General features: G+C 71.0%; 53 protein-coding genes and 2 tRNA genes (2 of these 55 cut by a window edge). 29 read left to right on the top strand and 26 right to left on the bottom strand.

Going from position 1 to position 56,156, the window contains the following annotated elements; all coding sequences use genetic code 11:
* Positions 1-545, top strand: partial view of an ATP-binding protein gene (locus tag H4N64_RS02320; protein WP_186280364.1) — the 3' portion only. It extends 1,252 nt beyond the left edge of the window; only the last 545 of its 1,797 coding nucleotides appear in the window; its start codon lies off the left edge, out of view; it ends in the stop codon at positions 543-545.
* Between the two features lie 66 nt (positions 546-611).
* Here the strand turns inward: H4N64_RS02320 and H4N64_RS02315 are convergent, their stop codons facing one another.
* From H4N64_RS02315 to H4N64_RS02295, 5 genes are all read right to left on the bottom strand, one after another.
* Positions 612-1,940 (bottom strand): SDR family NAD(P)-dependent oxidoreductase, encoded by a 1,329-nt coding sequence (locus H4N64_RS02315; RefSeq protein ID WP_186280363.1) that lies wholly within the window; start codon positions 1,938-1,940, stop codon positions 612-614.
* Between the two features lie 28 nt (positions 1,941-1,968).
* A tRNA-Asp gene (locus H4N64_RS02310) sits at positions 1,969-2,043 on the bottom strand.
* Positions 2,044-2,053: 10 nt separating this feature from the next.
* Positions 2,054-2,128 (bottom strand) — tRNA-Ser (locus H4N64_RS02305).
* A gap of 67 nt (positions 2,129-2,195) precedes the next feature.
* Entirely contained in the window at positions 2,196-2,441 is a 246-nt protein-coding gene (locus tag H4N64_RS02300) for a WhiB family transcriptional regulator (RefSeq protein WP_186280362.1), read from the bottom strand.
* A gap of 151 nt (positions 2,442-2,592) precedes the next feature.
* Complete coding sequence (locus tag H4N64_RS02295) at positions 2,593-3,387, bottom strand: VOC family protein (protein ID WP_186280558.1); 795 nt, start codon at positions 3,385-3,387, stop codon at positions 2,593-2,595.
* Positions 3,388-3,481: 94 nt separating this feature from the next.
* Between H4N64_RS02295 and H4N64_RS02290 the strand changes: the two genes are divergently transcribed.
* Positions 3,482-4,945: a HEAT repeat domain-containing protein gene (locus tag H4N64_RS02290; protein ID WP_186280361.1), complete on the top strand. Its 1,464-nt coding sequence runs from the start codon at positions 3,482-3,484 to the stop codon at positions 4,943-4,945.
* Here H4N64_RS02290 and H4N64_RS02285 read toward each other — a convergent pair.
* A complete protein-coding gene (locus H4N64_RS02285; RefSeq protein ID WP_186280360.1) occupies positions 4,942-5,952 on the bottom strand; it encodes a substrate-binding domain-containing protein in 1,011 nt (336 codons plus the stop codon). The genes H4N64_RS02290 and H4N64_RS02285 overlap by 4 nt on opposite strands.
* Before the next feature lie 220 nt (positions 5,953-6,172).
* On the bottom strand, positions 6,173-7,117 hold the full coding sequence (locus H4N64_RS02280; RefSeq protein WP_186280359.1) for a multicopper oxidase domain-containing protein: 945 nt from the start codon (positions 7,115-7,117) through the stop codon (positions 6,173-6,175).
* Positions 7,118-7,280: 163 nt separating this feature from the next.
* Between H4N64_RS02280 and H4N64_RS02275 the strand changes: the two genes are divergently transcribed.
* Together H4N64_RS02275 and H4N64_RS02270 are read left to right on the top strand one after the other, a co-directional pair.
* Positions 7,281-9,758 carry a ThuA domain-containing protein gene (locus H4N64_RS02275; RefSeq protein WP_186280358.1) on the top strand — a complete coding sequence of 826 codons (2,478 nt, stop codon included), beginning with the start codon at positions 7,281-7,283 and terminating at the stop codon, positions 9,756-9,758.
* A 47-nt stretch (positions 9,759-9,805) separates the two neighbouring features.
* Positions 9,806-11,941 (top strand): OmpL47-type beta-barrel domain-containing protein, encoded by a 2,136-nt coding sequence (locus H4N64_RS02270; RefSeq protein ID WP_222108462.1) that lies wholly within the window; start codon positions 9,806-9,808, stop codon positions 11,939-11,941.
* On the opposite strand, the gene ligD is transcribed toward H4N64_RS02270, so the two are convergent.
* A complete protein-coding gene (ligD, locus tag H4N64_RS02265) occupies positions 11,928-12,953 on the bottom strand; it encodes a non-homologous end-joining DNA ligase (RefSeq protein ID WP_186280356.1) in 1,026 nt (341 codons plus the stop codon). The genes H4N64_RS02270 and ligD overlap by 14 nt on opposite strands.
* A gap of 256 nt (positions 12,954-13,209) precedes the next feature.
* Here ligD and H4N64_RS02260 point away from each other — a divergent pair, with 256 nt between their 5' ends.
* Positions 13,210-14,274 carry an ATP-dependent DNA ligase gene (locus H4N64_RS02260; RefSeq protein ID WP_186280355.1) on the top strand — a complete coding sequence of 355 codons (1,065 nt, stop codon included), beginning with the start codon at positions 13,210-13,212 and terminating at the stop codon, positions 14,272-14,274.
* On the opposite strand, the gene H4N64_RS02255 is transcribed toward H4N64_RS02260, so the two are convergent.
* Complete coding sequence (locus H4N64_RS02255; protein ID WP_186280354.1) at positions 14,275-15,465, bottom strand: alcohol dehydrogenase catalytic domain-containing protein; 1,191 nt, start codon at positions 15,463-15,465, stop codon at positions 14,275-14,277. It lies immediately after the preceding gene.
* A 173-nt stretch (positions 15,466-15,638) separates the two neighbouring features.
* Here H4N64_RS02255 and H4N64_RS02250 point away from each other — a divergent pair, with 173 nt between their 5' ends.
* Complete coding sequence (locus tag H4N64_RS02250) at positions 15,639-16,625, top strand: DUF3048 domain-containing protein (protein ID WP_186280353.1); 987 nt, start codon at positions 15,639-15,641, stop codon at positions 16,623-16,625.
* Between the two features lie 16 nt (positions 16,626-16,641).
* On the opposite strand, the gene H4N64_RS02245 is transcribed toward H4N64_RS02250, so the two are convergent.
* The gene (locus H4N64_RS02245) at positions 16,642-17,106 is read right to left on the bottom strand and encodes a MarR family winged helix-turn-helix transcriptional regulator (protein WP_186280352.1); all 465 of its coding nucleotides are present in this window, start codon (positions 17,104-17,106) and stop codon (positions 16,642-16,644) included.
* Between the two features lie 199 nt (positions 17,107-17,305).
* Between H4N64_RS02245 and H4N64_RS02240 the strand changes: the two genes are divergently transcribed.
* Genes H4N64_RS02240 through pcaDC form a run of 7 tightly spaced genes read left to right on the top strand, consistent with a single transcriptional unit; the run spans position 17,306 to position 23,774 of the window.
* Positions 17,306-18,058, top strand: a complete 753-nt coding sequence (locus H4N64_RS02240; RefSeq protein ID WP_186280351.1) for a CoA transferase subunit A — start codon at positions 17,306-17,308, stop codon at positions 18,056-18,058.
* A 3-nt stretch (positions 18,059-18,061) separates the two neighbouring features.
* The gene (locus H4N64_RS02235; RefSeq protein WP_186280350.1) at positions 18,062-18,706 is read left to right on the top strand and encodes a CoA transferase subunit B; all 645 of its coding nucleotides are present in this window, start codon (positions 18,062-18,064) and stop codon (positions 18,704-18,706) included.
* Positions 18,703-19,944, top strand: coding sequence for an acetyl-CoA C-acyltransferase (locus H4N64_RS02230; RefSeq protein ID WP_186280349.1), 1,242 nt, complete (start codon positions 18,703-18,705; stop codon positions 19,942-19,944). Before H4N64_RS02235 ends, H4N64_RS02230 begins: the two co-directional genes overlap by 4 nt.
* 19 nt (positions 19,945-19,963) lie before the next feature.
* Complete coding sequence (pcaH, locus tag H4N64_RS02225; protein WP_186280348.1) at positions 19,964-20,737, top strand: protocatechuate 3,4-dioxygenase subunit beta; 774 nt, start codon at positions 19,964-19,966, stop codon at positions 20,735-20,737.
* A gap of 6 nt (positions 20,738-20,743) precedes the next feature.
* The gene (gene pcaG / locus H4N64_RS02220) at positions 20,744-21,349 is read left to right on the top strand and encodes a protocatechuate 3,4-dioxygenase subunit alpha (protein WP_186280347.1); all 606 of its coding nucleotides are present in this window, start codon (positions 20,744-20,746) and stop codon (positions 21,347-21,349) included.
* Entirely contained in the window at positions 21,346-22,659 is a 1,314-nt protein-coding gene (pcaB, locus tag H4N64_RS02215) for a 3-carboxy-cis,cis-muconate cycloisomerase (RefSeq protein WP_186280346.1), read from the top strand. Before pcaG ends, pcaB begins: the two co-directional genes overlap by 4 nt.
* Complete coding sequence (gene pcaDC / locus H4N64_RS02210; RefSeq protein WP_186280345.1) at positions 22,656-23,774, top strand: bifunctional 3-oxoadipate enol-lactonase/4-carboxymuconolactone decarboxylase PcaDC; 1,119 nt, start codon at positions 22,656-22,658, stop codon at positions 23,772-23,774. Before pcaB ends, pcaDC begins: the two co-directional genes overlap by 4 nt.
* A 33-nt stretch (positions 23,775-23,807) precedes the next feature.
* On the opposite strand, the gene H4N64_RS02205 is transcribed toward pcaDC, so the two are convergent.
* Positions 23,808-26,483, bottom strand: coding sequence for an ATP-binding protein (locus H4N64_RS02205; protein WP_186280344.1), 2,676 nt, complete (start codon positions 26,481-26,483; stop codon positions 23,808-23,810).
* 195 nt (positions 26,484-26,678) lie between these two features.
* On the opposite strand from H4N64_RS02205, the gene H4N64_RS02200 reads away from it, so the two are divergent.
* Positions 26,679-27,689, top strand: coding sequence for a DUF2510 domain-containing protein (locus H4N64_RS02200; RefSeq protein ID WP_186280343.1), 1,011 nt, complete (start codon positions 26,679-26,681; stop codon positions 27,687-27,689).
* 145 nt (positions 27,690-27,834) lie between these two features.
* On the opposite strand, the gene H4N64_RS02195 is transcribed toward H4N64_RS02200, so the two are convergent.
* Positions 27,835-28,449 (bottom strand): TetR/AcrR family transcriptional regulator, encoded by a 615-nt coding sequence (locus tag H4N64_RS02195; RefSeq protein ID WP_186280342.1) that lies wholly within the window; start codon positions 28,447-28,449, stop codon positions 27,835-27,837.
* A gap of 216 nt (positions 28,450-28,665) precedes the next feature.
* On the opposite strand from H4N64_RS02195, the gene H4N64_RS02190 reads away from it, so the two are divergent.
* Together H4N64_RS02190 and H4N64_RS02185 are read left to right on the top strand one after the other, a co-directional pair.
* On the top strand, positions 28,666-29,514 hold the full coding sequence (locus H4N64_RS02190) for a phosphatase PAP2 family protein (RefSeq protein WP_186280341.1): 849 nt from the start codon (positions 28,666-28,668) through the stop codon (positions 29,512-29,514).
* Positions 29,511-30,542, top strand: a complete 1,032-nt coding sequence (locus H4N64_RS02185; RefSeq protein WP_186280340.1) for a DMT family protein — start codon at positions 29,511-29,513, stop codon at positions 30,540-30,542. Before H4N64_RS02190 ends, H4N64_RS02185 begins: the two co-directional genes overlap by 4 nt.
* Position 30,543: 1 nt before the next feature.
* On the opposite strand, the gene H4N64_RS02180 is transcribed toward H4N64_RS02185, so the two are convergent.
* Complete coding sequence (locus H4N64_RS02180) at positions 30,544-32,595, bottom strand: phosphocholine-specific phospholipase C (protein ID WP_186280339.1); 2,052 nt, start codon at positions 32,593-32,595, stop codon at positions 30,544-30,546.
* 317 nt (positions 32,596-32,912) lie between these two features.
* Between H4N64_RS02180 and H4N64_RS02175 the strand changes: the two genes are divergently transcribed.
* The 4 genes from H4N64_RS02175 to H4N64_RS02160 all read left to right on the top strand — a co-directional run bounded on the left by H4N64_RS02175 (position 32,913) and on the right by H4N64_RS02160 (position 35,340).
* Positions 32,913-33,110, top strand: a complete 198-nt coding sequence (locus H4N64_RS02175) for a hypothetical protein (RefSeq protein ID WP_186280338.1) — start codon at positions 32,913-32,915, stop codon at positions 33,108-33,110.
* A 75-nt stretch (positions 33,111-33,185) separates the two neighbouring features.
* Positions 33,186-34,256: an aromatic ring-hydroxylating dioxygenase subunit alpha gene (locus tag H4N64_RS02170; protein WP_186280337.1), complete on the top strand. Its 1,071-nt coding sequence runs from the start codon at positions 33,186-33,188 to the stop codon at positions 34,254-34,256.
* Positions 34,253-34,420, top strand: a complete 168-nt coding sequence (locus H4N64_RS02165) for a hypothetical protein (protein ID WP_186280336.1) — start codon at positions 34,253-34,255, stop codon at positions 34,418-34,420. The genes H4N64_RS02170 and H4N64_RS02165 overlap by 4 nt, the downstream gene beginning before the upstream one ends.
* Positions 34,417-35,340 (top strand): PDR/VanB family oxidoreductase, encoded by a 924-nt coding sequence (locus tag H4N64_RS02160; RefSeq protein WP_186280335.1) that lies wholly within the window; start codon positions 34,417-34,419, stop codon positions 35,338-35,340. Before H4N64_RS02165 ends, H4N64_RS02160 begins: the two co-directional genes overlap by 4 nt.
* Here the strand turns inward: H4N64_RS02160 and H4N64_RS02155 are convergent.
* Positions 35,291-36,106: an IclR family transcriptional regulator domain-containing protein gene (locus H4N64_RS02155; protein ID WP_186280334.1), complete on the bottom strand. Its 816-nt coding sequence runs from the start codon at positions 36,104-36,106 to the stop codon at positions 35,291-35,293. The genes H4N64_RS02160 and H4N64_RS02155 overlap by 50 nt on opposite strands.
* A 149-nt stretch (positions 36,107-36,255) precedes the next feature.
* On the opposite strand from H4N64_RS02155, the gene H4N64_RS02150 reads away from it, so the two are divergent.
* From H4N64_RS02150 to H4N64_RS02135, 4 genes are read left to right on the top strand one after another with little or no spacing between them, the layout of a single operon-like run.
* Complete coding sequence (locus H4N64_RS02150; protein WP_186280333.1) at positions 36,256-37,227, top strand: ABC transporter substrate-binding protein; 972 nt, start codon at positions 36,256-36,258, stop codon at positions 37,225-37,227.
* Complete coding sequence (locus H4N64_RS02145; RefSeq protein WP_186280332.1) at positions 37,224-37,997, top strand: ABC transporter permease subunit; 774 nt, start codon at positions 37,224-37,226, stop codon at positions 37,995-37,997. The genes H4N64_RS02150 and H4N64_RS02145 overlap by 4 nt, the downstream gene beginning before the upstream one ends.
* A complete protein-coding gene (locus tag H4N64_RS02140) occupies positions 37,994-38,773 on the top strand; it encodes an ABC transporter permease subunit (protein WP_186280331.1) in 780 nt (259 codons plus the stop codon). Before H4N64_RS02145 ends, H4N64_RS02140 begins: the two co-directional genes overlap by 4 nt.
* 20 nt (positions 38,774-38,793) lie before the next feature.
* Positions 38,794-39,597: an ABC transporter ATP-binding protein gene (locus tag H4N64_RS02135; RefSeq protein WP_186280330.1), complete on the top strand. Its 804-nt coding sequence runs from the start codon at positions 38,794-38,796 to the stop codon at positions 39,595-39,597.
* A gap of 34 nt (positions 39,598-39,631) precedes the next feature.
* On the opposite strand, the gene H4N64_RS02130 is transcribed toward H4N64_RS02135, so the two are convergent.
* From H4N64_RS02130 to H4N64_RS02100, 7 genes are all read right to left on the bottom strand, one after another.
* On the bottom strand, positions 39,632-40,309 hold the full coding sequence (locus H4N64_RS02130; RefSeq protein WP_186280329.1) for a GntR family transcriptional regulator: 678 nt from the start codon (positions 40,307-40,309) through the stop codon (positions 39,632-39,634).
* Between the two features lie 54 nt (positions 40,310-40,363).
* Positions 40,364-41,365: a proline racemase family protein gene (locus H4N64_RS02125; protein WP_186280328.1), complete on the bottom strand. Its 1,002-nt coding sequence runs from the start codon at positions 41,363-41,365 to the stop codon at positions 40,364-40,366.
* Between the two features lie 5 nt (positions 41,366-41,370).
* Entirely contained in the window at positions 41,371-42,267 is an 897-nt protein-coding gene (locus tag H4N64_RS02120; RefSeq protein ID WP_186280327.1) for a dihydrodipicolinate synthase family protein, read from the bottom strand.
* 69 nt (positions 42,268-42,336) lie between these two features.
* Positions 42,337-43,728 (bottom strand): NAD(P)/FAD-dependent oxidoreductase, encoded by a 1,392-nt coding sequence (locus tag H4N64_RS02115; protein WP_186280326.1) that lies wholly within the window; start codon positions 43,726-43,728, stop codon positions 42,337-42,339.
* On the bottom strand, positions 43,718-44,020 hold the full coding sequence (locus H4N64_RS02110) for a 2Fe-2S iron-sulfur cluster-binding protein (protein ID WP_186280325.1): 303 nt from the start codon (positions 44,018-44,020) through the stop codon (positions 43,718-43,720). The genes H4N64_RS02115 and H4N64_RS02110 overlap by 11 nt, the downstream gene beginning before the upstream one ends.
* Complete coding sequence (locus H4N64_RS02105) at positions 44,017-45,174, bottom strand: FAD-dependent oxidoreductase (protein ID WP_186280324.1); 1,158 nt, start codon at positions 45,172-45,174, stop codon at positions 44,017-44,019. Before H4N64_RS02105 ends, H4N64_RS02110 begins: the two co-directional genes overlap by 4 nt.
* Before the next feature lie 114 nt (positions 45,175-45,288).
* Positions 45,289-45,960 (bottom strand): MmyB family transcriptional regulator, encoded by a 672-nt coding sequence (locus H4N64_RS02100; protein WP_186280323.1) that lies wholly within the window; start codon positions 45,958-45,960, stop codon positions 45,289-45,291.
* Positions 45,961-46,183: 223 nt separating this feature from the next.
* Between H4N64_RS02100 and H4N64_RS02095 the strand changes: the two genes are divergently transcribed.
* From H4N64_RS02095 to H4N64_RS02085, 3 genes are all read left to right on the top strand, one after another.
* Positions 46,184-46,834, top strand: coding sequence for a helix-turn-helix domain-containing protein (locus H4N64_RS02095; protein WP_186280322.1), 651 nt, complete (start codon positions 46,184-46,186; stop codon positions 46,832-46,834).
* Between the two features lie 32 nt (positions 46,835-46,866).
* Positions 46,867-47,397, top strand: a complete 531-nt coding sequence (locus H4N64_RS02090) for a toxin-antitoxin system, toxin component (protein WP_186280557.1) — start codon at positions 46,867-46,869, stop codon at positions 47,395-47,397.
* A 144-nt stretch (positions 47,398-47,541) separates the two neighbouring features.
* Positions 47,542-47,778: a hypothetical protein gene (locus H4N64_RS02085; protein WP_186280321.1), complete on the top strand. Its 237-nt coding sequence runs from the start codon at positions 47,542-47,544 to the stop codon at positions 47,776-47,778.
* Between the two features lie 6 nt (positions 47,779-47,784).
* Here the strand turns inward: H4N64_RS02085 and H4N64_RS02080 are convergent, their stop codons facing one another.
* Positions 47,785-48,465: a 4'-phosphopantetheinyl transferase superfamily protein gene (locus H4N64_RS02080; protein WP_186280320.1), complete on the bottom strand. Its 681-nt coding sequence runs from the start codon at positions 48,463-48,465 to the stop codon at positions 47,785-47,787.
* Positions 48,462-49,322: a metallophosphoesterase gene (locus H4N64_RS02075; protein ID WP_186280319.1), complete on the bottom strand. Its 861-nt coding sequence runs from the start codon at positions 49,320-49,322 to the stop codon at positions 48,462-48,464. Before H4N64_RS02075 ends, H4N64_RS02080 begins: the two co-directional genes overlap by 4 nt.
* Positions 49,323-49,625: 303 nt before the next feature.
* On the opposite strand from H4N64_RS02075, the gene H4N64_RS02070 reads away from it, so the two are divergent.
* A complete protein-coding gene (locus H4N64_RS02070) occupies positions 49,626-50,774 on the top strand; it encodes an ATP-grasp domain-containing protein (RefSeq protein ID WP_186280318.1) in 1,149 nt (382 codons plus the stop codon).
* A 124-nt stretch (positions 50,775-50,898) separates the two neighbouring features.
* Entirely contained in the window at positions 50,899-52,578 is a 1,680-nt protein-coding gene (locus H4N64_RS02065; protein WP_186280317.1) for a carbohydrate binding domain-containing protein, read from the top strand.
* A gap of 66 nt (positions 52,579-52,644) precedes the next feature.
* On the opposite strand, the gene H4N64_RS02060 is transcribed toward H4N64_RS02065, so the two are convergent.
* The 3 genes from H4N64_RS02060 to H4N64_RS02050 form a co-directional block, all read right to left on the bottom strand.
* Complete coding sequence (locus tag H4N64_RS02060; RefSeq protein ID WP_186280556.1) at positions 52,645-53,526, bottom strand: sulfotransferase; 882 nt, start codon at positions 53,524-53,526, stop codon at positions 52,645-52,647.
* 171 nt (positions 53,527-53,697) lie between these two features.
* Complete coding sequence (locus H4N64_RS02055; protein ID WP_186280316.1) at positions 53,698-54,948, bottom strand: alpha-L-fucosidase; 1,251 nt, start codon at positions 54,946-54,948, stop codon at positions 53,698-53,700.
* Between the two features lie 2 nt (positions 54,949-54,950).
* A protein-coding gene (locus tag H4N64_RS02050) for an alpha-mannosidase (RefSeq protein WP_186280315.1) crosses the window boundary here: on the bottom strand, positions 54,951-56,156 show its final stretch. 1,836 nt of this gene lie beyond the right edge of the window; the window shows 1,206 of its 3,042 coding nt (coding positions 1,837-3,042); its start codon lies off the right edge, out of view; it ends in the stop codon at positions 54,951-54,953.

Here is a 56,156-nt window from a genome sequence, read left to right as displayed (position 1 = left end):
CCGCCTCGCTCCAGGTGGAGCCGGAGGACATCCCGGCCAACGAGTGGCTGCTCGCACGCTACGGCTCGGACGCCGAGACCGTGCTGGAGTGGTGGAAGCACGACATCGACGACGAGGGCCGGGCCTGGATCACCAAGCGCACCCTGGAGCGGCTGATCAAGCTGCACCGGCGGGGGCTGCCGCTGGAGATGGCGACGGTCTACCTCGGTGACGGCGAGTACGCGCCCGTGCCGCTCACGGCACTCATCGACCGGCTCAGCGGCCGCCCGGTCACGGGCCTGCGCGAACTCGCCCGTGACGCGGACGTGTGGGAGGCACGGCTGCGACGGGCGGCGAAGGCCGGCGACGAGGGCGCCGACGACAGCGACGTGGTCCACCAGATCCTGGCCAACGCGGAGCTGTCACAGTTGAAGAAGCACCGGGCGGTGGTGGCCCGTATGGTCGCCCTGCTGCCGGCGAAGCTGCGGGCGACGTATCTGGTGGGGGCGTCGCAGCAGCAACAGCGGTTCTGGACGGAGGTGTTCATGGGGCTGCGACGGCTCTGAGGTCAGCCGTGCCATGCGGCGCGGTGTGCGGCACCCCGGCGAAGCCCGGCTCGGTCGTGTCGTCGTTCACCACTCCGCCTCCCGGTAGTCCTTCAGGAACACCCCGGACACCGGATCACCGGACTCGCCCCGCACGATCGGGTCGTACACGCGGGCCGCCCCGTCCACGATGTCCAGCGGCGTCCGGAACCCCGCCCCGGCCATGCGGGCCTTCTTCGGTGCCGGATTCTCGTCGGTGATCCAGCCGGTGTCGACGGCGCACATGTGGACGCCCCGATCGGCGAGTTCGGCGGCGCTGGTGCGGGTGAGCATGTTGAGCGCGGCCTTGGCCATGTTGGTGTGCGGGTGGCCGGCCATCTTGTTGCGGACGGCGAAACGGCCCTCCACCGCGGTCACGTTGACGACGTACCGGCGCGGACGCGGGGAGGCGAGCAGCAGCGGCAGCAGCCGGTCGCAGAGCAGCGCCGGGGCGAGGGCGTTGACGAGCTGGGTCTCCAGGACCTCGGCCGGGTCGAGGGCGCCGAGCCGAGCCGACCAGGAGTTCTCCGGGGAGGGGTCGGGCAGCAGCCCGGCCTCGTCGGCCTCGCGCAGCGCGACGGGCAGGGCTGCGGCGCCGCTCTGAAGCATCCGCATCGGCGTGAAGCCGGGTGCCTGGCGGGCCCCTTCGGGCAACGCCTCGTACTCCCCGGCGGCGAGCAGCGCGTACGACTCGGGCGGGCGCCGTACGGTCTGGGCGGCGTTGTTGACGAGGATGTCCAGCGGCTCGCCCTCGGCCCGCAGTTCCTCGCACAGGCCGAGCACCTGGCGTGGGTCGCGCAGGTCGACGGCGAGTACGGTCAGCCGGTCGAGCCACTTCCCGCTGCCCGGCTCGGCCCGGAACCGGCGCACGGTGTCGTGCGGGAAGCGGCTGGTCACCAGCAGTTCGGCGCCGTCCCGCAGCATCATCAGGGCCAGCTGGAAGCCGATCTTCACCCGGCCGCCGGTGAGCAGCGCCCTGCGCCCGCTGAGGTCGGTGCTCAGGGCGCGGCGGGAGCGGTTGTCGGCGGCGCAGTCGGGACAGAGCCGGTGGTAGAAGGCGTCGACCTGTCGATAGGGGGACTTGCAGACATAGCAACTGCGCGGTTTGCGGAAGGCGCCCGGGACGCCCGGGTCGGCCAGTGGGGCGTCCTCGCGACGGTCCACTGCCCCGGTCGCGGTCGCCGCCATCGCCGCCGCGTCGGCCGCGGTCGCCTCGGCTCCGCGGGTCTTCCGCCTCCGCAGCCGACCGTCCCGGGCGAAGGAGGCGGCGACCTGCTCGGCCTTCAGCCGCACCGGATCGTCGACGGGCAGCGCCCGCAGCTTGCCGACCGTGCGGTGAAAGGCGGCCAGCTCCTCCTCGTCGATGCCGTCGCCCATGCCCTCGCCCCGTGTGTGCCGGTGTCCGTGGTGGCCCCGGCCGGATTCGAACCGGCGTATCCGCCCTGACAAGGCGGCGAGTCTGCCTCTGCTCTACAGGGCCCCCGACGCGGACCCGGGGATCGGATTCGAACCGATGTCTTCCGCCTGAGCAAGGCGGGCGCGCCTGCCTCTGCGCTACGCCCGGGTGCGCCCCCGGATCCTAACCGCACTCCGAACGGGCGGGCGCACCGTTTTACGGGCGGCCCCGGCGGTTCAGTGCGCCGTGCGCCTGAGCGCTAGGCGTTCCTTCTCCGACAGGCCGCCCCAGACGCCGAAACGTTCGTCGTTGTCGAGGGCGTACTCCAGGCAGGCGGAGCGGATCGGGCACAGGCCGCAGATCCGCTTCGCCTCGCGGACGGAGCTGCCCGGCTCGGGGAAGAAGAAGTCCGCCCCGGTCTGCGCGCACAACGCCTCCTGCTGCCAGGCGAGGTCGGGCGTGGTGACTGTGTCGATGAACATGGCCTGAAGCGTGCCCGGCGGCGAAAAACGTTCGATCAACGCCGGATCAACGCCTCGCGGCACGGCCCCGGGCGACCGCACGATGATGCCCCCGTCGCACCCGCGAAAGCACGGCGGCGCGCGGCGTGTCCGACGCGAACTCCCGTCGGCGTCAGCCCTCTTGTGGCGCGGCGCTCTTGATCACCGCGAAGCGTGCGCCGTAGGGGTCCTCCAGCTTGGCCATACGGCCGACGCCCTCCACGTCGGTGGCGGGCATACGGACCTTGCCGCCGAGCTCCCGCGCCTTGCTGACGGCGACATCGGTGTCCCAGACCTCGAAGTACGGCAGCCAGTACGGCTCGGTCTCGGTCCCGGAGGGGTCGTCGGCGAGGGCGACCATGCCGCCGAACATGGCGTCCTCACCCGCGCCTGCGGGGTTGATGCAGGTGTAGACGCCGCCGGGGAAGGGCATCGCCGAGGTCTCCCAGCCGAACACGGCGTCGAAGAAGTGGGCCTCCCGGGCCATGTCCTGGGTGTACAGCTCCACCCAGCACAGCGAGCCGGGGTCGCCCGCGATGTCGATGCCCTTGAGGGCGGCGGGCTGCCAGACGCCGAACGGCACGCCCGCGTGGTCCGCGAGGATGGCCATCCGGCCCTGGCCCATGACGTCCTCGGGCGGCATGAGCACACGGCCTCCGGCCTGCTCGACCGCCTTCGCGGTGGCGTCCGCGTCCCGGCTCTGGAAGTACACGGTCCAGGCGGGCGGGCCCTGCCCGGGCGTGGACTGCATGCCACCGGCGGCGGTCCTCCCGTCGAGCTGGAAGAAGCCGTAGCCGCCGGCCTCGGGTCCCGCCGACCGGAACTCCCAGCCGAACAGGGCGCGGTAGAAGGAGGTGGCGCCCTCGATGTCGGTGGTGCCGAGATCGACCCAGTTGGGCGCGCCGTGGACAAGACGGGTGGTGAGCATCATTGCCCTCCTCTGAGGGGTCCCGTTGCGTGCTCTGCCGAGTCTTCCACCGCCCACTGACAATCGCCGTCGGAGCGCGTCCTAGGCTGTTCGGATGTTCTTCAGGGGGCGCAGGGCGCGGGAGCGGCGGCAGAGCCTGTCCGAACGGCTGGGTTCGCCCGAGGCGGAGGTCCGGGCGGCCGCGGCCAAGGAGATCGCCGAGGACCGCGACCGGGTGTGGGCGGTGCGGGAGCTGGCGGGGGCGCTCGACCGGGAGCCGACGCCGGAGACGTTCGACGGCATCGCGGGGCCGTTCGGTGACGCCCTGTGCCGGGACCCGGCCACACGGCAACGCATCGAGCGTATGTTCGCCTCACATGTCGACGACCCCGCCGGGCTGGTGCGGGACTGGACCGCGTTCCTGGCGGAGTACGGGGTCGGTGCGGCGATGGAGACGGTCGACGACGATCTGGCCGAGGAGGTCCGCGGCAGGCTCCGGCGGCTGCGCCGACAGGGCTGGCGGCCCCACGAGCTGGCTCATATGCGCCCGGATTCCGTCGCGTACATGGTCGCGTTCGGCACGACTGTAGAACTGCTGCACGACGCGATCCTCCGTGCGGCTCCGCTGACCGCCGAGGATGCCGAGCGCGCCCGAGCGCAGGCCCGCGACGCCTTGGAGCGGGCCCTCCCGCACCCGGCGGACAGCGACGAGCGCGGCGACATCCTGCTCGACGTGTGCGAACGCCCCGACCCCGAATCCTGGACGGACCGTTCCCTGGCCGCGCTACGCATCGAGGAGGTACTCGCCCTGTGCCGGAGCGCCGAACCGGACCGGGCGGCCCTGGGCGTCGAAGCGCTGGAGTACCTGCTCGTCTACGAGGACACCCTGAAGCGCGCCGCCGTCCGGGAGACCCTCGACCGGCTCTGCGCGCAGGACCAGCCGCCCCACACTCTCGCCAAGGTGCTGCGCTGCCACGCCCAGCTGCAGAACGAACGGGAGACTGCCGATCCCCCGGTCGACCTCTACCTCACGTCGCTGAGCCATCCGGACGGCCGCGTGCGGGCCGCCGCCGCTTTCGGCCTTGACGCGGGCGGCGGGCTGCCCCAGGAGGCGCGGGCCGTCGCCGCGCTGATCGACACCATGGACCACGATCCGGATATCGCCGTAGTGCGCTCCGCCGCGAACTCCCTCGCGCTGATCGTGTGCTCCGAGGAGGCCAACACCCTCGCGGCGTCGGCGGCACTGGCCCATATGGCCGACGCGGTGGACGCACGCGTGCGTGCGTCGAGCGTTGAAGGGGCGCTCTTCCGGAACGAGGCCGGAGCCTTCGCGCGTCTGACCGCCGAGCTCGAACGGCCCGATGTGGAGCCTGCGTTCGTCGAAGTCGCCGACTTCATCTGCGGCCTCAGGAACAGCGGCGCCACCGATGAGACCCGCGCGAGCCTGACACGGCTCCTGGAGCGCCTCGGCCGCAGCGAGTGGTCCGAGCTGTCCTGCGACGACGACCTCTACCCGGACCCCGAGGACCGCGCGGAGCTGCTGGAAAAGGCCCTGGAGACCCTCCGCAACCCCGCCTAGGCCGACCCCCGCCGTACCAGCGTGGTCGGCAACACCACACTCCCCGGCTCCCCCTCCACGCCCCGCAACAACAGCCGAGCCATCAACCGTCCCATCTCCTCGATGTCCTGACGAACCGTCGTCAACGCCGGATCCGTCTGCTCCGCCACCGGCAACATGTCGTCGAACCCGATCACCGCCACATCCTCCGGCACCCGAAGCCCCCGCTCCCGCAACACCCGAAGAGCGCTTGACGCAGTCAGGTCGTTCGCGGCGAACAGCGCGTCCAAGTCCGGGCATCGGTCGAGGAGTTCGCGCATCGCCCGCTCACCCCCGCCCGGTGTGAAGTCCCCCTCGGCGACCAACCGCGGATCGGCGTCCCCCATGACGTCCCGGTACCCGTCCAGCCGGTCCACCGCCGAGGTCTGATCAAGCGCGCCCGTGATGTGCGCGACCCGGCTCCGGCCGAGCCCCACGAGATGCCGTACGGCATCCCGCGCCCCGCCCCGGTTGTCACTGTCGACGTAGACCACGTCATTCCGGTCGCCGTTCCAACCGGGACGCCCCCCGAACACCGTCGGGATCCCGGCCTGTTGGATCAGCCCTGGCAGGGGGTCGTCGAGGTGCAGCGAGAAGACCAGTGCTCCGTCGACATGCCCGCCGGCGAGATAGCGGGCGACCCGGGCATGGTCGTCGCGGCCCTCGGTCAGCAGCAGGACGAGCTGGTTGTCCTGGGCGGTCAACTCCTTGCTGATGCCACGCAGTTGCAGCGCGAAGAAGGGGTCGGCGAAGACCCGGCTCTCCGGTTCCGCGACGACGACCGCGACGGCGTCGTGCCGCCGGGTCACCAGGCTGCGGGCCGCCTGATTGGGCACGTATCCGAGTTCCTCAACCGCCCGCCGCACCCGCTCGACGAGGGGCTCCCTGACCCCGTCCCCGCCGTTGACCACCCGGGACACGGTGGCCCGCGAGACGCCGGCGCGTGCGGCCACGGCCTCCAACGTGGGGCGCGGGGCGATGCCGGTCACTTCGGGCTCCTCATCGGCCCAGGATAGCCCCGGCGTCCCACCCTGGTGAGAGCGCTCTCGCCGCACCCACGAAACACCCTTCGGCGCGCGGCCTGGGCCTGCCCCTACAAGGAGTTCCCCCTGATCGAGGCGCGGGCGTCCGGCGAGGTCGAATCCGAGTCCCGCGTCCAGGAGGAACCCCACGCGGAATGGACCGTGCTCGACCTCGCCGGCCGAACCCTCAGTGCTCGTGCGGCTCGTACCCCGGAATCGTCCCGTCCGTCTTCTTCACCAGGAACAGCCCCACCATCCCCATGTCGGAGTGGCTCTGCACATGGCAGTGGTACATCCACGCCCCCGCACCGACCCCCTCCCCCGCGATCACCTGGAAGCCGAAGGAGTCCGCCGGACCCACGATCTTGTTGTCGATGACCTGACTGGGATCGTCGGGTCCGGTGAGCATGCCCGTGCGGTTGTCCGCCCAGCGGTGACCGTGCATATGGAAGGTGTGGTAGTACTCGCCGTGCGTGATCATCACGAACTCGACCCGATCGCCCACGGTGGCCCCGAAGTTGGGCCCGGAGTGTGCCGGCTTGTTGTTGATCAGCATGTCGTTGAAGACGATCGTGTACGTCATGTCCGGCAGGACATCGCCCGCGCGCCGCACGATCACCGGGCCGTACAGGCCCTTCCTGATCCCGCCCGTTCCGTGTTCCGTGCCGACCACATGGTCGTGGTAGTGCCAGTAGCCCGCGCTGCCCGGCCGCCAGGTGCCGTCCTTGCGGCGGCCGGGGGCGTGGGTGCGCCAGGTGTAGGTGCGGGTGCCGCCGGGTTCGACGTCGCTCTTGTTCAACTTGGTGCCGTCGCTGGAGATTTCGTAGTCCAGGCCGTGCACATGGAGGCTCGCCGGCACGTCCATGGTGTTCTCGAACTCGATGTGCAGGGTGTCGCCCTCGTTGAGCTCGATCAGCGGGCCGGGGACGGTCGCCCTGCCCTTCTCGAAGCCGTAGCCCATCTGCCCGTCGGCGAGCTTCTCGGCGTACAGCTTGATGTGTCTGACCTCGCCTCCGGCGGCCGCCGTACGCGCCGGGCGGCCGGCGCCGGCCGCCGTCGGCGCCAGGGACAACGATGTCGTGAGGGCCGCGCCGCCCAGTAGTACCCGCCGGTTGAAGCCGCGTCTGTCCATGCCGAACTCCCCTGTTCCGGTACGGAGTTCGAGACAGTAGCGGGGTCGCAGAGGTTTATCCACACTCAGGACAAAGTTCGTTCCATTGTGGCCATAGGTATTGGCGAGTGACGCAAAGAGGTCTAGCTTCCTTGGCGCTGTTGCCGTGACCGAGGAGGTGCCCATGCACTTACGAGGGTTGAGCACAAGAAGACGCGGCTGGGCGGCGGCCGTCGCGGCCGGGGCCGTTGCCGCCGGACTGATGTCGGGCCCGCCCGCGAGCGCGCGCCCGGCCCCCGACCCGTCCCTGACAACGATGTCCATCAAGTCGCCACCAGGCGGCGCGAACGTACGCGTGCTGATCTTCTACGGCTCTGCCGCCGCCGGCGACGAGTCGCCCCTGGTGAACGCCGGTATCGAGGCGATCGAGAAGATCGGCCTCACGGGCCCGGTGAACCAGCGCTTCAAGGTCGAGGCGACGGACGACGCCTCGGTCTTCACCGACGAGGCGAAGCTGGGCCGTTACAACGCCATCGTGTTCCCGACCGGCGGCGGCGATGTCCTCGACCCCGAGCAGGAAGCGGGACTTGAGGCCTACATGGAGGCGGGCGGCGGTTTCGTCGGCCTGCACGACGCGGCGCGCGCGGAGCCGTACTCGGAGTGGTTCACCGGCCTGATCGGCGCGCGGCCCGCCGCGTCCGGTCCAGGCACCGTGCAGCGGGCGACCGTCGAGGTGGGCGATCGGAGCCATCCGGCGACCAAGGACCTGCCGGTGCAGTGGAAGCGTCCCGACCGCTGGCTGAACTGGACGAAGAACCCCACCGGAACCGTGCACACCGTCGCCCGGGTGCGCGAGTCGACGTACCGGCCCGGTGCCGGCTCGGGCGGCTGGGACCACCCGGTGAGTTGGTGCCGCGACTACGACGGCGGCCGGTCCTTCTACACCGGCATGGGCGGCACGGTGTCGTCCTACGACGAGACGGACTTCCGCACGCATCTGCGCGGTGCCCTGCTGTGGACGACCCGGCTGGTGCAGGCGGACTGCACGGCCACCATCACCGGCAACTACACGGCCGAGCGGCTCACCCGGCCCAACCAGCCGGGCCAGAACGACCAGATCGGCGAACCGCACGGGCTGGTCACCGCCCCCGACGGGCGTGTGCTGTACATCGGGCGCGGTGGTGCCGACTCCTCCCAGCCGGTGATCACCGACTGGAACAACCCGGACATCGGCAAGGGCAAGGGCGAGATCCACGTCTACGACCCGAAGACCGGGCAGGTAACCCTCGCGGGCGCGCTCACGGTCTTCGGCAACAAGGGCGGCGGCGACGAACTGGTCAAGGTCGAGGAGGGGTTGCTCGGCATCGAGCTCGACCCTCGCTTCCAGGAGAACGGATGGGTGTATCTGCACTACACCCCGCATTCCCGGATCGATCGGGACACGCGGATGGCCGAGCGGCGGGTCTCCCGCTTCACGCTCGACCTCGCCACCAACAAGCTCGACCTGTCGAGTGAGAAGGTGCTGCTCAAGTGGCCGGTGCAGATCCACAGTTGCTGCCATGCGGGCGGCGGGATGGCCTGGGACTCGAAGGGCAACCTGTACATCGCGACCGGCGACAACAACTCCAGCCGCTTCAGCGACGGTTACTCGGGCAACAACCCGGAGCCGAACTACAAGGGCGTCTCCTTCGCCGACGCGCGACGGACCGCCGGCAACACCAACAACCTCAACGGCAAGATCCTGCGTATTCATCCGGAGCCGGACGGGACGTACACCCTGCCGGAGGGGAACCTGTTCACCGGCCGGGAGACGGACGAGGGCGGCGGCAGGACACGCGGCGAGATCTATGTGATGGGGGTCAGGAACCCGGCCCGTATCTTCGTCGACAAGTCGACCGACATCCTCTACGCGGGCTGGGTCGGCCCGGACGCGGGAGCGCCGTCGACGACCTGGGGTCCGGCCAAGTACGACACGTTCGCCGTCATCACCCAGGCGGGCAACCGGGGTTGGCCGTACTGCATGGGCAACAAGCAGCCCTACCGGGACCGCAATCTGCCCGATCCGTCGAAGCCGCTCGGCTGGTACGACTGCGACCACCCGAAGAACGAGTCGCCGAACAACGACGGCCTGGTCGATCTGCCGCCGGTGACCGGCAACAACATCTGGTACTCGCCCCAGGGCGGCGCCCCGGACTTCCCGCGTGACGCGAACGGCGTCCCCTCCTACAAGCAGGAGGAGTCGAGGTACCTCCTGCCTTGGCTCAAGGGCGGCGGGCAGGCCGCGATGAACGGTCCGGTCTACCGGTACGACGCGACGAGCACCAGCGCCACCAAGTGGCCCGCGTACTGGGACGGCAAGTGGTTCGTCGGCGACTTCTACGACGCCGACCAGCCGCGCAACGCCGTGATCACCGACCCGAAGACCCACGGCGACGGCGGACTCCCGGTGCACTCGGAGTCGTTGAAGAAGATCGTGCCGACCGGCAACGACGGCATCAAGAACCTCATGGACTGGAAGTTCGGTCCGGACGGCGCGCTCTACGTCCTCGACTACGGACGGGGCTTCTTCACCTCGGACGCCAAGTCGGCGCTGTGGCGGGTCACTTACTCGGGCGGCGGTGCGACGCCGGCCGCCGATCAGCTGGCGAGGGGAGCGCGGTGATACGGCAACGAAGAATCTGGACGGCCCTGTTGGCCGCCGTACTGATCATGCTCGGGTTGCAGACGGCGCCCTCCACGGCGCGGACCGAGCAGCAGGTCGCGGAGCAGGTGCTGACCTGGACCGCGGGCGATGACATCACCAAGTACAACTCGGCGCCCACGACGGCGGTGGCGGGCACGGCGACGATCGTCTTCGAGAACAGCGCGGCGACCGGCAACACCACCGGCATGCCGCACACGCTGACGTTCGCCACCAACGACCCCGAGTTCAACAGCGATGTCCAGCTCAACATCCTGGCGAGCCCGAACGACGACATGGGCGGCCGTCACACCGCCGAGGTCACGCTCACCCCGGGCCGCTACTTCTACTCCTGCACGATCCCCGGACACGGTCAGATGCAGGGCATCCTGGTGGTCACCGAGGGCACCGGCGAGGACACGACCGCGCCCGCGACCTCGGTCCAGATCAGCGGCACGCAGAACTCGCAGGGCGAGTACGTCGGTTCGGCGAGTGTGACGATCCGGGCCACGGACGAGGGCGGCTCCGGGGTGGACCGCGTCGAGTACGCGATCGGCGACACGGGCGCCTGGCAGCCGTACACCACACCGGTCGTGGTGGACCAGGTCGGCAGTCACAAGGTGCGTTACCGGGCGACCGACAAGGCGGGGAACGTCTCCGCCGAGAAGAGCGCCGAGTTCACGGTCGTGTCCCCGCCCTCGGACGACACGACGCCGCCGGAGACCTCGGCGACGGTGAGCGGTGAGCGCAATCCCGACGGCACCTATGTCGACATGGCCACGGTGACCGTCACCGCCTCCGACACCGGATCGGGCGTCAACACCATCGAGTACGCCGTCGGAACCGGCGCCTGGCAGCCGTACACCATGCCGGTGATGGTCCATCAGGTGGGCACGCACACCGTCCGGTTCCGCGCCACCGACAAGGCGGGGAATGTGGCGGCGGACAAGAGCGTGGAGTTCACGGTGGTCGCCGCGCCGCCGCAGGACACGACCCCGCCGGTGACGGGCGTGACCGTGGAGGGCACGCGCAACTCCGACGGCGCGTATGTGGCGAACGCCAAGGTCACGGTCAGCGCGACCGATGCGGGCGGGGTCGCGAGCATCGAGTACTCGCTCGACGGCGGGCCCTATCTCGCGTACACCGCACCCGTGATCGTCGACCGCGCGGGCGCGCACACCCTCGCGTACCGGGCGACCGACACGGCGGGCAACACCTCCGCGGCCCGGACCGTGAGCTTCACGGTCGTGGCGGGCGAAGTGCCCGCGCCGCCCTGTCCCGAGTACGACGAGCGGTTGACGGTGATCGTCGGCACGGTCGACTCCGGAGTGCCGAACCGGGTCACCGGCAACCGTTGCCGGATCAATGAGTTGATCGAGGACGAGAAGGAGTGGACGTCCCACACGCTGTTCCTCAAGCATGTGAAGACGGTCCTGGACCGGCTGCTGAAGGAAGGGGTCATCGACCAGCGCGAGTACAACGCCATCGCCAAGGCCGCCCGCCAGTCCGGCATCGGCAGGCCGGGCCAGACCGAGGGCTACCGCACGATCTTCGACGGTAGCTCCGGCTCCTTCGCCAAGTGGCAGCACGTGGGCGGCGGTTCGTTCGGTCTCAACGCCGACAGGTCGATGACCAGCGGCACCACCAAGGCCGGGCTCGGCATGCTGTGGTTCCCCGAGCGCAAGTACGGCGACTTCTCGCTGCGCCTGCAGTGGCGTGACGACGCTCCTGGCACCGGGAACGCCAACTCCGGTGTGTTCGTGCGCTTCCCATGGGTCCACGACCACCCCGAGGAGACCCGCCCCGAGTGGGTCGCCATCAAGTACGGGCACGAGGTGCAGGTGCTCGACCGGCCCGACGGCGACATGTACAAGACGGGCTCGATCTACGGGTTCGACCGGGTCGGCCTGGCCGGCGCGGGCGTGACCGAGAAGGGCACCTGGAACGACTACGAGATCCGGGTGGTGGACCAGCACTACTCGGTCTACCGCAACGGCGTCCTGATCAACGAGTTCGACAACCTCGGCGGCCAGGACTTCTACCCGCCCCGCTCGGACGACCCGGGCACGGACGGGCGACGGTTCGCCTCCGGCTACATCGGACTCCAGGTGCACGGCACCACCGACGTGGTGTCGTACCGGGACATCCGGATCAAGGAGCTGTAGGCCCCTCTTTGCGGGCTCTGCTCGGCTGTACCCGCTTGGGTTCCCCCGGCATCTTCGGATACTCGGGCGGGTACGGCAGATCGCCGAGCCCGTGGTCGTGCTCGTCCCGGCGGGCCAGCTCCAGCAGCTCGTCCAGGGAGAAGCGGTGGTCGTCCATGTCGGCGTGGACGTCGCCGAGTTCGGCGAAGCGCGCCGGCATGGTCGCCAGGTCGAAGTCACGGGGGTGGGCGGTGCCGACCTCGTCCCAGCGCAGGGGTGCGGAGACGGGGGCGTGCGGGCGGGGGCGTACGGAGTAGGCGGAGGCGATGGTGCGGTCGCGGGCGGTCTGGTTGTAGTCGATGAAGATGCGCTCGCCCCGCTCCTCCTTCCACCACTTGATGGTCACCTGCTCGGGCATCCGGCGCTCCATCTCCCGCCCGACGGCGATGGCGGCACGGCGGACCTGGGTGAACGTCCAGCGCGGCTCGATCGGCACGAAGACATGCAGACCGCGTCCGCCGGAGGTCTTGGGCCAGCCCCTGAGCCCGCCGAACTCGTCGAGCACGGCTCTCAGTTCGTGCGCGGCGCGGACCGCGTCGTCGAAGTCGGTGCCGGGCTGCGGGTCGAGGTCGATCCGGAGTTCGTCGGGGCTGTCGACGTCGTCGCGGCGCACCGGCCAGGGGTGGAAGGTGAGCGTGCTGTACTGGGCGGCCCAGAGCACGGCCGCCTCCTCGGTCGGGCACATCTCGTCGGCGCTGCGGCCGCTGGGGAAGGTGATGTGGGCGGTGGGAATCCAGTCGGGCATGTTCTTGGGGGCCCGCTTCTGGAAGAAGTTCTCCCCGTTCACCCCGTCCGGATAGCGCTCCAAAGTGGTGGGCCGGTTCCGCAGGGCGCGCAGAATGCCGGGTCCGACGGCCTGGTAGTACCGGGCGAGATCCAGCTTGGTGAAACCGCGCTCCGGGAAGAAGACCTTGTCCGGACTGGACAGCCGTACCGTGCGCCCGCCCGCCTCCAACTCCACCGCTTCACCCATGCGGCCACGGTAGGCGCACCTCTCATGGCTCGCATACCGGGCGGAACCGGACGCCGCATCCGCGGCGTGTGATCACCTGCGATGATGGCGGCATGATCTTCCCGGGACTCATCGGACTGGCCATCGTCCTCGCCGTCGCCGGAGCGGGCGTCGTGATCGGGCGCGAGTTCTGCAAGGAGGTCCGGGCGCGGCGAGCGCGGTAGCGACGCGCCGCGGCCGAGGGGCGGACATCACGAACCGTACCTAGAGTCGAGCCATGGACCTCCCGGTGATGCCGCCCGTGAAGCCGATGCTCGCCAAGTCGGTGGCGAAGATCCCGCCGGGCATGCAGTACGAGGCGAAGTGGGACGGCTTCCGGGCGATCGTGTTCCGGGACGGGGACGAGGTCGAGCTGGGCAGCCGTACCACCAAGCCGTTGACCAGGTACTTTCCCGAGCTGGTGGAGGCGCTCAAGGAGTCGCTGCCCGAGCGGTGCGTGCTGGATGGGGAGATCGTGATCGCGCGGGAGGGGCGGCTGGACTTCGACGCGCTCACCGAGCGGATCCATCCGGCGGCCTCCCGGGTGCGGACGCTCGCCGAGCGGACCCCGGCCTCCTTCGTCGCCTTCGATCTGCTGGCGCTGGCGGACGAGTCGCTGCTGGACGTGCCGCTGACCGACCGCCGGGAGCTGCTGACCAGGGCGCTGGCCGAGGCGACGCCGCCGGTGCATGTGGCGCCGGCGACGACCGACGTCGAGGTGGCCGAGCAGTGGTTCGAGCAGTACGAGGGGGCCGGTCTCGACGGGGTGATCGCCAAGCCGCTCGCCTCTCGGTATCTCCAGGACGAGCGGGCCATGTTCAAGATCAAGCATGAGCGGACGGCCGATGTGGTCGTGGCCGGGTACCGGCTGCACAAGAGCGGCCCCGTCGTCGGCTCGCTGCTGCTCGGGCTCTACGACGACCAGGGCGCCCTCCAGCATGTCGGGGTGTCCGCCGCCTTCTCCATGAAGGTGCGCGCCGAGCTGGTCGAGGAGCTGGAGCCGCTGCGCATGGACGAGGTCACCGGGCATCCCTGGGCGGCCTGGGCCGAGGAGGCGGCGCACGAGTCGGCCCGGCTGCCGGGGGCGCCGAGCCGCTGGTCCGGCAAGAAGGACCTGTCCTGGGTGCCGCTCAGACCGGAGCGGGTGTGCGAGGTGGCATACGACCACATGGAGAACGGGGCGCGCTTCCGGCACACGGCCCGGTTCCGCCGCTGGCGCCCGGACCGGACCCCGGAGAGCTGTACGTACGCCCAGCTTCAGGAGCCGGTCCGGTACGACCTGGACGAGATCCTCGGCGGCTGATCAGGGCCGCATCAGCACCTTGACCGCGCCGTCCTGCTTGCGCTGGAACATCTCGTAGGCGTGCGGCGCGTCGGTGAGCGGCACGTGGTGGGTGGCGAAGTCGTCGACACCGAGCGGGTCTTCGTCCGTCAGGTACGGCATGATCTCGTCGGCCCAGCGGCGGACGTTGGCCTGGCCCATGCGGATCTGGAGCTGCTTGTCGAACAGGGTGAGCAGCGGCAGCGGGTCGGCGGTGCCGCCGTAGACGCCGACGAGGGAGAGGGTGCCGCCGCGGCGGACCAGTTCGATGGCGGTGTGCAGGGCGGCGAGCCGGTCGACGCTGAACCGTTCCGCGAGCTTCCCGCCCAGTGCCCTCGGGAGCAGGCCGGTGGCCTGCTGGGCGAGGCGGGCGGCGGCGCTGCCGTGGGCCTCGGTGCCGACCGCGTCGATCACGGCGTCGGGTCCGCGGCCGTCGGTGCGGTCGCGGATGGCCGTGATGAGGTCCTTCTCGCTGTCGAAGTCCCTGAGGTCGAAGGTCTCCACGCCCCGGTCCCGCGCCCGGCGCAGCCGCTCGGTGACCAGGTCCACGCCGAACACGCTCCCGGCGCCGCGCACCTGGGCGATGCGGCAGGCCATGTCGCCGATCGGCCCGAGTCCGAGCACCGCGATGCTGCCGCCCTCGGGGACTCCGGCGTACGACACCGCCTGCCAGGCGGTGGGCAGCACGTCGGAGAGGTAGACGAAACGGTCGTCGGGCGGGCCCTCGGGCACCTTGATCGGGCCGTACTGCGCCTGCGGGACGCGCAGATACTCGGCCTGACCGCCCGGCACCGCGCCGTACAGCCGGGTGTAGCCGAAGAGGGCGGCGCCCATGCCCTCGCCGGTGACCTGGGTGGTCTCGCACTGGGTGGGCAGTCCGTTCAGGCACATCCAGCAGTCGCCGCAGGCGATCTGGAACGGCACCACGACCCGGTCGCCCGCCCGCAGGTCCATCACGCCCGCGCCGACCTCCTCGACGATGCCCATCGGTTCGTGTCCGAGGATGTCGCCCGGCGTCATGAACGGGGTGAGTACCTCGTACAGATGCAGGTCGGAGCCGCACAACCCGCTGGAGGTGATGCGGACGACCGCGTCCGTGGGCTCCTGGATCGTCGGATCGGGCACGTTCTCCACTCGGACGTCCCGCTTGCCCTGCCACGTCACAGCCTTCACGCCACCGGCTCCCTCCATCAGATCCGCGCCCCGGGTACCCGGGGCCGCAGGCGTGAACCGTGGGTGCGCCGATCGGTGTATTTCACGCGGGTAATGAGATTCGAGCGGGTATGGCCAGTAATGAACTTACAAGCGCACAATCATGACAAGAGAACGGGGTGGCGCCGGTGGGCATGGGACGCAGGGCGCGTACCAGACGCGTCGCGACGACCGCGGCACTGCTGGCCACGGCGATGACGATCTCCCTGGCAGCGGGTTGCACCACGCCGGGCGAGGGGCGCGACGACGGACGCCCACCGACCCGGGAACAGGATCAGAGCCCCGAACAGACCCCCACAGCAACAGACTCGGTCCTCGCCGTGAAGATCGACAACATTCGCCGGGCCAGGCCCCAGACCGGCATCGCTGCCGCGGACATCGTCTACGTCGAACAGGTCGAGGGCGGGCTGAGCCGGCTGATGGCGGTGTACGCGACGAAGCTGCCCAAGGCCGTCGGCCCGGTGCGCAGCGCACGCGAGTCCGACCTGGAACTGCTGCGCCAGTTCGACGAGCCGACGCTCGCCTTCTCCGGGGCCCAGCGCAAGCTGCTCCCGCTGATCGACAAGGCCCCGCTCAACGCGCAGCCGCCGGGCGAGACCTCCGGCGCCTACTACCGCGGCACCGACAAGCCCGCCCCGCACAACCTCTACCTGCGCCCCGCCCGACTGCTGTCCTCGGCGCCCGGCCCCGGCGCGCTCACCACCACCGGCTTCCGCTACGGCGCCGCACCCTCCGGCGGTACGGCGGACACCTCGGAGACCGTCCGCTACCCGGCCGCGAGCTTCACCTTCTCCTGGTCCGAGAGCCGGGGGCGCTGGCTGGTCTCGCAGGACGGCGCACCGACCGTGCAGACGGACGGCAAGCGACTGGCCCCCGCGACGGTCGTCGTGCAGTACGTCAAGATCCGCAAGTCCGACTACCACGACTCCAACGGCAACTACACGCCGTACACCGAGACGGTGGGCTCGGGGAAGGCGAAGGTGCTGCGCGACGGACGGGCCTACGACGTCGGCTGGAAGCGCGCCACGCCCACGGACGGCACCGAGTTCACGACCGAGCACGGCAGCCCGGTGAACTTCGCGAAGGGCCAGGTGTGGGTGGTGTACGCGAAGGCGGTCTGAGGTCCGGACGGCTCGGTCAGCCTTGTGAGACGAGGGGTTCCGCGGGATTGCGGAGCCCCTCGGCCGCGTCCGCGACACGCCGGATGAGGTCGAAGAAGACGGTCTGTTCCGCGGCGGAGAGTGGGGCGAGGAAGACCTGGTTCATCCGGGCCGTGCGCACGGTGAGCTTGCGGTGGGTGCGCACCCCGTCGTCCGTCAGGCGCAGCAGGAAGCGGCGGCCGTCCGCCGGGTCGCGGACCTTGTCCAGCAGTCCACGGCGGCCGAGCCGGCTGATGACCTCCGCGATGGTGGACCGGTCGAGCCCCACCCGCTCCCCCACCGTCCGCTGGTCGAGCCCGGGCTCGGCGACGAGCGCGTTCAGAACGGCGAACTGGGGTGAGGTGATCTCCTCCGAGACCATCGTGTTCCACAGCAGGTAGTGCGCCTGCTGCAACCGCCGGGCCAGGTGCCCGGGGTGGGTGGTCAGATCCACCGCGGCCATGTGCGCTCCCCTCGTCGAATTCGTTGGTGCACTGAACGATACCTGGAGCGGCGGGCACCGTCTGCACCAGCGACCTGCCGTTTTCCCAAGGTCTTGACGCTTCGCCCCGCCAGTGGCAGCGTGAAGGGCACCTCGCTGAAATACTCAGTGCCCTGACTAATTCCTGAACCGGGCGCTCGGACGAGATGGGGCTTCACGGATGGACAAGGTGGTCGCCACGGCCGTCGAGGCGGTGGCAGATGTGCCCGACGGCGCATCGCTGGCGGTGGGTGGTTTCGGGCTGAGCGGTGTGCCCAATGTGCTCATCCAGGCCCTGTACGAGCAGGGCACCGGCGGGTTGTCGGTGGTCTCGAACAACTGCGGGGCGATGGAGTCGGGGCTGGCGGTGCTGCTCGCGGCCGGGCGGATCGCGCGGGTCACCGGGTCCTACATAGGGGCGAACAAGGAGTTCGCCCGGCAGTACCTGGCGGGGGAACTGGAGGTGGAGATGATCCCGCAGGGCACGCTCGCCGAGCGGCTGCGCGCCGGCGGCGCCGGGATCCCCGCCTTCTACACCCCGGCCGGAGTGGGTACACAGGTCGCCGAGGGCGGGCTGCCGTGGCGCTACGACGGACAGGGAGGTGTCTCTCTCGTCTCGCCGCCGAAGGAGGTCCGCGAGTTCGACGGCACCGAGTACGTGCTGGAGCACGGGATCCGTACCGACTTCGCACTGGTGCGGGCGGCGAAGGGGGACCGGCACGGAAACCTGGTCTTCAACAAGTCCTCCCGGAACTTCAATCCGCTGGCCGCGATGGCCGGGCGGGTCACGATCGCCGAGGTGGAGGAGCTCGTCGAGCCCGGTGAGATCGATCCGGACGCGGTGCATCTGCCGGGGATCTTCGTGAAGCGGGTGGTCGCCCTCACCCCGGAGCAGGCGGGCGACAAGAAGATCGAGAAGCGGACGGTGAGCTGACCCATGGCCTGGACACGGGAAGAGATGGCCGCGCGAGCCGCACATGAGCTGCGGGACGGTCAGTACGTCAATCTCGGCATCGGGCTGCCGACGCTGATTCCCAACTACCTTCCGGCGGGTGTGGAGGTGGTCCTGGAGTCGGAGAACGGGATCCTGGGCACCGGTCCGTATCCCACGGAGGATGCCGTCGACCCGGATCTGATCAACGCGGGCAAGGAGACCGTCACCGTCCTGCCCGGCGCTTCCTTCTTCGACTCGGCGCTGTCCTTCTCGATGATCCGGGGTGGGCACATCGATGTCGCCGTGCTGGGCGCGATGCAGGTCTCCGAGAAGGGTGACCTCGCGAACTGGGCCATCCCGGGCAAGATGATCACCGGGATCGGCGGGGCCATGGATCTGGTCCACGGTGCCCGGACCGTGATCGTGGTGATGACCCACACCGCCAAGGACGGCTCCCCGAAGATCCTCACCGAGTGCGCGCTGCCGCTCACGGGCAAGGCGTGCGTGAACCGAGTCATCACCGATCTCGGCGTGATCGACGTGACCGACGAGGGTCTGCTGCTCGTGGAGACGGCGCCCGGGGTGAGCGTGGACGAGATCAACGCGAAGACCGACGCGAAACTGACTATTGCGGAGGATCTGCTGTGAACGCGGTTTACATCGTCGACGCGGTCCGCACCCCGATCGGCCGCTACAACGGCGGCCTCGCCGCGGTCCGCCCGGACGACCTCGCCGCCCACGCCATCCGTGAACTGATCGCCCGCACCCCGCGGTTGGACCCGGCCCGCATCGAGGACGTCTACTTCGGCAACGCCAACGGCGCCGGCGAGGAGAACCGCAACGTGGGCAGGATGGCGGCACTTCTCGCCGGCCTGCCCACCTCCGTACCGGGCGTCACCGTCAACCGGCTGTGCGCCTCCGGCCTGGAAGCGGTCATCCAGGCCGCCCGCGCCATCGCGGCAGGGGACGCCTCCATCGCCGTAGCGGGCGGCGTGGAATCCATGACCCGGGCGCCGTATGTGCTGCCCAAGAACGACAAGCCGTTCCCGGCCGCCCACACCGAGCTCTACTCGACCACCCTCGGCTGGCGCATGGTCAACCCGAGGATGGAACCGCAGTGGACCATCCCGCTGGGCGAGTCCGCCGAACTGATCGCCGACAAGCACAAGATCAGCCGTGAGCAGCAGGACGAGTACGCCCTCGCCAGCCACCACAAGGCAGCCAGGGCCCAGCAGGCAGGCCTCTTCGACGCCGAGCTGGCACCGGTCGGCATCCCGCAGCGCAAGGGCGACCCGGTCGTCTTCGGGGCCGACGAATGCGTACGGCCGGATGCGTCGCTGGAGGCGATGGCCAAGCTGAAGCCGTCCTTCCGCAAGGCGAGCGAAGCGAGACGGGGATCCCCCCGGCCGGAGGCCGGGGGAGGAACCGTCACCGCGGGCAACGCCTCGCCCCTCAACGACGGAGCCGCAGCTCTCCTTCTGGTCGACGAGGCGGGCCTGAAGGCCACCGGCCGCGAGCCCCTCGCCCGTATCTCCGCCACCGGCGTCAACGCCCTCGACCCGCACTACTTCGGCCTCGCCCCCGTCGAAGCCGTCAACCGCGCCCTCACCAAGGCGGGCAGGACCTTCGCCGACCTGGACGTCCTCGAACTCAACGAGGCCTTCGCCGCCCAGGTGCTGGGCTGCGTCGCCGAATGGCCGGAGTTCGACCCGGCGATCCTCAACCCCCAGGGCGGGGCCATCGCCCTCGGCCACCCGCTCGGCGCCTCCGGCGCCCGCCTCGCCGGCACCGTCGCCCACCAACTCGCCCGCAAGGGCTCCGGAGTCGGGGTCGCCACCCTCTGCATCGGCGTCGGCCAGGGCCTCGCCCTCGTCCTCGAACGCTAGGAATCCCCGAGGAAACCCCATGACTCTCACTCAGCACGACATCGACCAGGAGATCGCGGCCGAGCACGCCGCCTACGAGAAGCGGCTCGCCGACGGCGCACCGGTCGAGCATCACCCGCGCCGCGACTACGCCCCGTACCGCTCCTCCGTCCTGCGCCACCCCAAGCAGCCGCCCGTCGCGATCGACGTGAGCAAGGACCCGGAGCTGGTGGAGCTGTCCTCCCCCGCCTTCGGGGAGCGGGACATCACCGAGATCGACAACGACCTGACCCGGCAGCACAACGGCGAGCCGATCGGCGAGCGCATCACGGTCTCCGGGCGGCTGCTCGACCGGGACGGACGCCCGATCCGCGGCCAGCTCGTCGAGATCTGGCAGGCCAACTCGGCGGGCCGCTACGCCCATCAGCGCGAGCAGCACGACGCCCCGCTGGACCCGAACTTCACCGGCGTCGGGCGCACGCTGACCGACGACAGCGGCTGCTACACCTTCACCACCATCCAGCCGGGCCCGTACCCCTGGCGCCAGCACCTCAACGCCTGGCGGCCGGCGCACATCCACTTCTCGATCTTCGGTACGGCGTTCACCCAGCGGCTGGTGACGCAGATGTACTTCCCCAGCGACCCGCTGTTCCCGTACGACCCGATCATCCAGTCCGTCACCGACGACGCGGCCCGCCAGCGGCTGATCGCGACCTACGACCACAGCCTGTCGGTGCCGGAGTTCTCCATGGGCTACCACTGGGACATCGTGCTCGACGGGCCGAACGCCACCTGGATCGAAGAAGGGCGCTGACCAGCCATGACGAAGATCGACACCAGTCGCCCGGAGACCGTCCTGCCGACCCCGTCGCACACGGTCGGCCCGTTCTACGGCCATGCCCTGCCCTTCCCCGGCGGCGGCGACATCGCCCCGGTCGGCCACCCGGACACGATCGCCCTTCAGGGATACGTGTACGACGGCGAGGGCAATCCGCTGCCGGACGCGTTCCTGGAGCTGTGGGGGCCGGACCCGGACGGCAGTGTGCCTCAGGTCGACGGTTCCATGCGGCGGGACCCCGCGAGCGGCGGCTTCCTGGGCCGTAACGGCGTGGAGTTCACCGGCTGGGGGCGCGTCCAGACCGACGCAGGCGGCCACTGGAGCGCACGGACGCTGCGGCCGGGGGCGCGCGGTCGGAGTGCGCCGTACCTCAGCGTGTGTCTGTTCGCGCGCGGGCTGCTCGTGCATCTGTACACGCGGATCTATCTGCCGGGCGACGAGGCGGCGCTCGCCGCTGATCCGCTGCTGGCCCGGGTGGATCCGGAGCGACGCGCCACGCTGATCGCCGCTGAGGAGCCCCACGGCACCTACCGTTTCGACATCCGCCTTCAGGGCGAAGGCGAAACGGTCTTCCTGGAGTTCCAGTGAGTTCTGCCGAAGTCGACAGTCTGCTCGGCCCCGGGTGGGCGGACTGCGCCGCAGCGTCCGCGACGACTGACACCGCCTTTCTCCAGGCCCTGCTCGACGCCGAGGCCGCGCTGACCCGCGCCCAGGGCCCGGCCGGGGCGGGCGAGGCGGTGACGGAGGCGGCCGACGCCGGGCGTTTCGACGTACCGTCGATCGCGCTGCGCGCCCGCGCCGGCGGCAACCCGGTCATCCCGCTCGTCGCCGATCTGACGAAGGCGGTGGGCAAGGAGTACGGCCCGTACGTCCACCGGGGCGCGACCAGCCAGGACATCATGGACACCGCGACGATGCTGGTCGCCCACCGCGCCCTGGACCCGCTCCTCGCCGATCTGGCCCGCACCGAATCGGCGCTGGCCCGTCTTGCCGCCGAGCACCGGGACACGCCCATGCCCGGGCGCACCCTCACCCAGCACGCCGTACCGACGACGTTCGGGCTGAAGGCGGCGGGCTGGCGTTCGCTGGTGCTGGACGCGCGGGACCGGGTCATCGCCGTACGGGAGTCGCTGCCCGTCCAACTCGGTGGCGCGGCCGGGACCTTGGCGGCCTTCACGGCGTACGGCGTCGAGGACGCGACCGCGCTGGTCGCGGCCTATGCCCGGGAGACCGGGCTCGCGGCGCCGACGCTGCCCTGGCACACCCTGCGCACCCCGGTCGCCGATCTGGCCGGGTGTCTCGCGTTCACGGCCGGGGCGCTGGGGAAGATCGCGGCGGATGTGCTGACGCTGTCCCGTACCGAGATCGCGGAGCTCGCGGAGGGCAGTGGCGGCGGTTCGTCGGCGATGCCGCACAAGGCGAATCCCGTACGGTCCACGCTGATCGCGGCCGCGGCCCGGCGGGCCCCGCAGCTCGCGGCCACGCTGTACGGGTCGCTGGCCGCCGAGGACGAGCGTCCGGCCGGTGCCTGGCATGCCGAGTGGGAGCCCCTTCGTGAGCTGCTCCGACTGGCCGGAGGCGCCGCCCGGGACGCGGCCGAACTCACCCAGGGACTACGGGTCCACGCGGACGCCATGCGCGAACACCTCGGCGTCACCCGCGGGTTGATCGTCTCGGAGCGGCTGTCCGCCGAACTGGCCCCGGTGCTGGGCCGCGCCCGCGCCAAGGCCCTACTGACGGAGCTGGCCGAGCGGACCCACACCGAGGGCCGGACCTTGCCCGAATTCCTCGCCAAAGAGCCCGAGTTGAGGGACGTCGACCTCGACGAGCTCACCGACCCCGCCCGCTACACCGGCAGCGCCGCTGCCCTCACCGACCGTGCTCTGGAGCGACGTTGACCGACCTTCTCCTCAACCACCGTACCGAGGGCCCCGCTTCCGCTCCCCCGCTGCTGCTCGGGCCGTCGCTGGGCACCTCGTACGCCCTGTGGGACGCGGTCGCGCCCGAGCTGTCCATCGGGCATCGCGTGGTCCGCTGGGATCTGCCCGGGCACGGTGGCTCGGCGGCGGAGCTGATCGGGCCCGGCGCCACCGTCGGCGACCTCGCCGAACTGGTGCTGCGGCTGGCCGACTCGCTCGGCATCGAGCGGTTCGCGTACGCCGGGGTGTCGCTCGGTGGTGCCGTGGGGCTGCATCTGGCCGTGCACCATCCCGAGCGGGTCTCGTCGCTCGCCGTGATCTGTTCCTCGGCCCACTTCAACGGGGCGAAGCCGTGGGAGGAGCGGGCCGCGCTGGTGCGCGCGAAGGGCCTCGCCGAGCTGGCCGGGACGGCCGACTCGCGTTGGTTCACGCCCGGGTTCACCGTGCCGCGGCTCGTCCAGGACCATCGTGACGCCGACCCGGAGGCGTACGCGGCCTGCTGTGACGCGCTGGCCGCGTTCGACCTGCGCGACCGGCTCGCGGAGATCTCCGCGCCCACGCTGCTGATCGCGGGCCGGGAGGATCCCGCGACCCCGCCGGTCCATCTGCGGGAGATCGCCGACGCGGTGCCCGGCGCCGCGCTGGTCGAACTCCCCGGCGCCTCCCATCTGGCGCCCGCGCAGTGCCCGGAGGCCGTCCTCACCGCCCTGCGTGCCCACCTCGACGGCGGCGCCCCGCGCGGTATGGAGGTGCGCCGGGAGGTGCTCGGCGACGCGCACGTGGACCGGGCCCAGGAGCGCCAGACCCCCTTCACCGCCCGCTTCCAGGACTTCATCTCCCGCTACGCCTGGGGCGAGATCTGGACCGACCCGACGCTCAGCCGCCGCGAGCGCAGCATGATCACCCTGACCGCGCTGGTCGCCCACGGCCACTACGACGAGCTGGCGATGCACGTTCGGGCGGCGCGGCGCAACGGCCTGACCCCGCAGGAGATCGGCGCGGTGCTGCTCCAGACGGCCGTGTACTGCGGGGTGCCGGCGGCGAACTCGGCGTTCGCGACGGCTCAGCGGGTTCTCGCGGAGGAAGAGGGATGACCCTGCCGCGAGCCGAGCGGTGGCGGGCCCCGGCTAGTTGAGCCCGGTTCCCGTCGCCAGCATCTCCTCCGCCTTCGCCGCCAGACCGTCGGCGCCGCACAGCCGGGCCAGCGTCAGGCCACGGTTCAGTTCGGCGGTGGAGCGGGCCGCGATGCCGTACTCGATGCGGGAGGCCGCGTGTTCGTACTGGCAGGGTGAGGCCTCCAGGAAAGTGACCGCCTGTGCGGCGAGCCGCACCGCGCGCTGGCCGGTCTCCAGGGCGGCGGCGCAGCGCAGGGCCTCGCCGATGGCCGTGTCGGTGCCGAAGCGTTCGGCGTGCCGGCGGACGTCGGCGGCCAGTCGGGCGGCCCGGGCCGGGTCCTCGGTGGCGAGGGCCCGGGCGAGGTCGACGGCCCAGGGCACCATGATGGGGTTGTGGTGGCCGCGTGCGGTCGCCGCCTTCTCGGCCTGCTCCAGTTCGTTGATGCCGTCCTTGGTCCGGCCGACGGCGAGCAGCAGCCGGCCGCGCACCGAGCGCGGGTCGGGCAGCACGATGGTGCTCGGATAGGGCGGTGCGAAGCCGTACTGCTCGGCGACCTCCCAGGCCTCCTCGACATGGCCGCGGGCGAGCAGGGTGTCGACGAGGTTGCAGGTGGCGGACCAGTACAGCGGCAGTCTGCGGCCCACGCGCTCGGCTAGCCGCAGCGATTGGCGCAGGGACTTCTCCGCCTCGCGCAGGCGGCCCCGCCTGCGGTGTCCGATGCCGAGGTAGGCATGGGCCAGGGCGAGATGTCCGCCGCTCCAGCCGGCCGACTCGTACGCGCGCAGGGCTTCGGTGTAAAGGGCCTCGGCGCGGTCGAGCCGGTCGGCGAAGGCGTACGCGCTGGCCAGCATCATCAGCAGCTCGATGCCCCACTCCGGGTCGGTCCAGCCGAGCCCGGGCGCGAGGCGGCCGTTGACCAGGGCGCGGTCGCACAGCTCGGCGACCTCCTCGGCGTTCTCGCCGTGGGCCATGGCGTCGAAGCCGCGCAGAATGAGCACCGCGCGTTCGGAGTTGTCCCGGCCGGTGCAGGTGCGGGCGAGTTCGGCGAGCCGCTCGGACCGCTCGGGCGAGGAGGCCTCGCCCGCGTGGATGCCCTCCCACATGTACTGCACGGCCTGCAACCGGAGCTTGGCGGGGCCGGATTCGTGCCGGGCGGCCTCCGCCTGGACCGTGCGGACGGCCTCCTCCATCTGGTCGTTGTGGAGGAGGGCCTGGGAGAGCCGGTAGACGGCGTCCACGCGCGCGGGGCCGTCGAGTCCGGGCATGGCGAGCGCGCTGCGGAGATGGCTGATGGTGGTGGCGGGTGCGGTCAGCAGTGCGGCGCAGCCGAGTTCGTACAGGACGTGCGGATGGACCTCTGGCCGGGGCGGTTCGCGCAGGGCGCGCTCCAGACAGCGGCGGGCCGCGTCCGGGGCGCCGACGGCGAGGTGTTCGGCGGCGGCTTCGCGCAACTGCCCGACGAGTTCGGCGTCGTCGTCCGGGTGGACCTCCAGCAGATGGCGGGAGGCGGCCGCCGCTCCGCGCCCCGAGTCGGTGACCACGCGGGCGGCGATGCCGTGCATGGCGGTGCACAGGGCGGGCGGGATGGAGTTGTAGACGGCGGTGGCGATCAGCGGGTGGACGAACTCCAGGTCGCCCTCCTCCACCGGGCCGGGGGTGGTGAGGATGCGGGCGCTGCGCAGGAGTTCGGCGCAGCGGACCGCGTCGTCGTGGCCCATGGTGGCGAGTTCGGCGACCTGGTCGACGGTGATGCCGGCGCCGAGGATGGCGGCAGCCCAGGCGAACCGGGTGGCCTCGATGCCGAGTCCCTCCAGGCGGGCGACGAGTCCGCCGCCGCGGGCCGAGCGGTTCAGGGCGCGCAGTTCGGCGGCGGAGGACTCGACCGGATCCATCTCGCTGTCCTGGACCTTGGCGAGGAGTTCGACGGTCTCGTAGGGGTTTCCGGCGGTGACGGCCCAGACCTCGCGGCAGAACGCGGCGTCGGCGTGTCCGCCGACGGTGGCGCGGGTCAGGCCCGCGGTGGCGTCCGGGGTCAGCGCGCTCAGGGTGGTGACGGGACGGCTCGCGGCGGCGGCCACCGCGTCGAGGTGCCGGGCGCTCTCGCCCCGGACGTCCTCCCCGGGCCTGCGGGCCACCACGACCAGCACGGACAGATCGTCGAGGCGCTCGGCGAAGGCGGCGAGCCAGCGCAGGGTCTCCTGGTCGGCCCAGTGCGCGTCGTCGATGAGCAGCACCAGCGGCCATTCGCGTCGCGCGAGCCGCCGTACGGCGGCGACCAGACCGTCGCACACGCCCTGCGGGTCGGCGCGTCGCTCGCCGGGATCCGCTATCCCGAGGGCGGGGCCGGCGATGTCGTACCAGTCACCGAGGTACTCGCGGGCCTCCTCCGGCAGCAGCGACACCAGCGCGGGCTGGAGCAACTGCCGTACGACATTGAAGGGGACGGACCTCAGCGTCTCGCCACCGCGGGCCGACCAGACCTGGCAGCCGCGGGCCTCGGCGATGCGCCGGGTCTCGGCCAGCAGGGCGGTCTTGCCGAGGCCCGCCTCGCCCCGGATCACCAACAGGCTGCCCGAGGAGGAGCGGTCGGCGCTCAGGGTGTCCACCGCCCGTACGACGGCGGCGACTTCGGCGTCGCGCTCCCACAGGGAAGCCGAGGCGGCCGCCGTGGGCCGTACCTCCGTCATCCCGCTACCTCCCCAAGTCGCCCGAACGACGTACGAGTCTTGAGCGTAGTCCTCCGACCGTCCACTCGGAGTGCGGTCCGGACAGCTGTTGCCGTCACGGGTGACGGACCGTTCGGGAAGATGACACGAGGGGCTCGGCGCGGCGGTCCGGGTCCCTCTCATCCGGCTTTCACCGTTGCCTCATACGGTGGGGTCATGACGCAGGTGACTCCTCCCGGGTGGTATCCCGACCCGGGGCAGACAAGTGACGGTCCCGCCACCGAGCGCTGGTGGGACGGCAGGGCGTGGACGGACCGGACGCGCCCCGTGGGATCGGCCGCCGCATGGGGTCCGCCGGCGCCGTCGCCGGCTGCCGGGGCACAGCCGGCCTATCCCCCGGCCTATCCGGTTCATCCCGCCCCGCCGCCCGGCGGTCAACGGCGCGGACTGCGGACGGGCATAGCCGTGGCGGTGGCCGCCGCGGTCCTCGCGAGCATCGGTGTGGGCGTGTACGCGCTGGCCGACGGCGGGGATTCGGACGGCGGCACCAGCAACTCCCAGCAGGGGCCAGGCAATCAGGGCGGGCCGGGCGGCCCCGGCGGGCAGGACGGTCCGTTCGGCGACTCCGGCGGCTCGGGCGGTTCCGGTGGGCAGTCGCCGTCCCCGTCCCCGTCGCCGGAGGGGTCCGAGGCGCCCCGGATCGAGAGCGGCTCGGTGACCGACGCGATCAGCGGCATCAGCCTGCCGGTGCCGGACGGCTGGTACGGCCAGGAGATCAGCGCGGGCGCCGCGGTGACCTCCGAGGAGTCGTACAAGTGCCCCGGCGACACCTCCCAGAACTGCACCAAGGGCGGCGCCTACTCGGCCCCCGCGCGCCTGCTCGGCACCACGGGCACCACCGCCGAGGAGGTGGCGAAAGCGGACATCGAGGAGAACGCCCAGCAGTCCTACGGCGAGGGGTACGGCGAGATCACCTCGCACGAGGTGCTGGCCTCCAAGGCGGTGACCGTGGCCGGGCAGAAGGGCTACCTGGTGCGCTGGAAGGCGGTCACCAGCAAGGGCGCCGACGGCTACGTCGAGTCGCTCGCCTTCCCCTCCCCCGCGGACTCCGGGCAGATCGTGGTGGTCCGCTTCGGCGTCGACGTCGGTGAGAAGCAGTCCGTGATCGACGAGATCACGGAGGGCATCGAGGTGGCGTCCGGCGGCGGCAACGGCCAGGACGTCTGAGGCCCCCGCACAACAGACGGCCGGGTGGGGCACCTCTCCGCTCAAGAGGGACCCCACCCGGCCGGGGGGTGCGCGCCGCCCCCGTCCCCACGGGTCGGCGCGAACAGGTCACCGTCCAGTCATCCCGTGGACGGCGGCCTGAGTCCTATTTCAGTCCCAGTGCGGGCAACACGGCGGCCTCCACGAAGCGGAGCAGATAGTCGGGGTCGGCGAACTCGCCCTCCAGGACCGGCCGGGCGCGCAGCACTCCGAAGATCTGCGCGGCGACATACGGCAGCGCGGGATGATCGGCGGCGATCTCACCGCGCTCGACCCCGCGCCGGAGGATGGCCTGGAGCGCGGCGAGTTCGGGTTCGACGAGCGCCTCGCGCAGCGCCTGCTGGAGCTCGGGGTCCTGGGTGACCGCGTGCCCGAAGGCCTGGAGCAGGATGGTGGTGTCGCCGTAGGAGTCGCCGGCCGCCCGCCCGGCCGCGCGCAGGTCGCCCGCGAGCGTGCCGGTGTCGATGCCGGCGAAGCGCGGGCAGCGGCTGGAGCGCAGGGCCGCCGCGACGAACTGGGGCTTGGTCTTCCACTGCCGGTAGAGCGTGGACTTGCTGCACCGCGTGCTCGTGGCGATGCCCTCCATGGTGACGGCGTCGTAACCGCACTCGCGGATCTGTTCGAGGACGGCGTCGAAGAACTCCTTCTCACGCTCGGGCGTGATCTTGGAGCGGCGCGAGGCGTTGACCGTCTCCGGTCCGTCCGCGGCCTGCGACGTCATCGGCTCTTCTCCTCGCTCGGGTGCTTTCCAGTGTGGCGCATGTCTATCGGTACGCCAGTGTACCGGTACCCGACCGTATCGGTACACTGACGTATCGGTACAGTGCCGTTTCGGTACTTACCCGTATCGATGAGTTCGGCGCGCCCGCGGAGTCACCAGCCCTGCGGGCCGCCGTCCGCACCACCCACGCACCACCGTCAGCGAAAGGGCCGGGGTATGGATGCCCGCACCGAGCCTGCAGAAGCCGAGTCGGACGCGATAGCGCGTCCGCCGCTCGTCCGTGAGCTCCTGCTCGTCGCAGGGCTCTTCCTCGTCTACAAGTTCGGCCGGCAGCTGGCCACGGGCCACACCGGTGAGGCCTTCCGCAACGCGCACCGCGTATGGGACCTGGAGCGAGCGGTCCATCTGCCCGGCGAGGGCTCGGTGCAGTCGCTGCTGCTGCACGGCGACACCCTGGTCCATGTCGCGAACACCTACTACGCGACCGTCCACTTCCCGGCCACCGCGGCCTTCCTGGTCTGGCTCTATCTGCGCCGCCCCGCGCACTACGTCTGGGCCCGCCGGGTACTGGCCACCGTCACCGCTGTCGCCCTGGTCGGCCATCTGCTCTTCCCGCTGGCCCCGCCGCGCATGCTCGAAGCGACCGGGCTGATCGACACCGCCCGGCTGTACGGCCCCTCGGTGTACGGCCCGCCCTCCAGCGACCATCTGTCGAACCAGTTCGCCGCGATGCCCTCGCTGCACTTCGGCTGGGCCCTGATGGTGGCCATCGGGCTGATCGTCGCCACCCGGTCGCGCCGGCGCCGGCTGTGGCTGCTGCATCCGGCGCTGACCCTGCTGGTGATCGTGGGGACGGCCAACCACTACTGGCTCGACGCGATCGTGGCCGCGGCCCTGCTCGGTCTCGCGCTCGCCGTGATCCGCCCCCGGACTCCGTCCGGGGGGACCCCCGTCTCGCTTCGCTCGCCGCACCGCACCCGGATGACCGCGGGACGCGGCACCGAACACCTCGTACCGGCCGAAGTACCCGTCGACGAACCGACTCTCGTGGGAGCGGGCCGATGAACGCCACACTGCTCGCGGTAGTGCTGTCCCTGTTCTCGGCCGTCGCCTACGCGGCCGCCGCCGTCGCCCAGGAGCGCCTCGCCTCCCGGGCCCCCGGGAGCGGTGTCCTGCGGCTGCTGGGCTCGGGGGCCTGGTGGTCGACCGTCGGGCTGAACGCCACCGGTGCGCTGCTGCACGTCGTGGCCCTGAAGTACGGGCCGCTCACCTTGGTCCAGCCGCTCGGCGCGCTCACGCTGGTCGCGGCCGTGCCCCTGGGCGCGCGGGTCGCGGGGCGCCGGGTCAGCGCCGTCGAGTGGCGGGGCACCGCCCTCACCCTCCTCGGCCTCGCGGCGATCCTCGTCACGGCGTCCGGGCACGCCCCCGACGACGTGCTGAGCGTGTCCGAGGCGGTGGCGGTCGCCGGGGTCACGTCGGTGCTGATCGCCGCGCTGGGGCGGCCGGGCAAGCGGCGGGGCCTCAGGCACGCGACCGCGTCCGGGGTCGCCTCCGGAGTGGCCTCGGCGCTCACCCAGACCGTGACGGTGGCCGCGACGGACCGCTCGGGGTCGCTGCTGAGCATGCAGGTGATCGGGGTGGCTCTGGTCGTCGCGGCCTTCGCGGCGGGCGGACTGCTGCTGTCGCAGTCGGCCTACCGGGACGGTCTGGACGCCCCGCTCGCACTGGTCACCCTGGCCAACCCGGTGGCCGCCGCGCTGATCGGGCTCGCGCTACTGGGCGAACGGCTCCAGGGCGGCGCGGCCGGAGCCCTGCTGGCGCTGGCGGGCGCGGGGATCGCGGGCCGGGGCGTGGTGCTGCTGACCCGGGCGGTGCCCGGCACCGACGACCAGCCGACCCGGGCGACGCCCGCCGCCGACAACCCGCTGCCCCGGACGACACCGGCCACCGACCATCTGCTGACCAGGACGACGCCCGCCACCGATCACGACCACCCCGTGGCCGCCGTTCTGGCCCTGGAGCCGGGGACGGCGACGGCGGAGCCGGCGTTGGTGCCCCGGCAGCCGTCGCCGGGGCACCTCACGCCGCTGTGACCTAGTCCGTGACGATCGCCGGGTCGCTCACACCCGGACGCCCGTTCTCGACGTGACCGGCGAACCTCCGCAGGAACGCCGGGTCGGCGTCGGAGGTGACCGTCAGGTCGTACCAGCGCCGGCTCGCCGCGAGGTCGACGGTGTGCCGGACGGTGGCGCCGGGGCGCACGGTGAAGGTCCGCGCCGGCCCGCCGTAGCCGCTGGTGACCTTGAGCCGGACGGTGCCGAAGCCCTTGTTGGTGAAGGTCAGCTGGACGTCGTCACCGGTGTGGCGCGCGGTGACCTCGGGCCCGGCGGTCTTGTTCGGGCCCTTGAAGACGCGCAGGAAGCCGTTCGGGCCGTGCACGGTCAGGTCGTACGAGCCGTTCGAGTACGCCGAGTTCCAGGTGTCGGCGATGTTCTTGCCGGCCTCGGTGGTGTACGTCCACGGTCCGTCGGTGCGGTTGCCGGACGTCACCAGGAAGGCGGCGCCCGCCTTGGCGCCGGAGGCGAAGGTCAGCGTGAACTTGCCGGCCGCCGCGTCCACCGAGCCGTCCACGTGGGGGGCGTACTTCAGCGGGCGGGCGGGGCGCAGACCGCGCTCCTGGCGGGGCATGTCCGGGTCCGCCGGGGGCGTCGGCTTGTAGTCGGGGTGCCGCTCGCGGTCCTGCGGCTCGTACTCGTCCGTCTCCGGCAGCGCGGCCGGGCGGCTGTCCTTGCGGGAGAAGTCGAAGGCCGAGGTGAGATCGCCGCAGACGGTCCGCCGCCACGGGGAGATGTTGGTCTCCTGCACACCGAAGCGACGCTCCATGAACTGGAGGATCGAGGTGTGGTCGAGGGTCTCGGAGCAGACGTAACCGCCCTTGCTCCACGGCGAGACGACCAGCATCGGCACACGCGGGCCGAGGCCGTAGGGGCCGGCCGGGCGCCTGCTGTCGCCCGGGTAGAGGTCGAGCGAGACATCGACGGTGGACTTGCCCCGGGAGGCGTCCTTCGGCGGGAGCGGCGGCACCAGGTGGTCGAAGAAGCCGTCGTTCTCGTCGTACGTGATGAACAGGGCCGTCTTCGACCAGACCTCCGGGTTGGAGGTGAGGGCGTCCAGGACCTGGGCGATGTACCAGGCGCCGTAGTTCGAGGGCCAGTTGGAGTGCTCGGAGAAGGCCTCGGGGGCGGCGATCCAGGAGATCTGCGGCAGCTCCCCGGCCTTGACGTCGGCCCTCAGCTGGTCGAAGTAGCCGTCGCCGTTCTTGACGTCGGTGCCGGTGCGGGCCTTGTCGTACCAGGGCTCGCCGGGCTCGGCCTCGCGGTACTTGTCGAAGTACAGCAGGGAGTTGTCGCCGTAGTTGCCGCGGTATGCGTCGCTGATCCAGCCCCAGGAGCCGGCCGCGTCCAGGCCGTCGCCGATGTCCTGGTAGATCTTCCAGGAGATACCGGCTTCTTCGAGCCGCTCCGGGTAGGTCGTCCAGCCGTAGCCGAGCTCGTCGTTGCCGAGGACCGGGCCGCCGCCCGTGCCGTCGTTGCCCGTGTAACCCGTCCACATGTAGTAGCGGTTCGGGTCGGTGGAGCCGATGAACGAGCAGTGGTAGGCGTCGCAGATGGTGAAGGCGTCGGCGAGGGCGTAGTGGAAGGGAATGTCCTCGCGGTTCAGGTACGCCATGGTCGTGGTGCCCTTGGCGGGCACCCACTTGTCGTACTTGCCGCCGTTGTAGGCCTGTTGGCCGTCGGTCCAGCCGTGCGGCAGGCCCTCCAGGAACTGCATGCCGAGGTCGTCGGCGGTGGGGTGGAAGGGCAGCAGGTCCTTGGTGCCGTCGGACTGGTGCCACACCGACTTGCCGCTGTCCAGCCTCACCGGGTGCGGGTCGCCGAAGCCGCGGACACCCCTCAGCTTGCCGAAGTAGTGGTCGAACGAACGGTTCTCCTGCATCAGGACGACGATGTGCTCGACATCCTCGATCGACCCGGTGCGGTGGTTCGCCGGGATGGCGGCGGCACGCTGAATGCTGCTCGACAGCGCGGTGAACGCCGAGGTGGCGCCCGCGAGTTGGAGGAATCTACGCCGGTTTACATCGGGCATGAGTGAGGGACCTCTCCCCTTGAGGGTGTTCGACCGGTCGGATCGCTTTGACGGATTGTGCGCGGAAGGAGTGTTCCAAGAGCACCAAACGTCAGGGAAGGGTCTGGTGGCGGCTGTGTGAAAGTCGTCGGTACGGGAGGTGCGGGGTGGTCATGCGCCGGCACCGGGGTGGGGCAGCCGCTGGAGGCGTGAGTGACGCAGGCTGGCGTGGCGGGCCAGCGCCCGGTCCAGGTCCTCGGCCGTGACGCTCAGACGGCTGCCCTCGACGGAGATCGGCCGCAGACCGCCTCGCCGGCCGCGGCGGACGGCCCCCGGACGTGCGGCAGTGGGTGAACCTCGCCGACCCTGGCGACCTGGTGGCCGTTCCGCCGAGGGGAGTCGAGGCGAAGTTCGACGGCGTCGACCTCGGCCGTTCCGGCACCGTTCCGATCCACGTCTTCGACTTCCACCTCGTGGCCAACTACCTCGCGACCTCACGGCTCGCCGATCTGCTGACTTCGGAACGGCTTCCGTGAGACGGAAGCGGCGTTGCGGCCCTGTGACGCCCTTCCGGACGATGGCTCCACCGCAGACAGACGGGAGCCGCAACGATGCCTCATATGACCGCCTTCGCCAGGAACCAGTGGTACGTCGCCGCCTACAGCCATGAGGTGGGGCGGGAGTTGCTCGGACGGACGGTTCTCGGTGAGCCGCTCGTGCTGTACCGCAGCGAGGAGGACGGGACGCCCGTCGTGCTGCACGACCGGTGTGTGCACCGGCGGTACCCGCTGTCCGAGGCGCCGACCCGGCTCGACGGGGACCGGATTGTCTGCGGGTATCACGGGTTCACGTACGACACGACCGGCACCTGCGTGTACGTGCCGGGGCAGAAACGCGTACCGCGCACCGCCCGCGTCGCCTCCTACCCCGTTGTCGAGCAGGACTCGCTGGTGTGGGTGTGGATCGGCGACCCGGCGCTCGCCGATCCGCAGGTCATCCCGCGCGCCGCGCACCTCGACTCCCCCGGCTGGACCACCGTCCGCGGCATGGAGCCCATCGACTGCGACTACGGCCTCCTCGTCGACAACCTCCTCGACCTCTCCCACGAGACCTATCTGCACGGCGGTTACATCGGCACCCCCGAGGTCGCCGAGACGCCGATCACCACCGAGGTCGACGAGGGCGCCGGGATCGTGCGGGTGAGCCGGCACATGGACGATGCCGAATGCCCGCCGTTCTACGCGAAGTCGACCGGGATCGAGGGCCGGATCACGCGCTGGCAGGACATCGAGTACCACGCGCCCTGCCTGTACCTGCTGCACAGCAGGGTCGCTCCGGTGGGGGTGGTCCCGGAGGCGGACGGCAGTGATCCGGGCGGCTTCCACACGGAGGTCACGTATGCGATCACGCCCTCCGGCGACGGCAAGGTGTACGACTTCTGGGCGGTGTCCCGGGACTGGGCGACCGACGATGCGGACGTCACCGAGTTCCTGCGGAGCAACAACCACACGGTCGTCATGCAGGACGTCACCGCGCTCAACCTGCTCCAGCGCACCCTCGGCACCGAGCGGCACGGCTACCAGGAGCTGAGCATCAACATCGACACCGGCGGCCTGGCCGCCCGCCGTATTCTCGCCCGGCTGGTCGAGGAGGGCGACAAGCCCGTGGAGAAGGTCCTGTGACAGCGCCGACAGGGGAGATCTACCGCATCGACTGGCTGCCGGGCACGGACATCCTGCACGGCACCTGTCACTGCGGCGCCCAGCACACCGCCGAGGACCCCGTCGAGATGTGGGAATGGATGCTCGGCCACCCCGAGGGACACTTCGAGGGGCCCGACTCATGACCGAACTCGTCATACAGGGCCGGGAGTTCGCAGCCGACGGAGTGCTCGAACTCACCCTCCGGCACCCCCTCGGACAGCAACTCCCCGCATGGGAACCCGGCGCCCACATCGACCTCCTCCTCGGCCCCGACCTGGAGCGGCAGTACTCCCTGTGCGGCGACCCCTCCGACCGCACCGCCTGGCGGATCGCGGTGCTGCGGGAACCGGACGGGCGGGGCGGATCGGCGTTCGTGCACGAGCAGTTGGGACAGGGCGACAAGGTCCGGGTGCGCGGGCCGCGCAATCACTTCGCCCTCCACCCGGCCCCCCGCTACCGCTTCATCGCGGGCGGCATCGGCATCACTCCCATCCTGCCCATGCTCGCCGCGGCCGAGGCGGCCGGCGCCGAATGGACGCTCTTGTACGGCGGCCGCACCCGCGCCTCGATGGCCTTCACCGAGGAACTCCGCGGCTACGGCGACCGCGTGACGCTCGCTCCCCAGGACGAGTCCGGGCTGCTGGACCTGGCGCCTGTCCTGGACGACCTCCCCGACGGCACCCTCGTATACTGCTGCGGCCCCGGCCCGCTCCTGGACGCGGTGGAAGAGCGGTGCCCCAAGGGAGTTCTCCACGTCGAGCGGTTCCAGCCGAAGGAGCAACAGGCCGGGCAGGACACCGAGTTCGAGGTCGTCCTCGCCCGCAGCGGCCGTACGCTCACCGTCCCGCCCGGCGTCTCCGTGCTCGACTCCGTGCGCTCCGCCGGCGTCGAGGTGCTGTACTCCTGCACCGAGGGCACCTGCGGGACCTGCGAGACCGATGTCGTCGAAGGCGCCCCGGACCATCGGGACTCGGTGCTGACCGACGCCGAGCGCGAGGCCGGGGAGACCATGCTCATCTGTGTGTCCCGGTGCCGGGGGAAGCGGCTCGTGCTGGACCTGTGATCCTCAGGTCGGCCTCGATCCGGGCGACCGTGTCCAGCAGCGGCGGCAGCAGGTCACGGCGTACGGACTCCAGGGAGTTGCGGCCGGCGTGCACCGCGATGTTCACGGCCGCCGTCACCTCGCCGCCCCGGTCCCGCACCGGGGCGGCGACGGATCGCAGCCCCAACTCCAGTTCCTGGTCGACGATCGCGTACCCCTGTCGGCGCACCCGGCGCAGCTCGGCCCGCAGCGCGTCCGGCTCGACCAGCGTGCGCGCGGTCAGCGGGCTCAGGTCGGCCCGCGCCAGCCGGGTGTCGATCTCCTCCTCCGTCAGATGCGCCAGGATGACGCGGCCCACCGAGGTGACATGCGCCGGGAAGCGCGTGCCCACGGTGATGGACGCGGTCATGATGCGGCTGGTCGGCACCCGGGCCACGTAGACGATGTCGTCGCCGTCGAGGACGCACAGTGACGATGACTCCCTTACCTGGCGCACAAGTTGCTCCAGATGCGGTTCGGCGAGCTCGGGCAGCGTGAAGCTGGAGAGGTAGGAGTAGCCGAGCTCCAGTACCCGGGGCGTGAGCCTGAACTGGCGTCCGTCCTGGTGGACATAGCCGAGGTCGACGAGGGTGAGCAGCAGTCGGCGTGCGGCGGCCCGGGTCAGTCCGCAGTCGCGGGCGACCTCGCTGAGCGTGCGGGTGGGGTGCCCGGCGTCGAAGGAGCGGACGACGGCGAGGCCGTGCGCGAAGGAGTTCACGAAGTGGCGTCCGCGGACCGGCTCGGGCATCATCGCCTCCTGGTGTGTCAACAATTTTGTCAGCGAAGCCGGTTGACCCGATCGGTACCGGGCTCTACCTTCCCGCTGAACGCGTTTGAGCACTACTGTGCGGTCAGCGCACAGCCTGTCGGAACACCGTTGTCTGCACAGGAGGAGTCATGCGTCGTCTGCTCGCCGCCGTCGCGGCCGGCACTTTTCTGTTCGCCGTGACGGCCTGCGGCTCGTCCGACGACGGCGGTTCGTCGGACGGGGAGGGCTCGTCGGGCGGTGTCACGACGGTCACCGTGGGGCTCATCCCCATCGTCGACGTCGCACCCCTCTACCTCGGTCAGGAGAAGGGCTTCTTCGAAAAGCAGGGCCTGAAGCTGAAGTTGACGACCGCTCAGGGCGGTGCGGCGATCGTGCCGGCCGTGGTCAGCGGGCAGTACCAGTTCGGGTTCAGCAACATGACCTCTCTGATGATCGCCCAGTCCAACAACGTTCCGGTGAAGGCGATTGCCAACGGCATCGCATCGACGGGCCAGGGCGGCAAGGACTTCGGCGCGCTCACCGTGAAGAAGGACAGCGCGGTCAAGTCGCCGAAGGAGCTCGAGGGCAAGAAGGTCGCCGTCAACACGCTGAAGAACATCAACGAGACCGCGGTACGCGAGTCGGTGCGCAAGGCGGGCGGCGACCCGGACAAGGTGCAGTTCGTGGAGCTCGCCTTCGACCAGATGCCCGCCGCCCTCGACGCCGGGCAGATCGACGCGGCGATGGTGGTCGAGCCGGCGCTCGCCACGATCAAGAGCCAGGGCGGCCGTGAGATCGCCTCGTCCCTGGTCGACGTGGCCCCGGACCTCACGGTGGCGATGTACTTCACCTCCACGCAGTACGCGCAGGAGAACCCGGAGTTGGTGAAGAAGTTCCAGGACGCCACAGCCGAGTCCCTCGCCTACGCCGACGCCCACCCCGACGAGGTCCGCCAGATCGTCTCGACGTACACCAAGATCCCACCCGCGGTGCTGGAGCAGGTGACGCTGCCGAAGTGGCCGGCCGAGGCGAACCGCGCCTCCATCGAGAAGCTGATGCAACTCGGTGAGGACGACGGCCTGTTCAAGACGACACCGGACCTGGACAAGCTGCTGTCGTGAAGGGGCTGAACGTCGTACTCGGTGGGGCCGGGCTCGCGGTCTTCCTCGCCCTGGGCGAGGCGGTGCCGCGGCTCGGCCTGGTCAAGGAGGCGTACTTCCCGCCGACCAGCCGGATCGCCGACGCGCTCGGGGACGAGGTGGCCGACTCCGCCTTCTGGACCGCCCTCGGCGACACCCTGACCGGCTGGGCGCTGGGGCTGATCCTGGCCTCCTGCGCGGGGATCGTGGCGGGAGTGGTGATCTCGGTGGTGCCGTACCTCCGCGAAGCCACCGCCTCCACCGTCGAGTTCCTCCGCCCGATCCCCTCCGTCGCCCTGATCCCCCTCGCCGTGCTCCTGTACGGCACCGAACTGCGCTCGGTCCTCCTGCTGGTCGTCTACGCCTCCTTCTGGCAGGTGCTGATCCAGGTCCTGTACGGCGTCCAGGACGTCGACCCGGTCGCCGACGAGACGGCACGGTCGTACGGTCTCGGCACCTGGGCGCGGATCCGGCATGTGCTGTGGCCGACCGCGCTGCCGTACGTCATGACCGGGGTTCGGCTGGCCGCCGCGGTGGCGCTGATCCTCGCCGTAACCGCTGAACTGGTCATCGGCGCACCGGGGTTGGGGGCGCGTATCGCGATCGCTCAGAACTCCCAGGCGGTGCCCGAGATGTACGCGCTGATCGTGGTCACCGGGCTGCTGGGGCTGCTGATCAACGTCGGGGCGCGGACGGTGGAGCGGCGGGCGCTGGCCTGGCACCAGTCGGTGCGCGGGGAGGTGATGGTGTGAGGCTGCTGCTTCTGCGGACCGTCTTCGTGTTCGCGCTGCCGACCGTGCTGGTGGGCGTGTGGTGGGTGGCGTCCGACGACAGTACGGACGTGTACTGGCCGCCCCTGCGGACGATCCTGGAGACCTTCCCGGATGTCTGGACCGGCGACCGGCTGAAGGACGACGTCCTGCCCAGCGTCCTCCGGCTGACCGGCGGTTACGCGCTCGCGGCCGTGGTGGGCGTGGCGCTCGGCACGGTCATCGGCTCCTACCGGCGGGTGCGGGCGGTGTGCGAGCCGGTGCTGGAGTTCCTGCGGGCGGTGCCGCCGCCGGTGCTGGTGCCGGTCATCATGCTGTTCGCGGGCATCGGCGACACCATGAAGGTCACCGTGATCGCCAGCGGCTGTGTCTGGCCGATCCTGCTCAACACCGTCGAGGGCGTGCGCGCGGTCGACCCGGTGATGGCGGAGACGGCCCGCAGTTACGGCGTCACGGGCCCGGCACGCCTCAGACATGTGGTGCTGCGCTCGGCGAGTCCGCAGATCTTCGCGGGCCTGCGCCAGGCGCTGTCCATCGGGATCATCCTGATGGTCATCAGCGAGATGTTCGCCGCCAGCAACGGACTCGGCTTCACCATCGTCCAGTTCCAGCGCAGCTTCGCCATCCCCGACATGTGGACCGGCATCCTGGTCCTCGGCCTGCTCGGCTTCCTGCTCTCCGTCGTCTTCCAACTCGTCGAACGGCGCGTCCTCGGCTGGTACCACGGCCTGCGCGCCTCCACCCGGCGGTCCTCGTGAGCCTCCTGAAAGGGCAACCCATGCTCGACGTGCGCGGCCTGAAGAAGGTGTACGAGGGATCGGGGCGCCGTGTGGAGGCGGTGCGCGATCTCACCTTCACCGTCGACGCGGGCGAACTGGTCTGTCTCGTCGGCCCGTCGGGCTGCGGCAAGACGACCCTGCTGAAGTGCATGGGCGGCCTGCTCGCACCGACGGGCGGCGAAGTGCTGCTGGAGGGACGGAAGGTGACCGGTCCGCCGCCCGGCATGTCGTTCGTGTTCCAGGAGTACGGGCGCAGCCTGTTCCCCTGGATGCGGGTCGGCGAGAACGTCGAACTTCCGCTCAGGCAGAAGAACTTGGACAAGGCGCGGCGCCGGGAGCTGGTACGGGACGCGTTGGAGTCCGTAGGACTCTCCGACGCCACCAGCGCCTACCCCTGGCAGCTGTCCGGCGGTATGCAGCAGCGCGTCGCCATCGCCCGGGCGCTGGCCTACGAGCCGCGGGTGCTGCTGATGGACGAGCCTTTCGCGGCGGTCGACGCGCAGACCCGTGCCGATCTGGAGGATCTCGTACGACGGCTGTGGCGGGAGCGGGGCATCACGATCCTGTTCGTCACCCATGACATCGACGAGGCCGTGTACCTCGGCGAGCGGGTCGTCGTCCTGTCCGCCTCCCCCACCGTCGTCCAGGAACAGCTCAAGGTCGATCTCCCGGACGAGCGGGACCAGTTGCGCACACGGGTGGCCCCGCGCTTCGCCGAGCTCAGGACCCATGTGTACGAGCAGATCCAGGCGGCGAAGCGCGGGGTGTCGGTCACGAAGTCGGATACGCCTCCACCTCACTGAACCTCGCGGCCGGCCGACCGATGTCAGCCGTGGCCTACTTCGCGGCCCACAGCCCCCGGACATGCCCGAGATGCCGTGTCATGACCTCGCGCACGGCCGACTCGTCGCGATCCAGCAGGGCGTCGAGGAGCTCCAGGTGCTCCTCGGCGGAGGCCAGCAGTCGGCCCGCCTTCACCAGCGCGGTGAGCCCGTAGAGGCGGGAGCGGCCGCGCAGATCGCCGACGACCTCGACCAGGTGGCTGTTGCCGGCCAGGGCGAGCAGGCCGAGATGGAAGCGGGTGTCGGCTTCGACGTACGCGATGAGGTCACCGGCCGCCGCGGCCTGCACGATCTCCCGGGCGGCGGGGCGCAGCGCCTCCAGCGAGACCGGGTCGGCGGTGCCGGCCAGCTCGACCACCGTGGGGATCTCGATGAGCGCGCGGATGTGCGTGTACTCGTCGAGCTGCTTCTCGGAGACCGCGGTGACCCGGAAGCCCTTGTTGGGGACGGTGTCGACCAGGCCCTCCTTGGCGAGGTCCAGCATGGCCTCGCGCACCGGGGTCGCCGAGACGCCGAAGCGGGCGGCCAGGGTGGGTGCCGAGTAGACCTCGCCCGGGAGCAGCTCACCGGCGATCAGCGCGGCCCGCAGGGCGTCGGCGACCCGCTCGCGGTAGCTGCGCTTCTTGCCGCCCAGCGTGGGCAGGGAGGGGGCGCCGGCGGGCTGGGCGGCCATAGTGGTGTCTCCTAGGGAATGCAATGTCACGCGTCACCCGCCATTATCCCCGCCCTAGAGAACGAATCCGGCCGGGAACGGGTCGCTCGGGTCGAGCAGGTACTGGGCGGTTCCGGTGATCCAGGCGCGGCCGGTGAAGCTCGGCAGGACGGCGGGGCGTCCGGCGACCTCGGTGGTGCCGAGGAGGCGGCCGGTGAACTGTGTGCCGATGAAGGACTCGTTGACGAACTCGGTGTGCAGCGGGAGTTCGCCGCGCGCGTGCAGTTGTGCCATGCGTGCGCTGGTGCCGGTGCCGCAGGGCGAGCGGTCGAACCAGCCCGGGTGGATCACCATCGCGTGCCGTGAGTGACGGGCGGTGGCACCGGGCGCGTACAGGTGGACGTGGTGGCAGCCGTGGATCGAGGGGTCCTCCGGATGGATGGGTTCCGACTCGGCATTGATCGCCTCCATGAGCGACAGGCCCGCCTTGAGGATGTCCTCCTTGCGGGTGCGGTCGAAGGGCAGCCCGAACTCCTCCAGCGGCAGGATGGCGTAGAAATTGCCGCCGTAGGCCAGGTCATATGTCACCGTGCGCCCGTCGGCCAGTGTGATCTTGCGGTCGAGGCCGAAGGAGAAGGACGGCACGTTCTTCAGCGTGACCGCCTTCGCGGCCCCGCCCTCCACGGCGACCTCGGCGACGACCAGACCCGCCGGGGTGTCGAGCCGGATGGTGGTGACCGGCTCCACGACCTCGACCATGCCGGTCTCCACCAGCACGGTCGCCACGCCGATCGTGCCGTGCCCGCACAACGGCAGATAGCCGGAGACCTCGATGTAGATGACACCCCAGTCGCAGTCGGGGCGGGTGGGCGGCTGGAGGATCGCGCCGCTCATCGCCGAGTGGCCGCGCGGCTCGTTCATCAGGAGCTGCTTGATGTGGTCGCGGTGCTCGCGGAAGTACAGGCGCCGCTCGTTCATGGTGGCGCCGGGGACCGTGCCGATGCCGCCGGTGACGACCCGGGTGGGCATGCCCTCGGTGTGCGAGTCGACGGCGTGCAGGACGAGTTCGCTGCGCATGATCCCTAGGCCAATCCGGCCGCGAGGGCCTTCTCCGTGGCGGCGCGGACCGCGGCCTCCTGCTCGGGCAGCAGCGGCACGCGTGGCGGGCGCACGGGACCGCCGTGCCGGCCCACGATGTCCATGGACAACTTGATGGCCTGCACGAACTCGACCTTGGAGTCCCAGCGCAACAGCGGGTGCAGTTGCGCGTACAGCTCCTTGGCGGTGTCCAGGTCACCGGCGACGGCCGCCCGGTACAACCGCACCGTCGACCGGGGCAGTGCGTTCGGGTAGCCCGCCACCCAGCCCTTGGCGCCGGCCAGCGCCAGCTCCAGCAGGACGTCGTCGGCGCCGATCAACAGGTCCAGTTCCGGGGCGAGTTCCGCGAGCCGGTAGGCGCGGCGGACGTCGCCGGAGAACTCCTTGACCGCGTGGATGTGGCCCTCGGCGTGCAGCTTGGCGAGCAGTTCCGGCACCAGGTCGACCTTGGTGTCGATGGGGTTGTTGTACGCCACGATCGGCACGCCCGCCTTCGCGACCTCCGCGTAGTGCGACAGCACCGAGCGCTCGTCGGCGCGGTAGGCGTTCGGCGGCAGCAGCATCACGGACGCACAGCCCGCGTCGCGCGCCTGCTCGGCCCAACGGCGGGCCTCCGCCGAGCCGTACGCGGCGACGCCCGGCATCACCCGCTCGCCCCCGATGGCGGCGACGGCCGTCTCGACGACCTTGGCGCGCTCCTCGGGGGTGAGGACCTGGTACTCGCCGAGCGAGCCGTTCGGTACGACGCCGTCGCAGCCGTTCTCGACGAGCCAGGCGCAGTGTTCGGCGTACTTGCCGTGGTCGACGGAGAGGTCGTCGTGGAGCGGGAGGGCGGTGGCGACGAGGACACCGCGCCAGGGGCGGTGGTCGGTGGTGGTCATAGGGGCCTCACCTCTATGGAGTGTGACATTTTACTGTCCGGACAATGAGATGTGCGATGTGCGGGGTGATCAGTCGCCGTCGGCCTCCCCGGCCCGCGCCAGCACCCCGAGCGGCACGGGCCGCGCGAACGGCCGCCGCGACGGCGTGAACGCGCACCCGGCGAGTCCCGCGACCGCCGGTCCGCACACCCGCCCCTGGCACCAGCCCATCCCGGCCCGGGTCAGCAGCTTCACGGTCCGTGCATCGCGGGCCCCGAGCTCGGCGACGGCCGCGCGGATCGTCCCGCCGGTGACCTCCTCGCACCGGCACACCACGGTGTCGTCGGTGACCAGTTCGGTCCAGTGGGCGGGCGGGGCGTATACGGTGTCCAGCGCGGCGAAGAAGGCCCGCAGCCGGGTCCGGGCCTTCGCGGCGGCCGCCCACGCGCGCGGGTCGGGTTCGGTGCCGTGCAGACGCGCGGCGGCGGAGCGCCCCGCGATGTGTCCCTCGGCGAGCGAGAGCGCCGAGCCGCCGATGCCGGTGGTCTCACCCGCCGCCCACACGCCGGGGACGTCGGTGCGCTGCTCGTCGTCGACGTGCACGGTGAGTCCGTCGAGCCGGCAGCCCAGCGTCTCGGCGAGATCGGTGTGCGGGAGCATGCCGTGGCCGACGGCGAGGGTGTCGCAGGGGATACGGCGTCCGCTGCCGGGCCTGACCCGCCCGTCGCGGTCGAGCGCGGCCACCGTCACCGCCTCCAGCCGCTCGGTGCCGTGCGCCTCGACCACGGTGTGCCGGGCGAGGGTCCGCACCCGGTGCCGGAGCAACCGGCCCGCGTACCCGGCGCCTTCGACGACCTTGCCGGGCTCGGCGACCAGCGCCCGGGACCGCCGTACGAAGGCCAGGGGGTCGGCCGAGTCCACCAGGGCGGCCACCTCGACGCCCGCCGCGGCGAGCCCGGCCGCCACCGGCAGCAGCAGCGGTCCGGTCCCGGCGACGACGGCGGTACGGCCGGACACCGCGAGGCCGCCCTTGAGCATGGCCTGGGCGCCGCCCGCGGCGATGACACCGGGGAGGGTCCAGCCGGGGAAGGGCAGCACCTTCTCGTAGCCGCCGGTGGCCAGGAGCACGGCGTCGGCGCGCACTTCGGCCGGGTCCCGCTGTTCGGGGCCGAGGAGGGCATGCACGGTGAATCCGGTGCTGCGGCGCTCGACGAGCCAGACGTGATGGTCCGTCAAGTGGCGTACGGGGCCCGACTCCACGTGGGTGCCGAGCCCGTCGCGCAGCCGTTCCCAGGTGCGCCACTGGTGGTGCAGGGCCTGGGGGCGGCGGGCGCGCAGGGCCGCGGCGGGCCGGCGGTAGAACTGGCCACCGGCCTCGGCCGCCGAGTCGATCAGCGTGACGCGTACGCCCTGTGCAGCGGCCGCCAGCGTCGCGGCGAGCCCTGCCGGACCCGCGCCGATCACCGCCAGGTCAGCTCTCATGGCCCGTCCCCTCCTGCGTGCGGATCGCGTCGCCCGAGTGCAATGGCACCAGGCAGGCGCGTTGGTTGGGGCGGTCGTTGACGGTGACCAGGCAGTCGAAGCAGACGCCGATACCGCAGAAGATCCCGCGCGGGCGGCCCTCGCCCCGTGTGGTGCGCCAAGAGGTGACCCCGGCCGCCCAGAGCGCGGCGGCCACCGTCTGTCCGGGCAACGCCTCGATCTCCCGGCCGTCGAGCGTGACCGTGAAGGCGGGTCCGGGGCGGGCTCCGGCCAGGTCCAGAGGGTTTCTCACGCGACCTCCTCGGGCTCGGGGAAGCGGTCGGGGCTGAACGGGGTCAGGCTCAGCTCGGGGGTCTTCCCGGTGAGCGCCTGGGCGATGAGGTGACCGGTGCCGGTGGCCAGACCGATACCGGCGCCCTCGTGCCCGCAGGCGTGGAGCAGGCCGGGGACCCGGGGGTCGGGGCCGATGGCGGGCAGGTGGTCGGGGAGGTACGGGCGGAAGCCGACGTAGGAGCGCAGCGCGCGGACGTCCGCCAGGGCGGGGAAGAGCCGGGTTGCGCCGGCCGCCAACTCCCTGACGACGGGCAGCGAGAAGGACCGGTCGAAGCCGACGCGTTCGCGGCTGGCGCCGATCAATACCGGTCCGGCGGACGTGCCCTCCACGACCGGCGAGGTCTGGAGCGCGGCCGAGTCGCTGGCGACGTCGGCCACGTAGTCGGCGGCGTACACCTTGTGCCGGATCAGGCGCGGGAGGGGTTCGGTGACGAGGACGAAGCCTCGGCGCGGGAGGACGGGCAGGTGGGTGCCGGCGAGAGTGGCCAGTTCGCCGCCCCAGGTGCCGGTGGCGTTGACGACCGACGGGGCGTGGATGTCGCCGCGGTCGGTGCGGACGCCGCGTACCGCGCCCTCGGGGGTGCGGGCAACGGCCGTGACGGTGCGGCCGGTGAGCAGGCGGGCGCCGGAGGCGCGGAGCAGGTGGGCGGCGGCCAGGGCGGGCATCACCTGGGAGTCCTGCGGGTAGTGCATGGCGCCCGCGAGGCCGGGGGCGAGGTGGGGTTCCAGGTCGTACAGGGCGTCCCCGGTGACCGGCCGGGCGACCACGCCGGCGGTGCGCTGGCCGTCGGCGAGGCGCTGGAGCCCGGTGAGGCCGTCGGGGTTCGAGGCCACGACGAGGCCGCCCTTGGCCTCGTACTCGACCGACTCACCGAACTCCTCCGCGAGTTCGGCCCACAGGCGGACCGACAGGAGCGCGAGGTCCAGCTCGGGGCCCGGCTCCTTGTCGGAGACGAGGAGGTTGCCCTCCCCCGCTCCGGTCGTGCCGCCGGCCACCGGTCCGCGGTCGACCACGATGACGTCGAGGCCGGACCGGGCGACGTACAGCGCGCAGGCGGCGCCCACCATCCCGGCGCCGACGACCACGACATCGCCGGTCAGTCGCATGCTCACGGCAGTACTATGTCACATGGTTCTCTGCGAGGGAATGCCGCAACATGCCGGACGTGCCAAGGATGTCGAGTCCTGACGAGGCGCCGTCGGCGACCTGAACGCCGACGGTGCCCGTCAGGCCTCGGAGGCGGGCACCACGCTCAGGTGGGCCGCGGTGCGGCGCGGACGTCCCGCTCCGCGCGAGGAATGCGCGGGGCGGCGCGCGTCGCGCAGCACCAGAGTGATCCGCGTACAGCCCATGTCCTTCAGGATGCCGGGCGTCTCGTCGACGATCCGGCAGTCGGTGGCGCCCCAGCGGGGGTCGGGGTGCAGCAGCGGTCTCACGGCGCCGTCATGGGCGACGGCCTGCTCGCCGACCGTGCGGATCCAGTGCGGCAGGCCGTGCCGGTAGGCGGCCTCCATGATCGGATCCTGGGCGATGTCCCGGCGAATGGCCTGCAGGCCGTGGTCGTGGCCGTTCCGCTCCAGGGCGGCCGCGAAGTTCGCGAGCATCGGCAGGCACCAGCGGGACTCGTGCTCGCCGAGGACGGTGCTCGCATCGGGGTGGAACAGCACGAACCGGAGGAAGTTGTCACCGGGCATGGCCGTCGGATGCGGGCCCACGCCACGGAAAAGTGACGCGAAAGCGGTGTTGGCCAGGACCACGTCCCAGCGGCGATCGAGCACGACGGAGGGGAACGACACGGCCTCCAGGAGGCTGGCGTAGTCCTGGAGATAGGCCTGGGCCTCGGGATCCTCGGGGACGGGCCGCGGTGCTGATCGCTGCCCTCCTGCCTGATATGTCATCGGGAGGTCACCCCTCTTGCCTGTGCGGCCTTGACGCGGCGCCCCGATCCTGCTGCCCCGATGCGAGCGGTGTCAACTATCGTGGCATTTCATGCCGGTTGACGGCTGAAATTGGACACAGTTGTGGCGAGACCTGGATGCGAGTTCGAACCACCCGCTACTCTCCGGGAAGTTCACGGCGACCGCTGGTGAGAAGTCGGTGAGAGACGTAGGAGTTCTGTCGGTGACGGGTGGCTTCGAGGGTCCGGGCGCCACGGGGACGGCGGCACTGCCGGCCGTCGTCGCTCGCGTGACCGCGCTCGCCGACCGGCTGGGCGTGCCGCACACCGAGGTCTTCGACACCTGGCGGCTGTCCGTCGCCTCCGGTGTCCCCGAGCCCGTGGTCAAGGCACTGCTGCGCGGCCGCCCCGCGGGCGAACCCGACGTACAGGCCCGCTTTCTGCAGCGCCTCGACCTGCTGCGGCGTACCCGGCTGAAGCCCAACGGCCGCAAGTACACCCAGCAGGAGATCGCCGACGGCGCGGGCATGTCACGGCAGCAGGCGGGCGCCCTGATCAACGGCGACCGGCGCCCCACGATGGAGCACTGCGACGCCATCCAGCGCTTCTTCCGGGTGCACGCGGGATTCCTCACCGCGGAGGATCCCGAGGCACTCGCGGGCGCCCTGCAGCGCACCGAACAGGAACTCCTCCAGCAGCTCGCCGAGCGGGAGGCGGCCGCCGCGGCCGAGGACCCGCTGGAGCGGCTGCTGCAGGACCACGGCGTGCGCGGGATCGCCTGGCGGGCCGCGCAACTGCCCACCGACCAGCATCGCGACAAGGTCGCCGAATGGCTGGACATGCTCCTGGAGAGCGTCAAGCGGCCCGAGTCGTGACCCGGGGGAGAACTGTGGGCATCCGTAGGGACATGCACCGCCTGTGCGGCGAACTCGTCGGCGAACTGCAGCTCCCCGCTCCGGCGCACCCGGCGGACCTGTACGGCGCGCTGTGCGAGGCGATGGCCAGACGCCGTGGCCGCCCGGTCCGCTTCCGTACGGCCGCGTTCCCGCCCGGCACCGCGAGCGGGCTGTGGCTCGACATGGCCGACCAGGACCTCGTCGTCATCGAGGAACGCACCGCCCCCGACCATCAGTTGGTGATCCTCGGTCACGAGCTGTGGCACATGAAGGCCGGACACTGCGGTCATCACGTCGAGGGCGCCACGGTGGCGGCCCGGCTGCTCCAGGACGACGCCCAGCTGGAGGCGACGGTACGGCAGGTGGCGGCGCGCAGCCGCTTCGATCTGACCGACGAGCAGGAGGCCGAGAGCTTCGGGCTGCTGCTGGCCAGCAAGTGCCGTACCTGGCTCGCGGGTTCGTCGCTGCGCGGGCCGGTCCAGAAGGATCATCTGGCGGGCCGTATCGAGGCCTCGCTGGGGTACCGGGGACCGCAGGGCTGAGCGCCCCGCACGTCGGTTTCCACCTCCGCTGAGTGGGCGAACCGGCGAGTGGCCCGACCCGATTGTCAGTGGTGGACGGCAAGCTGGTGGTGCGCCCTGATTCGCGGGGCGGGAGACGACGCCGACTTTGGGGAGAGCCGACCGATGCCCACCGCCGTACTGACCGACCGCGAACGCGTGGCCGTGCAGGCGTATCTACGGCTGCTGCACACCGTGCGGGCCGCCTTCGATGTCGCCGGAGGCCCGCCCGGTGAGGCACGACCACCCGTGGTGCCGCCCAGTGTGCTCGCGGAGGCGGAGCGGGCGCTGGCGGACGCGGGGCTCACGGGCAACGAGGAGGAGTTCTTCCGGCTGCTCCAGAACTGGTGCCCGCAGCCGTGAGGCGCCTCAGGTGTGCGGCAGGGCGACGGCCGTGGCGACCAGACCGCGCTCCACGGTCCAGCGGCCCTCGAAGACGCCGATGCGCCGGCCGCCGACCAGGGGTCCCGGGACGAGGAGCGTGGCGCTGAAGCCGCCGCCGGGCCCCCCGTCCGCGTCGGCGAAGAGGTCGATGTCGGCCTCGGTGAACTCCAGCCACTTGCCGGTGAGGGGGAACCACGCCTTGTAGACGGACTCCTTGGCGCTGAACAGCAGCCGGTCCCAGCGGATGTCGGGCCGTTCGTAGGACAGCCTGCGCACCCGCTGGGCCTCGCCGGGCAGGGACACGGCGGCCAGTACCCCGTCCGGGAGCGGCTCGTTGGGTTCGGCGTCGATGCCGAGGGAGGCCAGGGCGGTGGCGCGGACCAGGGCGGCGGCGCAGTAGCCGTCGCAGTGGGTCATGCTGCCGGCCAGGCCCTCGGGCCAGCGCGGGGCGCCCCGGTCGCCGGGCACGAGCGGCTGCGGCGGCACCCCGAGCTTCTCCATGGCCCGGCGGGCGCAGACGCGTACGGCGGCGAACTCACGGCGGCGCTTGTCCACCGCCTGCGCGACGACGGCGGCCTCCTCGGGGTACAGGACCAGGGCGCCGGCGTCCTCCTCGCCGTATGCCTCCACGGTCACCACCGAGTGCGGCAGCAGCTCCTCGATCACGGGGCCCCGTCCTCCCTGGGCAGTATGCGGCGCAGCCGTCCCGGCGGTTCCGGGCGCTTGCGCCACTCGCGCGGGTAGCCGACCGACACCTCCTCGAAGCGGACGCCGTCGTGCCAGGTGGTCCGCGGGATGTGCAGGTGGCCGTAGACCATGGTCTCCACCCGGAACCTGCGGTGCCAGTCCGCGGTCAGCTCGGTGCCGCACCACATGGCGAACTCGGGGTGCCAGAGGATCTCCATGGGGTGCCGGTCGAGCGGGTAGTGGTTGATCAGGACCGTGGGCAGACCGTCGGGAAGCCCGGCGAGGCGGCGCTCGGTCTCGGCGACCCGGGCCCGGCACCAGGCCTCGCGGGAGGGGTAGGGGTCGGGGTGCAGCAGGTACTCGTCGTTGCAGACGATGCCGGTACCCTGCGCGTACTGCAGGCCCTGTTCCTTGGTCGCACAGCCCTGCGGCAGGAAGGAGTAGTCGTAGAGGAGGAACAGCGGGGCGACGGCCACCGGGCCGCCGACGCCGTCCCAGACGAGGTACGGGTCCTCGGGGGTGGTCACACCGAGCTCGCGGCACAGGGCGACCAGATACTCGTAGCGGGCGACGCCGCGCAGGGTGACGGCGTCCCGGGGGTGGGTCCACAGTTCGTGGTTGCCCGGGGCCCAGATGACCTTGCTGAAGCGGCCGGCAAGCGTGTGCAGGGCCCATCGGATGTCGGCCACGGTCTCCGCGACGTCGCCGGCGACCACCAGCCAGTCGTCGTCGGTCTCCGGGCGCATCTTCTCGACTAAGGCGCGGTTCTCTTCGTAGCCGATGTGCAGGTCACTGATGGCCAGCAGCTGTCCGGCACCGCCGACCGTCGACGCCACCTCTCGTCCCCCTCCGCACGTGGAAAGCACCACCAGAACACATTCGCGGTTCTGGTACAAGGCGGGTTCCCGCCTACGGCGGGCGTGTCGGGGGCACGACCACGGCGTCCCATGATCCAGCCGTGCATGATCGGGAAATCCGTAACACGCATGTTGCACGCGGGGCCTTCGCGGGGCCGTATGATCGCCCCAACACCACCGCCATGAGCTTCCCTTCGCACGGAGCGGTTTGGTGTCCCTCCAACCTCCCTGGCCGGGCACGGCCTGCTTCGCCGTGCCCGCGAACCGTGAAAGGCGGCCTGCATGGTCTCTCGCGTACGCGTCTGGCTCAACCGCACGTACGCGGAGAACGTGTTCTTCATGGATCAGCTGCGCCGAAATCCCAGCGACCGGGCCGTCGAGATCCATGCCACGCACGGCGACGCCGACTCCCCCGTGCTGGCCGCCGCCGACACCGCCGATCTGGAGCCGGAGGGCCTGTCGCCGGCCGGGTACGTCGAGTACGCCCTCGACCAGTGCCAGCGCCGCGGTATCGACGTCTTCGTGCCGCGGCTGCACCAGTCGGCGGTCGTCGCGCACCGCGCGGAGTTCGAGGCGGTCGGTACGGCACTGCTTGCGCCGCCGCCGGAGGCGGTGGCCGTCTTCCACGACAAGGTGGTCGCGTACGAGGCCGTGCAGGCGATCGGCGTGCCGGTGCCGCCATGGTGGCGGGTGCGCGGCGCCGAGGAGTTGGTCGCCGCGGTCGAGGAGCTGGAGGCGGCCGGTCACAAGGCGTGCTTCAAGCCGGCGTCCGGGGCGGGCGGTGTGGGCTTCCGCGTGATCACGCGCGCCCCGTTCTCGCTCATGCACCTCAACGGCTTCCCGAGCCCCTATGTGCCGCTGGACATGGTCCTGGAGGCGCTGAAGGAGGCCGAGGAGGAGGTGGACTGGCTGGTCATGCCGCGCCTCGAACAGCCGGAGGTGTCGGTGGACTGCCTCACCGGCCCCGACAACCGGATCCGGCTGGCGGTGGGCCGCACGAAGAACGGCCGCCGACGCGGGTTCACCCTGCACGAGCAGTGGCTGGAGCCGGCGCGGGCGATCGCGGAGGGGTTCGGGCTGCACTATCTGTCCAACATCCAGTTCCGGATGTTCGGCGACCGGCCCGTGCTGATGGACGTCAACACACGTCCGGCGGGCGGGCTGCACCAGCTGGCGCTGTGCGGTGTCAACGCCCCTTGGGCGGCTGTGCAGTTGGCGCTCGGCGAGGAACCGGGCGAGGTCGTGCCGCCGTTTCTCGGACAGGACTACACGGTCGTCTCCGGGCCTCGGCCGCTGCGGAGCGTGTCGCTGCCCCAGCAGCGCCTTGAGGAGCCCCAGGAGCGCCTCGAGGAGAGCCAGCAGACCCTCCCCGCCCTCCCCTCTCCCGTCAACTCCGTTGCAGACAGGGCGAGTCAGGCACTGCCGCTCTAGAACTCCGCCGGTATGGACCAATTGCCGCACAGCTCCTTGACAGCTTTGTTGGTCCATACCAATTTGGGTTGCGCACACTTCTGCACCACCTCCCGAACGACCCCCATTCCTCAAGGGAGTTCGCGTGCGCACCTCACTGTTCAGACGTTCCAGACGTCGTCTTCTCGCCCTGCTCGGCGCCGCCGCTCTCGCGGTCGGCGGCGCCGTCGCCCTTCCCGGTACGGCCCACGCGGCCAACATCCTGTCCAACCCCGGCTTCGAGTCGGGCGCCCTGAGCCCCTGGTCCTGCACCGGCAACCTCGGCTCGGTCGTCTCCTCGCCCGTGCACGGCGGCACCAAGGCCCTCGCGGGCGCGGTGAGTTCCAGCGACATCGCCAAGTGCAGCCAGGCCGTGCGCGTCCAGCCCAACACCGCGTACACGCTCAGTGGCTGGGTGCGCGGCAGTTACGTCTACCTCGGCGTGGACGGCGGCGCCTCCACCTGGACGACGTCACCGTCGGCGTACAGCAAGCTCAGCGTGTCGTTCACGACGGGCGCCTCGCAGACCTCGGCCACCGTCTACACGCACGGCTGGTACGCGCAGGGCACCTACCACGCCGACGACATCAGCCTCGACGGCCCGGGCGGCGGCTCGGACACCCAGGCCCCGACGGCACCCACCAGCCTCCGCTCCACCGGCAAGACCTCCTCCAGCGTCTCCCTTGCCTGGAACGCCTCGACGGACAACGTGGGCGTCACCTCGTACGACATCTACAGCGGCTCCAACCAGGTGCTCACCGTGTCCGGTACGAGCGCCACAGTGAGCGGCCTCTCGCCCAGCTCCGCCTACACGTTCACCGTGCGGGCGCGGGACGCGGCCGGGAACGCCTCGGCACCCTCCAACTCCGTCTCCGTGACCACGGATCCGGGTGGCGGCGGCACCGGGTTCAAGCAGGCCGCGCCCTATCTGTACCTCGGCTGGGGCGATCCGCCGAGCGCGACCTCGGTGATGAGCGCGACCGGCATCAAGTGGTACACGATGGCGTTCATCCTGTCCTCCGGCGGCTGCAACCCCGCCTGGGACGGCAACCGGCCGCTGACCGGCGGCAACGACCAGTCCGTCATCAACTCGATCCGCTCGGCGGGCGGTGACATCGTCCCCTCGATCGGCGGCTGGAGCGGCAACAAGCTCGGCCCCAACTGCTCCACGGCGGAGGCGCTGGCCGGTGCCTACCAGCGGGTGATCGACGCCTACGGCCTGAAGGCCATCGACGTCGACATCGAAAACACCGACGAATTCGAGAACGCGGTCGTGCAGGACCGCATCCTGAACGCCTTGAAGATCGTCAAGGCCAACAACCCGGGCCTGCGCACGATCATCACCTTCGGTACGACGACCACCGGCCCGAACTACTGGGGCAACCGGCTCATCGACCAGGCCAGGGCGCTGAACGCCAATATCGACGTGTTCACGATCATGCCGTTCGACTTCGGCGGCGGCGCCGACATGTACGGCAACACCGTGAACGCGACGGAGGGGCTGAAGAACAAGCTGAAGTCCGCCTTCGGGTGGGACGACGCCACGGCCTACGCCCACATCGGGATCTCCGGCATGAACGGGCTGAGCGACCAGCAGGAGCTCACCTCTCCGGCCACCTGGACGCAGATCCGTGACTGGGCCAACTCCCGGCACATCGCCCGGCTCGCCTTCTGGTCGGTCAACCGCGACCGGCCGTGCCCGGGCGGGGGCGTGGTGAGCAACTGCTCCGGCATCAGCCAGAGCAACTGGCAGTTCACGTCCATCACGGCCGGCTTCACCGGCTGACGCGCGGCGGGCGTGGGGGGACACCCGCCCCTCAAAGGGGTGGCCTCACAGGGGTGGCCCTGGACCCTAGACCTCGTACCCCCACGCCTTCGCGATCTCCTTGAGCCGCGGCGGCAGTTCGGCCGTGGGGTCGGCCGTGCGGGCGGGCTGGATGCGGCCCGACTTGATGGTGCTGCTCCAGTCGCCGAGCTGCGGGCGGAACTTGCCGTGGTCCTTGCTGCCGTAGTCGAGCATGCCGCTCTCCCACTCGACGCCGAGGTACTCACAGATGGCGCGGGTGGCCTTCTCCGGCTCGGCGGTCAGCTCCTCGTACGTCACCACATGGGCGTCCAGCGTCCGGCGCGCCTCCTCCAGTTTCTCGGAGTAGTTCAGCACCTCCGCCAGGATCTCCTCGTGGTCGGGGTCCTTGCGGCGCTCGGTCAGGGACGCGATGATCGCGCCCGGGTGGCGCAGCAGCAGAATGTAGCGGGCGTTCGGCCAACATCGGTGCAGCCGGGGCCAGATGAGGGTGTTCGGCGGCGTCTTGTCGACGATGACGTCCTTGCCGCTGCGGGTGAGTTCGAGATGCATCACCCGGTCCCAGAGCAGGTGTTCCAGCTCGGTCTTGTCCAGCTCCAGCGCCTTCATGGCGTCCGCGGTGAAGCTGCGGGTCAGCTGGACGTGGACGGTGCGCAGATGCATCTCGTGCGGGGCGCGGATCCGGCTGTGGCTGTTGAGCAGCACCCTCAGCAGGGTCGAGCCGGAGCGCACCGAGGACAGCACGAACACCGGGGAGTCCACCAGGCGCGGGGCGCGCGGGGCCACGTAGGACGGCTCCTTGGGCTTCACCTCGGTCCGGGGCGCGGGAATGGCGTCCAGCGTGCGGCGCGGCGGGCTCACCGCCTGGATCATCAGCCTGCCCCGACGCCTGAGCCCCTTGCCGATCACAGACTTGCGCGAGTCTCGCACCGTCACACCTTTCTCTTACTCCTTGCCTCCGTATCCCAGAGGCAGAAGGGAAACTCCAGGTGTCCGTGAGGCAAAGCGCCATGGTCGCGGAGTCCCGGATTCCGGCCGTGACCTGGCGCTTTACCGCTTCCTTAAATCTTCATGGAAGTTCCCGGCACAATCCTTCCACGATCAGGACCGTCCGGACCCCCGGTACAGCTCCAGCTCCCCCTCCAGCTCGACGGCGAGGACCGTCGCGTAGGGGTCGAGGTCGGCCGCGGCGGGCGGGTCGATCCACAGTACGCCGGGGGCCTCGTGCAGTCCGCCGATGACCCGGTGGGGCAGTTCCCGGCCGCTGCCGAGGACCGTGACCCGGCGCACCTCGCTGACCAGGCCGCGCACCCCGATCTCGGCGCGCGGGATGTCGAACAGGGTCAGATACAGGGTGCGCCGGTCCGCCGAGAGGGTGCTCGGCCCGTAGTGGTGCCCGGCGGGCAGCCCGCGCACGGTGCCGTACACGGCGTCCGCGTGCCGGCCGATCCAGGCCCCGAGTCCCTCCAGACGCTCGGCCTGTTCGGCCGGGATGGTGCCGTCCTCGCGCGGGCCGACGTCGAGGAGGAGATTGCCGCCTCCGCCGATCGTCTCGGTGAAGTAGCGGATCAACTGGCCGAGCGACTTGTGGTTGTGGTCGTGGTGCTGGAAACCCCAGGAGTCGTTGATCGTCAGGCACAGCTCCCAGGGCCCGTCCGGCGGGATCAGCGGGGCGCCCTGCTCGGGGGTCGCGTAGTCGCCCTCGCTCAGCATGCGGGCGTTGAGGACGACGTCCGGGACCTCCGAGCGGATCAGCGCGGCCAGTTCGGGGATGCGCCACTGCTCCTCGCTGCGCTCCCACTCACCGTCGAACCACATCAGGTCCGGCCGGTAGCGGGAGGTGAGTTCGCGGATCTGGCCGTCCCGGTAGGCGATGTACCGCTCCCAGGCCGCGAGGTCCTCGAACTCGGCGGCCACCTCCGAGTAGCGGTTGTCCTCCTGCTCCGGCGGCCGGCCCGGCTTGCGGGTGGAGGCGTAGTCGGGGTGGCTCCAGTCGGAGTGCGAGTAGTACAGGCCGACCTTCAGGCCCTCCTCGCGCAGCGCGTCGGCGTAACCGGCGATCAGGTCGCGGCCCACGTTCAGCTCGCCGTGGGCGGTGTCCCACAGGGCGACTCCGTCGTGGTGGCGGCTGGTGAGCACGGCGTACCGGGCGCCGGCCCGGGCGAAGAGCCTCGCCCAGGCGCGCGGGTCGTACCGATCGGCGGTGAAGCGGTCGAGCTGGGAGAGGTACCGGTCGTAGGGCACGATGTCGTCGTAGAACGACCAGGACTCCTGGACGCCGTCCACGGCGTAGATCCCCCAGTGGACGAAGATCCCCAGCTTGGCGTCGGGGAACCAGGGCGGTATCGGCACGGCTAGCTCCTCGCCAGACGCAGGGTGAGGATCTGGAACGGGCGCAGTTCGACGCGTACGGCGCCGTCGGCGATCTCCGCCTCGCAGAGCGGGCGTTCGAGGAGGTCGGTGACCTGGGCGCCGGCCAGCGGGAAGCCGGGGCGCAGGACGCCCTGGGCGCGGCCGCCGCGGGACTCGTAGAGCCGTACGACGACATCGCCGGAGCGGTCGTCGGCGAGCTTGACCGCCTCGACCGTCACGCCCTCGCCGTCCACGGAGACCACGGGTTCGGGCGCGCCGGCCGCGTCCGCCACGCGCAGCGGCAGGTTGAGGGCGTAGCCCTCGGCGACGGCGTCCTCGATGCTCGCGCCGGGCAGGAGGGAGTAGGTGAAGCGGTGCCTGCCCTGGTCGGCCTCGGGGTCGGGCACGCGCGGGGCGCGGACCAGGCTGAGGCGGACCGTGGTCGTCGTACCGCCGTCCTCGCGGACCGTGCGGGAGATGTCGTGGCCGTAGGTGGAGTCGTTGATGACGGCGACGCCGTAGCCGGGTTCGCCGAGGTGCACCCAGCGGTGGCCCGAGACCTCGAAGCGGGCCGCCTCCCAGCTGGTGTTGGTGTGCGTGGGCCGCTGGATGTGGCCGAACTGGATCTCGGCGGAGGAGTGCGGGGCCCGGATGTCGATCGGGAAGCCCGCCTTGAGGAACTTCTCGGCCTCGTGCCAGTCGATGTCCGTCTCGAAGTCGATACGCGGGCTGCCCGCACGGAGGGTGATCGTCTGGGTGATGGTGGAGCCCTTGCCGAAGGACCGCACGACCCGGACCGCGCCGATCAGCGGGTCCTGCTCGACGACCGTGATCTCCGAGGCGTCCAGCAGGTCCGTGTAGCGGTTCTTGTAGTGCTTGTCGACGTCCCAGGCGTCCCAGTAGTTGGGCAGGTCGGTGTGGAGGCGGAGCAGGTTGCCCGCGTCGGCGAGGACTTCGCGATCTGCTCGCAGGTCCCGTACGGACGACAGGGTTCCGTCCTCGGCCACTTCCACGCGCACCAGGCCGTTGTCGAGGACGCGGCCCTCGACGGTCACCGGCCGCGCGGGCTCGGCGGGCGCGAGGGGCGCGCTGCCGCTGGCGGGCACCCGCACGAACGCGGTGTTGCCGTCCCGGTCGCGCACGACCTCGTGCCGCTCGAACGGGCTGGTGTTGAAGACCCGGGTCTGCCCCGCGCCCAGCGCCGCGAC

It is taken from the genome of Streptomyces cupreus, from assembly GCF_014257025.1.
Lineage (GTDB): Bacteria > Actinomycetota > Actinomycetes > Streptomycetales > Streptomycetaceae > Streptomyces > Streptomyces cupreus.
The sequence above is the reverse complement of the archived record's forward strand: the minus strand, read 5'-3'. Positions and strand labels throughout refer to the sequence as shown.

Excerpts from the sequence above, each read along its gene's own strand:
- H4N64_RS02180 (WP_186280339.1), bottom strand. The coding sequence starts at position 32,595 with ATGCCCGATGTAAACCGGCGTAGATTCCTCCAACTCGCGGGCGCCACC.
- H4N64_RS02120 (WP_186280327.1), bottom strand. The coding sequence starts at position 42,267 with ATGACCACCACCGACCACCGCCCCTGGCGCGGTGTCCTCGTCGCCACC.
- H4N64_RS02315 (WP_186280363.1), bottom strand. The coding sequence starts at position 1,940 with ATGGGCGACGGCATCGACGAGGAGGAGCTGGCCGCCTTTCACCGCACG.
- H4N64_RS02125 (WP_186280328.1), bottom strand. The coding sequence starts at position 41,365 with ATGCGCAGCGAACTCGTCCTGCACGCCGTCGACTCGCACACCGAGGGC.
- H4N64_RS02240 (WP_186280351.1), top strand. The coding sequence starts at position 17,306 with ATGGACAAGGTGGTCGCCACGGCCGTCGAGGCGGTGGCAGATGTGCCC.
- H4N64_RS02260 (WP_186280355.1), top strand. The coding sequence starts at position 13,210 with ATGGACCTCCCGGTGATGCCGCCCGTGAAGCCGATGCTCGCCAAGTCG.
- H4N64_RS02295 (WP_186280558.1), bottom strand. The coding sequence starts at position 3,387 with ATGCTCACCACCCGTCTTGTCCACGGCGCGCCCAACTGGGTCGATCTC.
- pcaG (WP_186280347.1), top strand. The coding sequence starts at position 20,744 with ATGACGAAGATCGACACCAGTCGCCCGGAGACCGTCCTGCCGACCCCG.
- H4N64_RS02135 (WP_186280330.1), top strand. The coding sequence starts at position 38,794 with ATGCTCGACGTGCGCGGCCTGAAGAAGGTGTACGAGGGATCGGGGCGC.
- H4N64_RS02270 (WP_222108462.1), top strand. The coding sequence starts at position 9,806 with ATGCTCGGGTTGCAGACGGCGCCCTCCACGGCGCGGACCGAGCAGCAG.
- H4N64_RS02190 (WP_186280341.1), top strand. The coding sequence starts at position 28,666 with ATGGATGCCCGCACCGAGCCTGCAGAAGCCGAGTCGGACGCGATAGCG.
- H4N64_RS02245 (WP_186280352.1), bottom strand. The coding sequence starts at position 17,106 with ATGGCCGCGGTGGATCTGACCACCCACCCCGGGCACCTGGCCCGGCGG.
- H4N64_RS02200 (WP_186280343.1), top strand. The coding sequence starts at position 26,679 with ATGACGCAGGTGACTCCTCCCGGGTGGTATCCCGACCCGGGGCAGACA.
- H4N64_RS02150 (WP_186280333.1), top strand. The coding sequence starts at position 36,256 with ATGCGTCGTCTGCTCGCCGCCGTCGCGGCCGGCACTTTTCTGTTCGCC.
- H4N64_RS02275 (WP_186280358.1), top strand. The coding sequence starts at position 7,281 with ATGCACTTACGAGGGTTGAGCACAAGAAGACGCGGCTGGGCGGCGGCC.
- H4N64_RS02160 (WP_186280335.1), top strand. The coding sequence starts at position 34,417 with ATGACCGAACTCGTCATACAGGGCCGGGAGTTCGCAGCCGACGGAGTG.
- H4N64_RS02085 (WP_186280321.1), top strand. The coding sequence starts at position 47,542 with ATGCCCACCGCCGTACTGACCGACCGCGAACGCGTGGCCGTGCAGGCG.
- H4N64_RS02250 (WP_186280353.1), top strand. The coding sequence starts at position 15,639 with ATGGGACGCAGGGCGCGTACCAGACGCGTCGCGACGACCGCGGCACTG.
- H4N64_RS02170 (WP_186280337.1), top strand. The coding sequence starts at position 33,186 with ATGCCTCATATGACCGCCTTCGCCAGGAACCAGTGGTACGTCGCCGCC.
- H4N64_RS02235 (WP_186280350.1), top strand. The coding sequence starts at position 18,062 with ATGGCCTGGACACGGGAAGAGATGGCCGCGCGAGCCGCACATGAGCTG.
- H4N64_RS02090 (WP_186280557.1), top strand. The coding sequence starts at position 46,867 with ATGCACCGCCTGTGCGGCGAACTCGTCGGCGAACTGCAGCTCCCCGCT.
- H4N64_RS02300 (WP_186280362.1), bottom strand. The coding sequence starts at position 2,441 with ATGTTCATCGACACAGTCACCACGCCCGACCTCGCCTGGCAGCAGGAG.
- H4N64_RS02195 (WP_186280342.1), bottom strand. The coding sequence starts at position 28,449 with ATGACGTCGCAGGCCGCGGACGGACCGGAGACGGTCAACGCCTCGCGC.
- H4N64_RS02185 (WP_186280340.1), top strand. The coding sequence starts at position 29,511 with ATGAACGCCACACTGCTCGCGGTAGTGCTGTCCCTGTTCTCGGCCGTC.
- H4N64_RS02130 (WP_186280329.1), bottom strand. The coding sequence starts at position 40,309 with ATGGCCGCCCAGCCCGCCGGCGCCCCCTCCCTGCCCACGCTGGGCGGC.
- H4N64_RS02205 (WP_186280344.1), bottom strand. The coding sequence starts at position 26,483 with ATGACGGAGGTACGGCCCACGGCGGCCGCCTCGGCTTCCCTGTGGGAG.
- H4N64_RS02280 (WP_186280359.1), bottom strand. The coding sequence starts at position 7,117 with ATGGACAGACGCGGCTTCAACCGGCGGGTACTACTGGGCGGCGCGGCC.
- H4N64_RS02155 (WP_186280334.1), bottom strand. The coding sequence starts at position 36,106 with ATGCCCGAGCCGGTCCGCGGACGCCACTTCGTGAACTCCTTCGCGCAC.
- H4N64_RS02115 (WP_186280326.1), bottom strand. The coding sequence starts at position 43,728 with ATGAGAGCTGACCTGGCGGTGATCGGCGCGGGTCCGGCAGGGCTCGCC.
- H4N64_RS02070 (WP_186280318.1), top strand. The coding sequence starts at position 49,626 with ATGGTCTCTCGCGTACGCGTCTGGCTCAACCGCACGTACGCGGAGAAC.
- ligD (WP_186280356.1), bottom strand. The coding sequence starts at position 12,953 with ATGGGTGAAGCGGTGGAGTTGGAGGCGGGCGGGCGCACGGTACGGCTG.
- pcaH (WP_186280348.1), top strand. The coding sequence starts at position 19,964 with ATGACTCTCACTCAGCACGACATCGACCAGGAGATCGCGGCCGAGCAC.
- H4N64_RS02100 (WP_186280323.1), bottom strand. The coding sequence starts at position 45,960 with ATGACATATCAGGCAGGAGGGCAGCGATCAGCACCGCGGCCCGTCCCC.
- H4N64_RS02290 (WP_186280361.1), top strand. The coding sequence starts at position 3,482 with ATGTTCTTCAGGGGGCGCAGGGCGCGGGAGCGGCGGCAGAGCCTGTCC.